The organism is Halomonas sp. AOP27-A1-41, from assembly GCF_052378605.1.
Classification (GTDB): domain Bacteria; phylum Pseudomonadota; class Gammaproteobacteria; order Pseudomonadales; family Halomonadaceae; genus Vreelandella; species Vreelandella citrativorans.
In genome coordinates this window covers 57,033-114,703 of sequence record NZ_JBQSXT010000004.1, presented here as the reverse complement: position 1 = coordinate 114,703, position 57,671 = coordinate 57,033, and the positions used below count along the sequence as shown (strand labels likewise).

General features: G+C 52.4%; 51 protein-coding genes (2 of these 51 cut by a window edge). 35 read left to right on the top strand and 16 right to left on the bottom strand.

What is annotated here, in order from left to right; translation table 11 throughout:
- The 4 genes from ACT3TC_RS04715 to ACT3TC_RS04700 form a co-directional block, all read left to right on the top strand.
- Positions 1 to 199 carry the end of a LysR substrate-binding domain-containing protein gene (locus tag ACT3TC_RS04715; protein WP_172118100.1) on the top strand. Its footprint begins 674 nt before the window's first position, so the window shows 199 of its 873 coding nt (coding positions 675-873); its start codon lies beyond the left edge, outside the window; it ends in the stop codon at positions 197 to 199.
- Positions 200 to 282: 83 nt separating this feature from the next.
- Complete coding sequence (locus ACT3TC_RS04710; protein WP_172118098.1) at positions 283 to 840, top strand: cytochrome b; 558 nt, start codon at positions 283 to 285, stop codon at positions 838 to 840.
- A gap of 66 nt (positions 841 to 906) precedes the next feature.
- The gene (locus ACT3TC_RS04705) at positions 907 to 1,629 is read left to right on the top strand and encodes a hypothetical protein (RefSeq protein WP_444639324.1); all 723 of its coding nucleotides are present in this window, start codon (positions 907 to 909) and stop codon (positions 1,627 to 1,629) included.
- 162 nt (positions 1,630 to 1,791) lie between these two features.
- Positions 1,792 to 3,447 (top strand): multidrug ABC transporter permease/ATP-binding protein, encoded by a 1,656-nt coding sequence (locus ACT3TC_RS04700; protein ID WP_444639323.1) that lies wholly within the window; start codon positions 1,792 to 1,794, stop codon positions 3,445 to 3,447.
- Between the two features lie 56 nt (positions 3,448 to 3,503).
- On the opposite strand, the gene fhuF is transcribed toward ACT3TC_RS04700, so the two are convergent.
- The 3 genes from fhuF to ACT3TC_RS04685 all read right to left on the bottom strand — a co-directional run bounded on the left by fhuF (position 3,504) and on the right by ACT3TC_RS04685 (position 5,906).
- Positions 3,504 to 4,280, bottom strand: a complete 777-nt coding sequence (gene fhuF, locus ACT3TC_RS04695) for a siderophore-iron reductase FhuF (protein ID WP_444639322.1) — start codon at positions 4,278 to 4,280, stop codon at positions 3,504 to 3,506.
- 160 nt (positions 4,281 to 4,440) lie between these two features.
- Entirely contained in the window at positions 4,441 to 5,208 is a 768-nt protein-coding gene (locus ACT3TC_RS04690; RefSeq protein ID WP_441679088.1) for an ATP-binding cassette domain-containing protein, read from the bottom strand.
- Between the two features lie 104 nt (positions 5,209 to 5,312).
- Entirely contained in the window at positions 5,313 to 5,906 is a 594-nt protein-coding gene (locus ACT3TC_RS04685) for a cytochrome b (protein ID WP_444639321.1), read from the bottom strand.
- Between the two features lie 219 nt (positions 5,907 to 6,125).
- Here ACT3TC_RS04685 and fhuB point away from each other — a divergent pair, with 219 nt between their 5' ends.
- Positions 6,126 to 8,123 carry a Fe(3+)-hydroxamate ABC transporter permease FhuB gene (gene fhuB, locus ACT3TC_RS04680; protein ID WP_444639320.1) on the top strand — a complete coding sequence of 666 codons (1,998 nt, stop codon included), beginning with the start codon at positions 6,126 to 6,128 and terminating at the stop codon, positions 8,121 to 8,123.
- A gap of 24 nt (positions 8,124 to 8,147) precedes the next feature.
- Here the strand turns inward: fhuB and ltaE are convergent, their stop codons facing one another.
- Complete coding sequence (ltaE, locus tag ACT3TC_RS04675; RefSeq protein ID WP_444639318.1) at positions 8,148 to 9,158, bottom strand: low-specificity L-threonine aldolase; 1,011 nt, start codon at positions 9,156 to 9,158, stop codon at positions 8,148 to 8,150.
- Between the two features lie 81 nt (positions 9,159 to 9,239).
- On the opposite strand from ltaE, the gene ACT3TC_RS04670 reads away from it, so the two are divergent.
- Together ACT3TC_RS04670 and speG are read left to right on the top strand one after the other, a co-directional pair.
- Positions 9,240 to 10,454 (top strand): NAD(P)/FAD-dependent oxidoreductase, encoded by a 1,215-nt coding sequence (locus tag ACT3TC_RS04670; protein ID WP_444639317.1) that lies wholly within the window; start codon positions 9,240 to 9,242, stop codon positions 10,452 to 10,454.
- Positions 10,455 to 10,518: 64 nt separating this feature from the next.
- On the top strand, positions 10,519 to 11,052 hold the full coding sequence (gene speG / locus ACT3TC_RS04665; protein WP_172118084.1) for a spermidine N1-acetyltransferase: 534 nt from the start codon (positions 10,519 to 10,521) through the stop codon (positions 11,050 to 11,052).
- Positions 11,053 to 11,147: 95 nt separating this feature from the next.
- On the opposite strand, the gene ACT3TC_RS04660 is transcribed toward speG, so the two are convergent.
- Entirely contained in the window at positions 11,148 to 11,270 is a 123-nt protein-coding gene (locus tag ACT3TC_RS04660) for a hypothetical protein (protein ID WP_264757783.1), read from the bottom strand.
- Between the two features lie 906 nt (positions 11,271 to 12,176).
- Here ACT3TC_RS04660 and ACT3TC_RS04655 point away from each other — a divergent pair.
- The 17 genes from ACT3TC_RS04655 to ACT3TC_RS04575 all read left to right on the top strand — a co-directional run bounded on the left by ACT3TC_RS04655 (position 12,177) and on the right by ACT3TC_RS04575 (position 32,279).
- Positions 12,177 to 13,232 (top strand): ABC transporter substrate-binding protein, encoded by a 1,056-nt coding sequence (locus ACT3TC_RS04655; RefSeq protein ID WP_444639316.1) that lies wholly within the window; start codon positions 12,177 to 12,179, stop codon positions 13,230 to 13,232.
- 116 nt (positions 13,233 to 13,348) lie between these two features.
- A complete protein-coding gene (locus tag ACT3TC_RS04650; RefSeq protein WP_172118080.1) occupies positions 13,349 to 13,783 on the top strand; it encodes a tripartite tricarboxylate transporter TctB family protein in 435 nt (144 codons plus the stop codon).
- Between the two features lie 17 nt (positions 13,784 to 13,800).
- Entirely contained in the window at positions 13,801 to 15,360 is a 1,560-nt protein-coding gene (locus ACT3TC_RS04645; RefSeq protein WP_444639314.1) for a tripartite tricarboxylate transporter permease, read from the top strand.
- Entirely contained in the window at positions 15,341 to 16,909 is a 1,569-nt protein-coding gene (garD, locus tag ACT3TC_RS04640) for a galactarate dehydratase (RefSeq protein WP_444639313.1), read from the top strand. The genes ACT3TC_RS04645 and garD overlap by 20 nt, the downstream gene beginning before the upstream one ends.
- 51 nt (positions 16,910 to 16,960) lie before the next feature.
- A complete protein-coding gene (locus tag ACT3TC_RS04635) occupies positions 16,961 to 18,286 on the top strand; it encodes an enolase C-terminal domain-like protein (RefSeq protein ID WP_444639312.1) in 1,326 nt (441 codons plus the stop codon).
- 458 nt (positions 18,287 to 18,744) lie between these two features.
- A complete protein-coding gene (locus tag ACT3TC_RS04630) occupies positions 18,745 to 19,719 on the top strand; it encodes a Bug family tripartite tricarboxylate transporter substrate binding protein (RefSeq protein ID WP_444631422.1) in 975 nt (324 codons plus the stop codon).
- Between the two features lie 78 nt (positions 19,720 to 19,797).
- Complete coding sequence (locus tag ACT3TC_RS04625) at positions 19,798 to 20,244, top strand: tripartite tricarboxylate transporter TctB family protein (RefSeq protein ID WP_444639311.1); 447 nt, start codon at positions 19,798 to 19,800, stop codon at positions 20,242 to 20,244.
- Positions 20,244 to 21,749 (top strand): tripartite tricarboxylate transporter permease, encoded by a 1,506-nt coding sequence (locus ACT3TC_RS04620; protein ID WP_444639310.1) that lies wholly within the window; start codon positions 20,244 to 20,246, stop codon positions 21,747 to 21,749. Before ACT3TC_RS04625 ends, ACT3TC_RS04620 begins: the two co-directional genes overlap by 1 nt.
- A 448-nt stretch (positions 21,750 to 22,197) precedes the next feature.
- Complete coding sequence (gene kdgD / locus ACT3TC_RS04615; RefSeq protein WP_444631906.1) at positions 22,198 to 23,115, top strand: 5-dehydro-4-deoxyglucarate dehydratase; 918 nt, start codon at positions 22,198 to 22,200, stop codon at positions 23,113 to 23,115.
- A 108-nt stretch (positions 23,116 to 23,223) separates the two neighbouring features.
- Positions 23,224 to 24,564 (top strand): enolase C-terminal domain-like protein, encoded by a 1,341-nt coding sequence (locus ACT3TC_RS04610; protein ID WP_444639309.1) that lies wholly within the window; start codon positions 23,224 to 23,226, stop codon positions 24,562 to 24,564.
- Between the two features lie 81 nt (positions 24,565 to 24,645).
- Positions 24,646 to 25,587, top strand: coding sequence for a tripartite tricarboxylate transporter substrate binding protein (locus ACT3TC_RS04605; protein WP_444639308.1), 942 nt, complete (start codon positions 24,646 to 24,648; stop codon positions 25,585 to 25,587).
- A gap of 98 nt (positions 25,588 to 25,685) precedes the next feature.
- A complete protein-coding gene (locus ACT3TC_RS04600) occupies positions 25,686 to 26,192 on the top strand; it encodes a tripartite tricarboxylate transporter TctB family protein (protein WP_444639306.1) in 507 nt (168 codons plus the stop codon).
- 36 nt (positions 26,193 to 26,228) lie between these two features.
- Positions 26,229 to 27,731: a tripartite tricarboxylate transporter permease gene (locus ACT3TC_RS04595; protein WP_444631901.1), complete on the top strand. Its 1,503-nt coding sequence runs from the start codon at positions 26,229 to 26,231 to the stop codon at positions 27,729 to 27,731.
- 197 nt (positions 27,732 to 27,928) lie between these two features.
- A complete protein-coding gene (locus tag ACT3TC_RS04590) occupies positions 27,929 to 29,506 on the top strand; it encodes an aldehyde dehydrogenase (NADP(+)) (protein ID WP_444631900.1) in 1,578 nt (525 codons plus the stop codon).
- Between the two features lie 148 nt (positions 29,507 to 29,654).
- Positions 29,655 to 30,662, top strand: a complete 1,008-nt coding sequence (yiaK, locus tag ACT3TC_RS04585) for a 3-dehydro-L-gulonate 2-dehydrogenase (RefSeq protein WP_444639305.1) — start codon at positions 29,655 to 29,657, stop codon at positions 30,660 to 30,662.
- 630 nt (positions 30,663 to 31,292) lie between these two features.
- On the top strand, positions 31,293 to 32,060 hold the full coding sequence (locus ACT3TC_RS04580) for a FadR/GntR family transcriptional regulator (protein WP_444639304.1): 768 nt from the start codon (positions 31,293 to 31,295) through the stop codon (positions 32,058 to 32,060).
- Between the two features lie 75 nt (positions 32,061 to 32,135).
- A complete protein-coding gene (locus ACT3TC_RS04575; protein WP_444639302.1) occupies positions 32,136 to 32,279 on the top strand; it encodes a hypothetical protein in 144 nt (47 codons plus the stop codon).
- Here ACT3TC_RS04575 and ACT3TC_RS04570 read toward each other — a convergent pair.
- Entirely contained in the window at positions 32,258 to 33,658 is a 1,401-nt protein-coding gene (locus ACT3TC_RS04570; protein WP_444639301.1) for an aminotransferase-like domain-containing protein, read from the bottom strand. The genes ACT3TC_RS04575 and ACT3TC_RS04570 overlap by 22 nt on opposite strands.
- Before the next feature lie 136 nt (positions 33,659 to 33,794).
- Here ACT3TC_RS04570 and ACT3TC_RS04565 point away from each other — a divergent pair, with 136 nt between their 5' ends.
- Positions 33,795 to 34,967, top strand: coding sequence for an MFS transporter (locus ACT3TC_RS04565; protein ID WP_444639300.1), 1,173 nt, complete (start codon positions 33,795 to 33,797; stop codon positions 34,965 to 34,967).
- A 14-nt stretch (positions 34,968 to 34,981) separates the two neighbouring features.
- On the opposite strand, the gene ACT3TC_RS04560 is transcribed toward ACT3TC_RS04565, so the two are convergent.
- The gene (locus tag ACT3TC_RS04560) at positions 34,982 to 35,917 is read right to left on the bottom strand and encodes a cation diffusion facilitator family transporter (protein ID WP_444639299.1); all 936 of its coding nucleotides are present in this window, start codon (positions 35,915 to 35,917) and stop codon (positions 34,982 to 34,984) included.
- A gap of 129 nt (positions 35,918 to 36,046) precedes the next feature.
- Between ACT3TC_RS04560 and ACT3TC_RS04555 the strand changes: the two genes are divergently transcribed.
- From ACT3TC_RS04555 to ACT3TC_RS04540, 4 genes are all read left to right on the top strand, one after another.
- A complete protein-coding gene (locus ACT3TC_RS04555; RefSeq protein WP_444639298.1) occupies positions 36,047 to 36,574 on the top strand; it encodes a GNAT family N-acetyltransferase in 528 nt (175 codons plus the stop codon).
- Positions 36,575 to 37,117: 543 nt separating this feature from the next.
- Positions 37,118 to 39,745 (top strand): aconitate hydratase AcnA, encoded by a 2,628-nt coding sequence (gene acnA, locus ACT3TC_RS04550; RefSeq protein ID WP_444639297.1) that lies wholly within the window; start codon positions 37,118 to 37,120, stop codon positions 39,743 to 39,745.
- A 37-nt stretch (positions 39,746 to 39,782) separates the two neighbouring features.
- On the top strand, positions 39,783 to 40,514 hold the full coding sequence (locus ACT3TC_RS04545) for an ABC transporter substrate-binding protein (RefSeq protein ID WP_444639295.1): 732 nt from the start codon (positions 39,783 to 39,785) through the stop codon (positions 40,512 to 40,514).
- 10 nt (positions 40,515 to 40,524) lie between these two features.
- Positions 40,525 to 41,436 carry a GntR family transcriptional regulator gene (locus ACT3TC_RS04540; protein WP_444639293.1) on the top strand — a complete coding sequence of 304 codons (912 nt, stop codon included), beginning with the start codon at positions 40,525 to 40,527 and terminating at the stop codon, positions 41,434 to 41,436.
- Between the two features lie 48 nt (positions 41,437 to 41,484).
- Here the strand turns inward: ACT3TC_RS04540 and nirD are convergent, their stop codons facing one another.
- The 4 genes from nirD to ACT3TC_RS04520 all read right to left on the bottom strand — a co-directional run bounded on the left by nirD (position 41,485) and on the right by ACT3TC_RS04520 (position 46,501).
- Positions 41,485 to 41,883 (bottom strand): nitrite reductase small subunit NirD, encoded by a 399-nt coding sequence (gene nirD, locus ACT3TC_RS04535; protein WP_444639292.1) that lies wholly within the window; start codon positions 41,881 to 41,883, stop codon positions 41,485 to 41,487.
- Positions 41,884 to 41,909: 26 nt separating this feature from the next.
- Complete coding sequence (gene nirB, locus ACT3TC_RS04530; RefSeq protein ID WP_444639291.1) at positions 41,910 to 44,420, bottom strand: nitrite reductase large subunit NirB; 2,511 nt, start codon at positions 44,418 to 44,420, stop codon at positions 41,910 to 41,912.
- 2 nt (positions 44,421 to 44,422) lie between these two features.
- On the bottom strand, positions 44,423 to 45,706 hold the full coding sequence (locus ACT3TC_RS04525) for an NAD(P)/FAD-dependent oxidoreductase (protein ID WP_444622071.1): 1,284 nt from the start codon (positions 45,704 to 45,706) through the stop codon (positions 44,423 to 44,425).
- A gap of 420 nt (positions 45,707 to 46,126) precedes the next feature.
- Entirely contained in the window at positions 46,127 to 46,501 is a 375-nt protein-coding gene (locus ACT3TC_RS04520) for a hypothetical protein (RefSeq protein ID WP_444639290.1), read from the bottom strand.
- On the opposite strand from ACT3TC_RS04520, the gene ACT3TC_RS04515 reads away from it, so the two are divergent.
- The gene (locus ACT3TC_RS04515; RefSeq protein WP_444639289.1) at positions 46,464 to 49,199 is read left to right on the top strand and encodes a nitrate reductase; all 2,736 of its coding nucleotides are present in this window, start codon (positions 46,464 to 46,466) and stop codon (positions 49,197 to 49,199) included. The genes ACT3TC_RS04520 and ACT3TC_RS04515 overlap by 38 nt on opposite strands.
- Positions 49,159 to 50,073 (top strand): uroporphyrinogen-III C-methyltransferase, encoded by a 915-nt coding sequence (cobA, locus tag ACT3TC_RS04510; RefSeq protein WP_444639288.1) that lies wholly within the window; start codon positions 49,159 to 49,161, stop codon positions 50,071 to 50,073. Before ACT3TC_RS04515 ends, cobA begins: the two co-directional genes overlap by 41 nt.
- On the opposite strand, the gene ACT3TC_RS04505 is transcribed toward cobA, so the two are convergent.
- Positions 50,038 to 51,297: an MFS transporter gene (locus ACT3TC_RS04505; RefSeq protein ID WP_444639287.1), complete on the bottom strand. Its 1,260-nt coding sequence runs from the start codon at positions 51,295 to 51,297 to the stop codon at positions 50,038 to 50,040. The genes cobA and ACT3TC_RS04505 overlap by 36 nt on opposite strands.
- A gap of 163 nt (positions 51,298 to 51,460) precedes the next feature.
- Here ACT3TC_RS04505 and dkgB point away from each other — a divergent pair, with 163 nt between their 5' ends.
- Positions 51,461 to 52,270 carry a 2,5-didehydrogluconate reductase DkgB gene (gene dkgB / locus ACT3TC_RS04500; protein WP_444639286.1) on the top strand — a complete coding sequence of 270 codons (810 nt, stop codon included), beginning with the start codon at positions 51,461 to 51,463 and terminating at the stop codon, positions 52,268 to 52,270.
- A gap of 130 nt (positions 52,271 to 52,400) precedes the next feature.
- The gene (arfA, locus tag ACT3TC_RS04495; RefSeq protein ID WP_444639284.1) at positions 52,401 to 52,550 is read left to right on the top strand and encodes an alternative ribosome rescue factor ArfA; all 150 of its coding nucleotides are present in this window, start codon (positions 52,401 to 52,403) and stop codon (positions 52,548 to 52,550) included.
- An 80-nt stretch (positions 52,551 to 52,630) separates the two neighbouring features.
- Here arfA and ACT3TC_RS04490 read toward each other — a convergent pair whose 3' ends face one another.
- The 4 genes from ACT3TC_RS04490 to ACT3TC_RS04475 all read right to left on the bottom strand — a co-directional run bounded on the left by ACT3TC_RS04490 (position 52,631) and on the right by ACT3TC_RS04475 (position 56,268).
- A complete protein-coding gene (locus tag ACT3TC_RS04490) occupies positions 52,631 to 52,876 on the bottom strand; it encodes a hypothetical protein (protein ID WP_444639283.1) in 246 nt (81 codons plus the stop codon).
- Positions 52,877 to 53,186: 310 nt separating this feature from the next.
- Complete coding sequence (locus ACT3TC_RS04485) at positions 53,187 to 55,037, bottom strand: ABC transporter ATP-binding protein (RefSeq protein ID WP_444639281.1); 1,851 nt, start codon at positions 55,035 to 55,037, stop codon at positions 53,187 to 53,189.
- A 146-nt stretch (positions 55,038 to 55,183) separates the two neighbouring features.
- Positions 55,184 to 55,714 carry a chromate transporter gene (locus tag ACT3TC_RS04480; RefSeq protein ID WP_172118046.1) on the bottom strand — a complete coding sequence of 177 codons (531 nt, stop codon included), beginning with the start codon at positions 55,712 to 55,714 and terminating at the stop codon, positions 55,184 to 55,186.
- Complete coding sequence (locus ACT3TC_RS04475; protein ID WP_172118045.1) at positions 55,711 to 56,268, bottom strand: chromate transporter; 558 nt, start codon at positions 56,266 to 56,268, stop codon at positions 55,711 to 55,713. The genes ACT3TC_RS04480 and ACT3TC_RS04475 overlap by 4 nt, the downstream gene beginning before the upstream one ends.
- 191 nt (positions 56,269 to 56,459) lie before the next feature.
- On the opposite strand from ACT3TC_RS04475, the gene ACT3TC_RS04470 reads away from it, so the two are divergent.
- Positions 56,460 to 57,128, top strand: coding sequence for a GntR family transcriptional regulator (locus ACT3TC_RS04470; protein WP_172118044.1), 669 nt, complete (start codon positions 56,460 to 56,462; stop codon positions 57,126 to 57,128).
- A 75-nt stretch (positions 57,129 to 57,203) separates the two neighbouring features.
- On the top strand, positions 57,204 to 57,671 hold the 5' portion of the coding sequence (locus ACT3TC_RS04465; RefSeq protein ID WP_441678468.1) for a DUF1415 domain-containing protein. The gene runs 108 nt beyond the window's last position; 468 of the gene's 576 nt are visible here — the first part of the coding sequence; it begins with the start codon at positions 57,204 to 57,206; its stop codon lies off the right edge, out of view.

Genomic DNA, 57,671 nt, shown 5'->3' with positions numbered 1-57,671 from the left:
TGCCGGGCTTGCCGTTGTCGTGGTGACACGCAGCATGTTGACCCCTTCACTGCGTCCGCTGGATGAAAGTAGCGGCCTGCCTGCCTTGCCCATGATCGAGCTGGCGCTGCACCGTGCGCCTCATCGGCCATCCGAGCCAGCCCGGCGCTTGGGCGAGTTGATTCGTGAGCAGCTAGCGGCTCCCAGTGAGGCGCTATAAGATCAAGTGTAAAGCGTTGAATGATTAATCGACTTAATATAGCTAGACTAAACGCCATATAACGTTGCTGCCAGGAGTGCTCAATGCACGAATTGGATCACTACATTTATCCACACCGGGTGCTGCATTGGCTGGTGGCTGTCGCCGTACTACTTGCTTTGGCCAGTGGCTTAACCATCGGAACGATAGGGTATGAACGCACGGTGGCGCTGGTAGGCAACACGCTCACTAACCTGCTTTATACCAGCCATAAAACCCTGGGTTTAACGATTTTACTGCTAATGACCCTGCGCATAATGACCCGCATGGCGTTTGTCGTACCTGACCACGACCCGCCCTTGAATGCGTTTGAGCGTATTGTCAGTACCAGCGTGCATCACCTGCTTTATTTGGCGTTGGTGGTGATGCCGCTACTGGGTTGGGTCGCGACCGCCAGCGGTGGGTATCCGGTTGAATTCTTTCAGTGGCAACTGCCTGCACTGATCAGTGAACGCCCAGCGCTTTCTGACCAGCTCTACACATGGCACGCGCGTCTTGGCTGGGCCATTGTGGTGTTAATCGTTTTGCACGTGGCGGGAGCGTTATTTCATTGGCGGGTAAAGCGCGATAATGTCACCAAACGTATGAGCCTATTCGACTAGGTTTCAAACGACTGGGTTTCAAGCGACCAGGCTTCAAGCCCAAGCCTTCGCAGGGAGCGATGATATATGGGCCTGCAGATCGCTTTCGTTATCGGTTTGGCCGCCGTGCATATCTTTGCCAGCAGGCTTCGAAAGCTAAGCGCTGTGCCTCGCAGCGCTTGGCTTTCGTTAGCAGGTGGCGTCTCGGTTGCTTATGTCTTTATTCATATATTTCCTACCCTAAGCGATGCTCACGAAACCATTAACGCACACGGCCTGCTGGCGGTGCTGGAGCATAACGCCTATATCGTGGCGCTCATTGGGCTGGCGGTATTTTATGGGCTTGAGCAAGCTGCGACAAAGCACTCACATAAAGGTCAGCAGGATGAGTCGGTTAATTTTCAAAAGCTGAAAGGCGTTTTTTGGATACATATTGGCTCTTTTTCGCTTTATAACGCGCTTATTGGCTACTTACTGGTTTATCGCAATAATGAGCTTCCCGCCATTATCTTTTTCTTTCTGGCGATGAGCGCGCACTTTCTGGTCAACGACCATGGCTTGGTGTGCCATCACCGGGATGTCTACTTAAGCAAGGGCCGTTGGGTGCTGTCCGCAGCGGTTATCTTCGGCTGGCTACTGGGGTTAACGGTAGATGTCTCTGAACCCATTGTCAGCCTGCTTTATGCGTTTGTGGCCGGTGGTATTGTGCTTAACGTGTTGAAAGAGGAGTTGCCGGAAGACCGCCATAGCCGCTTTTGGCCCTTTGCGTTAGGCGCGCTTATCAGTACCGTACTGCTAGTGTTTTCGTAGATTCTTGCGTCGATCTGTAGGTGCTCATTTACTATTTTGGCTCATTGGCCGTTTGGTCGCTGCGTATGAACGCCTCATTTGCAAATGAAAATCACTTTGCGCATTGACTTGACGAGGTAGTCCGTCACAATTTGCTGCCTATCTTTCTGTCAGGAAGCGCTAATGGAGTTGTTGCAGGTTGTCTTTCGTCATTACCGCTGGCCATTTTTAGGGGCCATTGGGTTAAGCCTTTTAAGCGCGGGCCTCGGGGTTGGCGTCATTGCCTTTATTAATCAGCGTTTGATTGAAGTTGGCAGCCCGCTTTCAGCGCTGCCCCAGTTTTTGGGTTTGCTATTTGTGTTGCTCGTTGTGACGCTGGGGACCCAGTTAGCGATTACCCTGCTGGGGCACTACTTTGTGTATGACCTGCGCACAAGGCTTGTGAAGCGCATTCTGGACACCGATATCGAGCGGCTTGAGCAGTTGGGTAATGCCACGCTGCTGGCGAGTCTTTCAAGTGATGTGCGTAATATCACCATTGGTTTTGTGCGCCTGCCTGAGCTTGTGCAGGGTGCCGTGTTGGCGCTTGCTTCGGTCGCCTATTTGGCGTGGCTTTCACCGAAAATGGTGGTCATTACCGTGATATGGATTGCGGCCACGATGGGGGGGGGCTGGGTGCTGATTTCGAAGGTATATCGGCACTTTAGCCTGGTACGCGAAAGCGAAGATCGTCTCTACAAAGATTACCAATCCGCCATTGAAGGGCGCAAAGAGTTAGCGCTCAACCGTGACCGGGCTCAGCACTTCTTTGATGCCACCTTTACCCGCAATGCGCGCGAGTATCGCTACCATATTATTCGCGCGGATACGTATCATCTAAGTGCGGGGAACTGGTCCAATATTATGATGCTGGGAGCCATTGGCGTGGTGTTTTTCATGGCCAACGGGCTTGGCTGGGCGACACCTGCCGTTGCCGCTACCTTTGCATTGACGTTACTGTTCTTACGCACGCCTTTAATTCAAGCCATCGGCGCCTGGCCCACCTTGATCAGCGCACAGGTCGCGTTTGATAAGCTGGCAAGCTTGGAGCTTGCCGAGTATCAGCCGGGCTTTGCGGTTGATGACGCCTTTGCTGCCTGGCAGCGCCTTGAGCTTGTGGATGTGACTTATCACTATCCTGGCAGTGAGCAGGGCGAAGGGTTTCACGTTGGGCCCGTCAATTTGACGCTTGAGCGCGGCGAGCAGGTATTTTTGATTGGCGGTAACGGCAGCGGAAAATCCACCCTGGCGCGTTTGTTAACTGGCTTGTATCAGCCGCAAAGCGGGCATATCAAGGTGGATGGACAGACGCTCACACCGGCGCAGTGGCAAGGGTTTCGAGCGCGATTTGCCAGTGTATTTACCGATTTTCATCAGTTTGACCTGGCAATGGGGCCGGACGGGAAAAATGCCGACCCTGTGCTGGTAGCGACCTGGCTTGAGCGGTTACAAATGCAGCAAAAGCTGAAGTGGGAGGATAATCGGGTCATTAATACCCAACTTTCCCAAGGGCAGCGCAAGCGCCTGGCACTGTTACTGGCGATTGCTGAAGAGCGGGATATTTTACTACTTGATGAGTGGGCCGCCGATCAGGACCCTCAGTTCAGGCGGTTATTCTACCGCGAACTATTGCCGCACCTGCGTGATATGGGCAAAACGGTGTTTGCGATCAGCCACGATGATAGCTACTTCGTGCATGCCGACCGTTTATTGGAAATGTCCCAGGGGCAGCTAAGAGAATTAACCGGCGCGCAGCGCGATCTGGCAAGTCAGGATGCGGTCACTCAGATTAACAGTTGATGTTAAAAATCTGAAGTTAGAGATCTGAAGTTAAAAAATATACAGTTAGACAGCCGTTAGGTGGCTCGTTTGCGGGCCACTCGGTCACACCCTTCCAGCGGGCAATTGCTGCACACGCTGAACTCATCCAGTAAATAGCGCAGGCAGCAAAGCTTGCGTACTTGCTTCACCTCATCGCTGCCCTTGGGCGTATACGTGCGTACAGGCTCAAAGAGCGGATTGCGCTGGCCATCAATATGGCGCGATTCCAGCAGCGCTCGGGCAGCACTAAGCGCCGCCTGGTTCACTTCCGGGTGTTCGGCAAGTACCTTCACATAGTAATCCAGATAGCCACCGGCGTTGCTCCAGAACACGCGGGGGGCTGCGCCTGAAATGGCGGACAAGCGTTCAATAAGTGGCGCCCAGTGCTGGGTAATCAATTTGGCAAAACGTTCGCTGGTATCCTGAGCGTCCATCAACGCGCCTTCATGGGGCAGCCAAAGCTGTGTTGTACAGCCTTCATCATTCAAAATGACGTGTACGTCATCCAGCTCTACCGGTAGATCACGGTTAAGAAGCAGGTGAGAAGCGAGGGTAGGCACGGTAAGTGCGCTGAAATGCCACTTCGACCACAGCGACGTAATGGCGCGCTTGTCGCCACCCGGGTAGCGAGCAGCGTAGCGCTCCAGATCCTGTTCCAGCAGTGCTGCATTGCGCCAGCGCGAAGCCTTTACTGCACCGGCCGGTGGCGTGCCGCCAATCAAGGGCGGGGTAAACAGCACAAGTGCGCCCTGATAGCAGTCAGCGAGCGAGGGCAAGGTACAGGCAGAGTGGGTCAGGGCTAGCGGTGGCATAACAAAACTCCCGACATGAACTTGTAAAAGTTCAAGCACACTTGCGCAAACAGTAACGATGTGGCGTTAGCGCAGGTTGAAAGTGAAGGAGTCAGCTTAATCGATAATGCTTATCAGTTGAAGTGTTAGTTGCGAATCAGTGCGTTTTACAAAAGCGCGTTTATTGAGCGACCGCGATATTATGCTCGCCGTTAGGGTGTTGCATGACCTGCATGGGCAACCCATAAATAGCTTCCAGGGTGCTATTACTCATCATGTCACCTGGCGTGCCGTGAGCGAGCAAGCGGCCGCTGTGTAGGGCCATCAGCTCGTCGCAGTAGCGCGAAGCCATATTAATATCGTGCAGAACGATAATAACCCCCAGGCCGAGCTCATCGCAGAGCTTGCGAATGAGTGCGAGGACTTCCATCTGGTGGGCAATATCCAGCGCGGCCAGCGGCTCATCAAGCAGCAAAAAGCGGCTACCCTGTGCCAATAGCATGGCAAGCCAAACGCGTTGGCGCTCACCTCCAGAAAGCGTATCGACCAAGCGGTCGGCAAACGCTTCGGTATGGGTGAGCGTGATGGCTCGGTCAATCGCGTCTTTATCTTTCTGGTTATGACGGCCCAGTAGGCCGTGCCACGGGTAGCGGCCAAAAGCGACCAATTCTCGGCCGGTTAAATTTTCGGCGCTGGGTAAGTGCTGGGGAAGATAGGCCACCTGGCGCGCAAACTCCCGGTTGCCCCAAGCACTGAGAGAGCGTTGGTCAAAATAGATCTCTCCCTGGCTTACCGGCTGCTGCTGGGCCAGTAGCTTGATCAGAGTCGATTTTCCCGAGCCGTTATGACCAATCAGGCCGTAGACCTTGCCTTGCTGAAAGGTATGCTCAATGGGCTGTAAAAGGGGCTTGCCGTTGATCGCAAAGGTAGCGCCTTTGACCTCGAACATGGAGGACTCCTGGCCGTCAGAAGGTGATTCCGAAAACCCGATTGTATCGTTAATGGTTATCATTTAGTAGCGCTGCTCCAGCGCTTCGCACAAACGGCTGTTTATCACGAAAGCGGGCCGGCCATCCGGGAAAACACACCGTCCTTGAGCACCGTACGGTGTATAAGTGCCATTATCACGTGCCCAGCCACCAGCGCTAAAAGCAGCCAGGCGAGCGGACTATGTAGTGCGTTGGCTGTCGCTATCATCCATGGGATCTCGCGCTCGGCTGCATTGAAAAGCGGTAGGCCGTAGACATCCAACGCACCGCCTCTGCCGTACTGGCGCAAGATGGCAAGCGTGGGTAGCGCGATCAGCAGTGCATACAACGTGACATGCCCGCCATGCGCTAGCGCACCCCTTACCACAGTCGCATACGAAGGACGCTGCTGGCGATTTAGCCATGCCCAGCCCGCACGCAGTAACGTTATCACTAACAGCATAACGCCCAGCGAGCCGTGGGGGCCGATGCTTGATAGCAGTAAGGTGAGGGGCGTTTCGCCAAACCCGCGCCACGCCAGCACAACGCTGAACTGAAGCAGTACGATAGCGGCCGTTATCCAGTGCAGAGTGCGGCTTATGAGGCCATAGCGCGTAGCACTGTCTCGCCAGCAGGAGTGAGGGTTTGTTAGAGCAGCAGGGGAGGTTATGTCGGCCATTATTATCGTTCTCGGTTCATTAACTGTTTTGATGACACGCTATTACAGCCCTGCGGAGGGCTCACTAACGAGGGCATCAATTGTAGTGCTAATCGTTATCATTTAAAATCACGCGCTTATATTCACCCATGACTGATTAAAAAGCCAAGGCGCTTAAATGACCGTGCTGCCTATCGCGTCCACCGCCCAAGCGTGGACGACTATCCGAGATAACCTGCCATGCTAAGTGCAGCCGTCCTTCAAAAAGCGTGCCGTATGTCGCCTGCCAAGGCCGTTTGGTTACTTAGCTTGCCGCTGTTGGTGCTGTTCGGCATTAGCCTTCATGTTCAGGGCGGTATTGTTTCCGGGTTTCAGGCACTGCTGGCGCCTTCGTTTGGAAGTACCAATGAGGTGTTACTCTATTATGCTTGGTGGCCACGAATAGGCGTGGCGCTTTTGGCTGGCGGCGGTTTGGCGCTGGCGGGTGTATTGATGCAGCAGGTGCTGCGAAACCCGCTGGCATCACCCACTACGCTTGGGGTGGCATCGGGTGCTAACCTGGCGTTGCTAGCTACCACGTTGATGGCGCCAGGGCTGCTGGTCATCGGACGTGAGTGGGTGGCGTTAATCGGTGGCGGTTTAGCCGTTGGGCTAGTGTTTGCGCTGACCTGGCGGCGTGGGCTAGCGCCTGTGGTCGTGGTATTGGCTGGGTTGGTGGTTAATCTATATTTGGGCGCACTTTCGACCGCGCTGTTGCTGTTCAACCATGAGACGCTGGCGGGGCTATTGATTTGGGGGGCGGGGTCGCTTGCCCAGTACGGCTGGAGTGGGGTAGCCACCTTATGGCCCCACTTGGCCATCAGTGCTGTGGCCGCAGGGCTGTTGTTACGCCCACTGGCTGTGTTGGAACTTGACGATGCCAGCGCCAAAAGCCTAGGTATCTCGCTTAAATATCTGCGTTTTGCTGGGCTCGGGCTTGCGGTGTTTATTACCGGCAGCGTGGTCAGCGTTGTCGGTATTATTGGCTTTATTGGCTTGGCGGCACCCAATATTGTGCGCATGGCCGGGGCACGCCGGTTAGGCAGCCGCATACTCTGGTCGACGCTGCTGGGCGCGGTACTGCTGGCGACCACGGATCTTCTACTACAGCGCTTTTCGGGCATGCTGACGACGCTGGTTCCCACCGGCGCTATTACCGGCGCGCTGGGTGCACCGCTGCTTTTATGGCTCATTCCTCGGCTGAAGCTTCAGGGGGACAGGCCTCCGCAACCCCCGGGGATGCTGGTAAGCCGTCATCCAACGCCGTACCGCTTGGCGATGGGGCTTTTAATCGCGTTATCAATGGCAGTATGCCTGGGACTGCTGTCAGGCCAGGGCGCTAACGGCTGGGAGTGGATTAGTCCGGCCCACTGGCAGGTGATGGAGTGGCGCCTGCCCCGAGTCATCGCCGCGGCAGCCAGTGGCTTGATGTTAGCCATCGCCGGAACAGTGCTTCAACGCCTTTCCGCTAACCCTATGGCGAGTCCCGAAGTGCTGGGTATCAGTGGGGGCTGCGCGATTGCGTTGATCCTGGGTATTTACGTGCTGCCTGCACCGAGCAATGCAGCGCTGATCGGCATTGGGACCCTGGGGGCATTGACCACACTGGCCGTGCTAGTGATCTTGAATCGCCGTAGTGGCTTTGTGCCTGAGCGGCTGTTGCTTAGCGGCGTTGCGATTGGCGCACTGTTTGATGCGGTGCGTAGCGTGCTGCTGGCGGGCGGCGACCCGCGAGGGCAGCAGGTTATTGCCTGGCTGGCAGGCTCTACGTATTACGTGGATGTGACCAGTGCGGTGGTGGTGGGAAGCATCGCCGCTGTGTTGGCAGTGATAACCCTTCCTTTTACCCGCTGGCTCGATATCCTGCCGTTGGGCGCGCCGATGGCTCAAGCGCTGGGTGTGTCCCTGAATCGAGCGCGGTTGGGGCTATTGTTGCTGGTGGCACTGTTAACCGCGTGTGCCACGCTGGTCGTCGGGCCGCTCTCGTTTATCGGCCTGCTGGCACCGCACATGGCGCGTTTGGTGGGTTTTGCCCGCGCTCGGCAGCAACTGGTTGGCGCCGCATTGATCGGAATGTTGCTCATGGTGCTGGCCGACTGGGTCGGCCGCCAGATTATGTTTCCGTATGAGATTCCCGCAGGCCTTGTTGCCTCGTTGATTGGTGGCGCCTACTTTATGTGGGGCCTGCGGCGTTTATGAGGCTTACGTGCTTAAGCGTTACGCCTAAGGGTGTTGATTGAAGTAAGCGGCCATCACGTCGAGTACCTTTTCGATATCGGCATCATTGATATCGCGGTGCACGACAAGACGCGTGGCGTATAAAAGCTCAATTAAAATATCGTGCTGTTTAAGCCATGTTGAAAGAGTCTGAAGGTGCTCTTCCGAAATGTGTACAAACAGCATGTTGGTGGCTTGAGACGTCACCTCAATACCGGGAAGCAGGGCCAAGCCTTCGGCCAGGCGTGCTGCGCGGCGGTGGTCGTCGGCCAGGTCCTGAATATTGTTATCTAACGCATACTGGCAGGCGGCGGCTATGATTCCTGCCTGGCGCATACCGCCTCCCGCTACCTTACGCCAGCGGCGGGCGCGCTCGATGAAGTCTCGTGGGCCTATCAACGCCGAGCCGATCGGTGCCCCCATCCCTTTTGAGAAGCACAGTGAAACGCTATCAAAGGGGCGGCACAGCTGCTCAAGCGGCACTTGGCTTGCAACGGCCGCATTAAAAAGCCGCGCGCCGTCCAGATGCGTTGCCAAACCTCGGGAGCGGGCAAACTCGGTGGCTTGATGAACGTAGGCTTCGGGCAGCACTTTACCGGCAATGGTATTTTCCAACGCCAAAAGACGCGTGCGGGCAAAGTGAGCATCATCGGCTTTAATCGCTGCGCTGATTTTCTCTAACGGCAGGCTGCCATCACTGGCATTTTCAATTGGCTGTGGCTGAATACTGCCCAGCACCGCAGCGCCGCCCCCTTCATAGCGATAGGTGTGGGCTGACTGCCCAACGATATACTCATCACCCCGCTCACAATGTGCCATCAGGCCCACTAGGTTGCTCTGGGTGCCGCTTGGAAACAGCAGAGCCGCCTGCTTGCCGGTTAAGGTGGCAAGGTGCTCCTGAAACGCATTGACCGTTGGATCATCGCCCCAGACATCATCCCCAACAGGCGCACTCATCATGGCTTCTAGCATGGCGGCATCGGGTCGGGTGACCGTGTCACTGCGTAAATCGATCATAAAGATTTCCTTTATAAATAAGTGATTTCTACGTTAACCCACTAGTGTTAAAGCTACCGATAAAAGCGTTGCAAAGGGAACATGATGGATCTTAAAAGCGGCTATCCGTTTTGGACAGTAAAGAACGGTCTGTTGGCTACTTTCCCACAGCTAACCCATGACCATCAATGCGAGGTGGCCGTCATCGGCGGTGGCATAACCGGGGCGCTGATTGCCAATGAACTAAGCCAGCACGGCCATCACGTGGTGGTGGTTGAGCGTCGCGATATAGGCTGGGGAAGCACGGCCGCCAGTACCGCACTGCTGCAGTATGAAATTGATACCCATATGACCGAGCTTGCCCAGCGTTACGGTGAAGCAAACGCGGTGCTTGCCTATCGGGCGTGTGCCGAATCAATTTTTGAGCTTGAAGCCTTGGCGCTTGAACTGGAGGATGTGGAGTTTGAGCGCCAGAAAAGCCTCTATTATGCAAGTAGTGGGGAAGATGTAGCGTCGTTGAAAGAGGAACTTTGGCTGCGTCAGAAACATGGTTTTAAGGCCAAGTGGCTTGAGCAGGCAACGCTTTTGGAACGCTACGGCTTTGATGCGCCAGGCGCTATTTTAACCGAGCTTGCCGCACGCATGGACCCTTATCGAATGGTCTATCAGCTGTTTGGCAAGATAACCACGCGGGGCAGCGAGGTATACGACCGTACCCAGGTGGAACGCATGACCCAGCACGGTGAGCATATAGCGCTTACGTTGACGAACGGCGCAACGCTCAACTGCCAGCAGGTTGTGGTGGCCGCAGGCTATGAGTCTCAAGCGTGGCTGCCTGAGCCGGTGGCTAAAAACCGGAGCAGCTATGCATTCGTTACCGACCCGCTAACGCCTGACATGCTGGGCGAGCTTAAACATACCCTCGTCTGGGAGTCTGCGCGGCCCTATCTTTACCTGCGCACGACTCAGGAGGGAAGGCTGCTGGTGGGCGGTGATGATGATGAGCAGGATATTCCCAAGCGTCGCGATGAACGAGTACTGGAAAAAGCCGAGGGGTTGGCAGACAAGGTCAAGACGCTCTGGCCGTCGTTAACGATTAATCCTACCTTTAGTTGGGCGGGCACGTTTGCCGAAACATGCGATGGGCTGCCTTATTTTGGTCCTCATGATTCCCATGGGCCAAACGTGCACTTTGCCATGGCGTACGGCGGAAACGGCATTAGTTACAGCATGATAGGAGCCAAGCTACTGCACGCTTTAATTGAAGGAAAGCCGCATCCGCTGGCAGAGTTATTTTCGTTTAAACGCCATATCTAAGCCACGTAACGGGCTATGTGATATTACCACCCCACATTGTCGTTACACGATGAGATCAGCGCCCATGAACCACTTGCTATTTTTACGTGCCCTTGAGCGTGGCGACCTGCGCTTTGTGCATGAACTTAATAATAATCAAAGTATTATGTCGTACTGGTTTGAGGAGCCCTACGAATCATTTGATGAGCTGGAGGAGCTTTATAACAAACATATCCATGATAATGCCGAGCGACGTTTTGTAGCGGAAGACAGCACCGGAACGGCGATTGGCTTGGTGGAACTGATTGAAATTGACTACATCCATCGCAGCGCAGAGTTCCAAATCATTATTACTCCGGACCATCAGGGAAAAGGATTTGCACGTTCGCTGATCCGCCAGGCCCTACACTACTCGTTTACCATCCTGAACCTTCATAAGGTGTTTCTCATCGTCGCAGTGGAGAACGTTAAGGCGATTCACCTTTATGAAGAGAGTGGGTTCATCGAAGAAGGACATCTGGTTCAGGAGTTCTTTATCAACGGCAAATACCGAGACGTAAAGCGGATGTATATCCTGCAGGAGGCTTATTTAGCAGCGCTTGAAAGCGACGCTACCTAGTGACTGGCTGATGGATGGTTTGAATCGACTGCTCATGTACAAAAAAATAACGCCTCCAAGGGGAGGCGTTGATAGGGGGTAAACAGCCGCGGGCTTTAGTAATCACAAAGATAAGCGGCAAAGGCATCAAACGCTGCGCGCTGCGCAAGCGCGTGCTGTGCCCATACTTCCATAATGTCCGCATTAGTGGCCGGGTACTGAGTCATTGAGTGTTGCATAGCATGCACTCCTGTTAGCAGGGGAGTTAACAACGGTTCTTGTTATGAGGATTTTTGGTTGTGCGTCGCAGCATTGGCTGCGGCGGAGGATAGTAGGCGTTTTTGAGGGTTGACGCTAGTCCTAACGTTGTAGGTAAAAGACGATGGGCTGTAAGTAATGGCTTACAGATTGAGTGGGTGAGTGCTTACATTGTTGAATGAAAAAGGTTTTCACAAACAATATAAAAAAAGCCTCAGGGTGCCAGGAATTGGATGTTTTTTAGCCGTTCGCTGGTGAACTGACGTGTAATCCCAAAGCTAAAGCCCATGGTCACATGTCCGGTTTTAAAGCGCCGTCACCGCCACTACGTTAGCGCTTACTCCTGGAGTAGCTCGCAGCCTCCCACTAAGTGCTGTCTAGGCTAACGCATGAGCTTGCACTGTTATTATCGGGCCTGTTGGTTAGCTGTGGGTCAACATGCACTATTTTCTGGAGCATGGCTAATAGTTTTGCTGCTTATATTTGCTGCACTGCACTCTGTGTTCAACCGTTTGTTTTAATAGTTTTTTATTTTTTCTTGAGACAAAAGTCTATGTTATGTGTAGTTAAAACTTTGGTCTCAATTTAAGCAATAAACCTTGCGACACTCGGTACTTGGCAATAATGTTTGTATGATGTATGACGATAAGCCGTAATAGAGCCATGTGTGAGAGGCGACTCTGCTCTCAAGGTTTTAACTAATCACTTATTAGCTTATGAAATGAGTTGATGCGGCTGTATTCGCAGGTTTGTGAAGAATGCTTGGTTTTCGTAAAGATAGGTGTGCTGAATCGATGGCAGAAGTCGTTGGAGCAGTTTTTTGATAGTGCCAACGAATAAGTATCTTCAAACCGATAAAATCAACAATGAACGCAAAAGGTGAATTTATGTTGCTATCAAAGAAAACAATGATGGGCGTTGGCTCTGCTGGCTTGATTGCAGCATTAGCCATGCACTCTGGCATTGCCATGGCACAAGAGGCCCAGATGCGTGGCAATATCCGCGTCGTAATTGGCTCTACTTCTACTGGTGGCGACACTTACCAGAACGCCAGCATCGTAGTTGATCGTCTAGCCGAGCACCTCGGTTTAAATATGAAGGTTGATGCCGTAGGCGCAAGTTCAGCGTTTCGCACGCTGGACAGGGATTCTCGGGGCAATACCCTGATGATCTTTCATGACCAATCCTATCTTGGTCATCTCTATGGCGTGCAAGGCTATGACGATGTCTTTGAAAAGTACACGATTGGGCCGACTATCGCGATCAACCCCGGTAACGCCTATCTCGTGGCCAAAGACTCTCCTTATGAGACACTCGACGATATCATCGAGGCGGTAGGTAACGGCGAAACCGTGCGCGTAGCTATCCAGCCCGGCGGCGTTTCCGAGATTGGCTTCAGTGCATTGAAAAATGCCATTGCTATTGAGCACCCCGGGCAGGAAGACAATCTGGTAGCCGTTAATACGGGCTCTCAGTCTGATAAAAATCAGCAACTGTTTGACGGTCAAGCCGATGTCATTAATGGCAGTGTCCAGGCCAATGAGCAATACACCCGTTTACCCGAAGATGACCAGAAAGCCATGCGCTTTGTATGGTTGACGGCACGCCAAGGCACTATCGAGCAGGCGCCGGAAGAGGGGCTTGGCCAGACGACCCGCGAGCAACTTCTTGAATACGTCGAGCCTAATGTGAATGTCACCATGGGTGAAGACGAAAACTTTACCTTCGATAAAGAGTTCTTCTTCATTTACAACAAAGAGATGGACCAAGGTATCGTAGATCAGATTGATGAGGCGCTTGCTGCAATATATGACGAAGGCAGCATTCAGGAGGCGCAGCTGAATGCCTTCTTTATTCCTGACTTCAAGCCTTCAGAAGAGGCTTCTGAATACCTTCAAGAGAAAATGTTCCGCTACGAAGACATCATCAGCAACATCAACTAAACGGGCGGGCGCTAGTAGCTTGTTACTAGCGCCCTATCCATGCGCTGAGCATGGGTAGGGGCCAAGCGTATATACCTTACTTATACGCACGCTGTGTTAATACTTCTGGAGTAAATATGGAGTCAGGTCTGTTTAGTGTTTCGATAGATTTCGGGACTTCACACTTATTCTTTCCCACCATTATCCACTGGATTCTGGGTGGGCTGTTTGCCTTGATTCTAATAACCAAAGTAGCCCCCTTTATGGCTGCGGTTAAGCGAGGAGAGCGCACTTTACCCATTATTGGTGAATCAAGAGACAATTTTCGTTTCTTCGGCACCTTTGCTTTGATAGCCGCGTACTTTTATCTGATGGCGGTTGTCGGTGATCTGTTCCCCTATACGGGCTATGGCTTTCTGTTTGTCTCAATAGCGTTTGTACTTCTCATGTCGCTACTTTATCTGCATGAGTGGACGAAAAAAGCCCTCGTTATTGTCGTCATCAATGCTGTTGTCGCTCCTACGCTGGCCTGGTTTGTGCTCGCCAAGCTATTCACCATCACACTGCCATAACCGACGCGAGTACCGCCATGGAATTTTTGTCAGTTCTCGATTTTACTTTTTTTCTACTCGTTGGATTTGGCACCCTTGTAGGTATCATTTTCGGCGCGATCCCAGGCATGACGGCTACCATGGCCGTCGCTGTCTGTCTGCCACTTACCTATGCTTTGGGGTTGAACCATGGCTTGGCACTGTTGCTGGGCCTCTATGTGGGCGGAATTTCAGGCGGTATGGTACCAGCGGTACTTCTGAATATCCCCGGTACGCCTTCTTCGATAACCACCACCTTCGACGGCTACCCCATGGCGCGTAAAGGGGAGGGTGAAAAGGCATTGCGCATTTGTGTCATTGCCTCTGTCATTGGCGGTCTTATTAGCGCAGCCGTACTGTTCCTGTTTGCGCCACTGCTGGCGGATTTTTCGATCAAATTCTCTTATGTAGAGAAGTTCCTGATTATCTTGCTGGCATTGAGCGTTATTGCCTCTCTTTCAAATAGCATGCTGATCGGTATATTTAGCGGCGTCATTGGCGTCTGGCTAAGCCTCATTGGCGATTACAGCATTTCTGACGGTGGTAATGGTCATACGCGGCTGATGTTCGACTTCATGGAACCTTACCTGTTTGAAGGCTTCTCGCTGCTTCCGGTGCTAATCGGCATTTTCGGTATTTCCACCATTTTGCTGGAGGCTGAAAAAGGCGTAAAACGTGATGTCGCTGGGCAACGTATTAAAATTGGTAAAGAAGGTGGGTTTTCGCTGTCTATCTTTAAGGGCAGCCTGACGAATCTGACACGCTCTTCTTTTATTGGCACTTTTGTGGGGATGTTGCCGGGCGTGGGTGGCAGTGCCGCTTCCGTTCTCGCCTATACCCAAGAGAAAAACCTAGCACGTAACTCGTCTCAGATGGGCAAAGGAGCGCCACAAGGGTTAATCGCCTCGGAGTCTGCTAATAACGCGCTGACCGGTGGTGCGCTCATCCCCCTGCTCTCGCTTGGCATTCCAGGTGATGCTACCACGGCAGTACTGATTGGCGCCTTTACACTACAGGGAATACAGGTCGGGCCTCTGTTCATCCCGGAAAATCATGAAACATGGTACGTCATGATGACGGCTTTGGTGCTTGCCAATGTCGTGATGTTCTTTTTGATGTTCTTTGCCATCAAGTACATTGCCAAAGTGGTAATGGTGCCCAAACATATTCTCTATCCCATTATTGTGATGATGTGCGTGGTGGGCGCTTACGCCATTAATTACGGCATCATGTTCGATGTTTGGACTCTGCTTATCTTTGGCGTTCTGGGGTATTTGATTCAGAAAATCGGCCTTGAAATAGCGCCACTAATCATCGGCTTTATTCTGGGAAGTCAGGCCGAGGTATATTTTGTAAAAAGCCTTGAGTCCTTTGGCACCTACTCAGTCTTCTTCACTAAAAGCCCGATTGCCATGGTGCTGTGGGGTTTGATCGCTGCCTCTGTGGTGTTTGCAATCATTATGGGCATCAGGTCTCGTGCTCGCCAAAAAATGGAGCTAAGCCAAGCCTCGGGCCCGCACACCGTTTCAGGAAAACACCATGGCTCAAACAATGACTAATTCGCGCGTAATTAAAGTACATCCGAACGATAATGTTGCCATTGTGATTGAGCAGGGCGGGTTGGCTGAAGGTGAGAGTATCAGCGAGGGGTGTACTACCTTGATGCCTATTCCGCAGGGCCACAAGGTGGCATTGACAGCGATTGCCCAGGATAGCCCAGTGATTCGCTATAACGAGGTCATCGGCACCGCCGTGGTGGCTATCGAGCGTGGCGGCCACGTCAATGAAACCAATGTGCGCTTGCCGACGGCCCCAGGCCTTGACGAGCTCTCGTTGGCCACGCGACAGGCGCCAGCTTCCGAACCGCTCGAAGGCTATACCTTCGAAGGGTTTCGCAATCCGGACGGCGGCGTGGGCACCAAGAACGTGCTGGGGATTACCACCAGCGTTCAGTGCGTGGCCGGCACCGTGGATTACGTAGTCAGTCGTATCAAGCGTGAATTGCTGCCACGCTTTCCCAATGTTGATGATGTGGTCGGGCTCAACCATAGCTATGGCTGCGGCGTGGCGATCAACGCACCGGCGGCGATTGTGCCTATTCGTACGCTAAAAAATATTGCGCTGAACCCCAACTTCGGTAACGAGATCATGGTGATCGGATTGGGTTGCGAAAAGCTTCAGCCCTCGACACTGCTCGAAGATCGCCCGGTCAAAATCTATGAAAACAGCGAAGCCGCCGATCCGGAAGCCAACGTACTGAGTCTTCAGGATGAGAGCTTTGAAGGGTTTGGTGACATGGTCGACGGCATTTTAGCCATGGCCGAGCGCCATTTGGAACGGCTCAACAAGCGCAGTCGTGAGACCTGCCCTGCATCTGATCTTGTGGTGGGTATGCAGTGTGGAGGAAGTGATGCTTTCTCTGGCGTCACTGCGAACCCAGCCGTCGGCTTTGCTACTGATCTGATCGTAAGAGCCGGCGGTAGCGTGATGTTCTCTGAAGTCACGGAAGTACGCGATGCCATCCACCTGCTAACGCCGCGAGCTATTAACAAGGAAGTGGGAAAAGCGCTGATTGAACAGATGGCTTGGTACGATGATTACCTCTCTCAAGGACAGGCTGATCGTAGTGCCAACCCCTCGCCTGGCAACAAGAAAGGCGGGTTAAGTAATGTCGTTGAAAAGGCGCTTGGCTCGGTGATTAAGTCGGGTAACTCGCCCATTGTGGATGTGATTGGTCCTGGTGAGCGCTTACGGCGTAAAGGGCTCACCTTTGCAGCTACACCGGCGAGCGACTTTATTTGCGGGACTCTGCAATTGGCGGCAGGCATGAACCTGCAGGTGTTCACCACAGGCCGTGGAACGCCCTATGGTTTGGCAATGGTGCCGGTGCTAAAGGTCTCCACTAATTCACAGTTAGGAAGACGTTGGCACGACATTATCGATTTGGACGCCGGTCGCATCGCCACGGGTGATGCCAGCATTGAAGACGTTGGATGGGAGCTTTTTCATCTGATTCTCGATGTGGCGAGTGGGCGCAAGCAAGCCGCTGCTGATCGATTGGGTATCCATAACGATCTAGTGTTATTTAATCCTGCACCTGTGACATGAGTGTGGAAAAGACATCCTGGCTGGACTAATAGTACAAGAGGTTAGTGATTTATGTTCCCGAGAATTAAATCCATGAGCGTCGTTCCTGTTGCTGGCTACGATGGGTTCTTGCTCAACTTGAGCGGCGGCCATGCACCATGGTTTATCCGTTGCGTTGTCATTCTTGAAGATGACGCCGGTAATAAGGGGGTAGGTGAAATTCCTTCTAGTGCCGGTATTCTTAAGGGGTTGGAACAGTGCCGGGATATCGTTGAAGGGTCACGCATCAACAATATCAAACAAACTCTCAATAATGCGCGCTTGGCATTGGCCAAAAATGGCCGTGAAGAGCGCGGCCGCCAGACGTTTGATCTACGAGTCGCTGTTCACGTTATTACGGGTATCGAGTCCGCATTGTTAGACCTTTATGGCCAAACGTTGCAGCTGCCTGTCGCCGATTTGTTAGGGCAATATGGTCGTCAGCGCGATGAGGTAGAGGCTTTAGGTTATTTGTTTTTACTTGGAGATCCTGGCAAAACCGATCTCCCATATCCTCAAGCATCAGACCCTAAAGATGCGTGGGATGAAGTTCGCTATCAGGAAGCGCTAACGCCTGACGCCGTGGCGGGCTTGGCTAAGGCTGCCTATGAGCGTTACGGATTCAAGGATTTCAAACTTAAAGGCGGTGTGCTGCGCGGTGAAGAAGAAGCTGACTGCATTCGCGCCCTTTATGAAGCCTTCCCGGAGGCGCGCTTGACGCTGGATCCCAACGGCGCATGGAAGCTTGATGAGGCGGTGCGTGTTCTGGACCCGATCAAGCACCTGCTTAGCTATGCAGAAGATCCTTGCGGCCAGGAAGAAAGCTACTCAGGCCGTGAAACCATGGCTGAGTTCAAGAAGCGTACAGGCCTGCCCACAGCAACAAACATGATTGCGACCGACTTTAAGCAATTGCAGTACGCCGTACAGCTTAATGCTGTGGATATTCCGCTTGCTGATTGCCATTTCTGGACCATGCAAGGAGCGGTCATGGTTGGCGAATTATGCAACGAGTGGGGTATGACTTGGGGCTCGCACAGCAATAACCATTTTGATATTTCACTTGCGATGATGACGCATGTTGCGGCCGCCTGCCCTGGAGAGATTACGGCGATTGATACCCACTGGATCTGGCAGGATGGGCAGCGTATTACGAAAAATCCGTTTTTAATTCGAGATGGAAAAATTAAGGTTCCTACCACACCTGGCTTAGGAATTGAATTGGATGACGATAAGCTTATGGAAGCACATCGCCTTTATAAAACCCTGGATGTAACGCAACGAAATGACGCCATGGCTATGCAGTTCCTTGTTCCTGATTGGAAGTTTGATCCTAAACGCCCAGCATTGGTTCGTTAAATGAACGGTAAGTCTAGTATGTTAGACGATTAGAAGTTTCTCTTACGCTTTGGTTAACTATAATTTTCTTGCTTGTATAAAAGATAGTTGATGTTTCCAAGTTTGCTGCTTATTAATCAGCGTGGTTTTGCTTTTAATTTGCAGCTTACTTGGTGTATTTCATTAAGTTATAATTAGTGACTTTGCACAATTTGTGTAGAGTAGCAAAACTTTCTGTTCCTGTTCCTGTTCCTGTTCCTGTTCCTGTTCCTGTTGCCATTATCGTGTATCACTTTGACCGGTACGAATGTTGGCAGAGCAAACTATTTGGCTAAGTCTGGACTATAGTCGTATGTTCAACGTATTAAACCCACGCTAGGTTATGGTTGTATGATTAAATACATATGACGTTTGAGGCGGCATACTATTAATACCGAAATTTAACATAACTACAAAATTAACAACCTGGAGCAGATGTCATGATAAATATCAAAAGCTTATTTGTAGGTGCTGCGTCTGTATCGCTGATCGTAGCCGGTAATGTCGCTTTAGCTAATGAATTCCAAGGGCCTGTTAGGATCGTTGTTCCGTTTGCGCCTGGAGGCACCTCAGATATTCTTGCACGTTACATTGCGCCAGAACTCTCCGAAGCCATTGGTCAACCCGTCATTGTCGAAAATAAGGCGGGGGCAGGGGGGAATATTGGCGCGGACTATGTGGCTAAAGCAAACCCTAACGGGCATACGCTTTTACTTTCGGATCTGACTGCACTACTCGCTGCGCCCAGCGTACTTGATAATGTTGCTTATGATATTGAAAGCGACTTGTCGCCTGTAACGATGGTTTCTTATTCGCCTTATGTGTTAGGCATGTCACAGCAGCATAATTTTGAAAGCTTTGATGATCTGGTCGAGTATTCTCGCAATAATCCTGGTGATATCGCCGTCGCAACATCCGGTGTAGGAGCCAACAATCATATTACTACCGAGCGATTAATCCAGGATTTAGGGCTTGATTGGACGGTCATTGCTTATCGAGGTGGGTCTGATGCTACGCGTGCCGTAGTGTCTGGTGAAAGTGATATGTTATTAAACGGTACAACAGCTTCCCTTCCTTTTGTTTTAAATGATCAAATGAGTGCGCTAGCAGTAACTGGAGAAGAGCGGTTAGAGGAGCTCCCTGATACGCCAACGTTTCGTGAGCTAGGACTTCCGGGTGAGCTTGATGGAACCTATCAAGGTATTTTGGTAACGGCAGGCAGTCCACCAGAAGTAGTTGAACGCCTTCAGAAAGAGCTTGCGGATATACTGGCGACTGAAGAGTTACAAGCAAAAATTGCCCAACAAGGCGGCCAGGCTCGACCTTCTGAAACATCTGCTCAGTTACAGGAATGGATGACCGAACAAATGGCAGAGTTAACTGCATTTATTGCTGGGTCTGATATTAAACAATAATTGTTAGCTATTAATATAAAAATAGAATCCTGCTCTTTGGAGCAGGACTCTCGTTGCCCAAGAAAAGAGAAAAGAAGGATGAGAGTACTCACCAATAGAGATTTTCTGGCAGGGTTAATGTGCCTTGTACTGTCGATATGTGTACTTTGGCAGGCACAAGACTATAGTTTAGGAACTTTGAGAAACATGGGGCCTGGATATTTGCCAAGAGTCTTGGGATGTTTTCTTGGTGCGCTTGGTGTTCTGATAATGGCTTTTTCAGCCAAGACAGCGACTGATTTTCCGAAAATTAACGTTAGAGCGTTAGTTTGTATTACTACAGGCATCGTTGTGTTTGCTTCCTTAATGAACCCCGCTGGGCTATTCATTTCAACAGTTACGCTTGTTTTTTTGTGCGGTTTAAGTGAGAAAAAGTTCAAGCCAGTAAGGTTGGCTTTGATATCACTTGCATTATGCCTAATGTCGTATCTAATCTTTATACTGGGACTTAATATGCCAATTCGCCTTTTTCCTTGGAGTTTCTAATGGAAATTATAAATAATTTGGCACTTGGTATATCCGTTGCTTTTACCCTTGAAAACCTTATGTATTGCGCTTTGGGCGTAACGATTGGAATGTTTATTGGGGTTATCCCAGGTGTTGGCCACCTCGCTGCTATTTCGATGCTCTTGCCCTTAACATATTATGTACCCGCTACAACGGCGCTCGTAATGTTAGCTGGCATTTATTATGGGGCACAGTATGGTGGGTCCACGGCGGCAATTCTCCTGAATTTGCCTGGTACACCGTCTTCGTCTGTCATCTGTTTGGACGGCTATCCCATGTCGAAAAATGGGCGGGCTGGTGTTGCGCTTTTTATGACGACGATTGCATCGTTTGTAGGTAGCTTTATTACAGTAATTGTACTGGCTGCTTTTGCACCTCCTTTGGCAAATTTTGCCGTTGCTTTTAATTCGGCAGATTATTTTGCCATGATGTTGCTTGGACTCGTGGCCGCTGCAATTCTAGTGCAGGGATCGCCTGCCAAGGGGTTGGCAGCAGTCGTGTTCGGTCTTATGTTAGGGATGGTAGGTACTGACGTAAGTACTGGTATTCAACGATACACGTTTGGGCTTACTTTTCTCTATGATGGTATCAATATTGTAGCCATTGCTATGGGCATTTTTGGTGTTACAGAAGTCATTGCAAATGTTGGTAAAGTGGCTCAGATAAAAAATGGTCAAAAAATTACGTTTCGTTCACTTTTACCAACGAAGCGTGATGTTAAAGATAGTGTGTTTCCTATATTAAGAGGTACTGGAATAGGTACCGGGATTGGCATATTGCCAGGAACGGGCACGTCAATAGGATCTTTTATAGCCTATGCCTTGGAGAAAAGAGTTTCTAAGGACCCTTCCAAATTCGGCAAAGGGGCGATAGAAGGTATTACTGCGCCTGAAAGTGCAAATAATGCAGCAGCTCAATCTGCTTTTATACCTACTTTAACCTTGGGTATTCCCGGTGATGCAGTTATGGCTCTTATGCTCGGCGCGCTTTTAATCCACGGCATCACGCCAGGGCCTAATGTTATTTCAGATAACCCTGATTTGTTTTGGGGGTTAGTTGTTAGTTTTTTAATTGGTAATTTACTTCTTTTGATACTTAATATACCGATGGTGGGGTTATGGGTTCGCTTGTTGAAAATACCTTATCCTATACTTTACCCCGCAATTATTCTGTTTATTGTGATCGGTGTTTATAGCATTAATTATGCCAATATGGATATTATGCTAGTGGCTGTGTTTGGCGTTATTGGATGCGTGTTATTAATCTTGGGTTTTGAACCAGCGCCATTGCTCCTTGGGTATATTTTGGGGCCGATGATGGAAGAAAACTTTCGGCGTGCCATGTTGATAAGCCGGGGAGATTTGATGGTGTTTTTAGAAAGACCTGTTAGCGCAACCTTTTTTGCGTTAATAGCACTTTTTTTATGTTGGTCAATCTATTCAGCAATTAAGCAAAGGCGTAGCCCCGTTGAGGGCGAGCTTTAGCGCATTAATTTTAAATTGAGCCTTAAAAGTTGTTTTTAATGCTTGGGAAGTTTTTAGGTTCTGTCTGAAAAGTTGGCGAGTGAAAGCAAGGTAAAATCGGTAAAGAAGCGGAGTTTACTAAAGAGCTAGCTGAGCTGATTTTTACGCTGTATTGCTGAGCCTGGCAATTTTCAGACAGGGCCCGTGGTTCATCTGCACATTGCTGCCTAGTGTTTTTTGATATTAATATTAATTTTCAGTTACTTAGCCAGTTATCAGCTCCACGTTCTGATCGATAACCTTGTCTCATTCAGTACCGTCTTAGGCTAAAGTCTAGAGGAAACTTTGTATGATGTATGACAATGTTGGCTATATGATATTGAAATATTCAACCCGGTACTAAATGACTGAGCCACACGAGTCACCGCTCGTCTAGGTTCGCTTACTGTATAAAAATGAGGAGATTACCATGAACTTTTCCAAAGCGACGCTTAAAGCTTCTATTTCTGACGGCCTGCTTTCCTTCCCTGTAACTGATTTCGATGCTGACGGTAAATTTGATGCTGAAAGTTACCGTAAGCGCCTGCTATGGTTGAAAGATTATGAAGTGACCGCACTCTTTGTCGCTGGCGGTACGGGTGAGTTTTTTAATATTACGATCGACGAGTATCGTGAAATTGTTAAGGTGGCTGTTGAAACCATCGGTGGAGATGTGCCGGTCATTGCGAGTGCGGGCCAAAATGTCGAGCTGGCGAAAGAACAGGTTAAAGCCGCCCAGGAAGCAGGTGCCGACGGCATTTTGTTAATGCCTCCTTATCTTACCGAGTGCTCGCAGTCCGGGATTGTTGATTACGCTGCTAGTGTTTGTGAAGCAACTGAGCTAGGTGTTATCTATTATAACCGTGCTAACGGTTATCTGGGGGTAGATGGTGTCAAGGCGTTAGCCGATCGTTGCGATAACCTGGTCGGATTAAAAGATGGTAAAGGCGATATGCAAACGCTGAACATCACCATCAAAACGCTAGGTGACCGTTTGGCCTATGTGGGCGGCGTGCCAACGGCAGAAATCATTGCTGAAGCTTACTTGGCCATTGGTGTAAGCACCTACTCCTCGGCGGTCTTTAACTTCGTGCCGGAGATGGCCGTGAAGTTTTACAAGGCAATGCGTCAAGGCGACAGTGAGTTCGTTAAGAACGTAACCCGCGAGTTTTTCATTCCTTTCGTTACTTTGCGCGACACCACGCCGGGGTATGCAGTGAGCTTGGTTAAAGCAGGAGCTGGCATCGTGGGCTACCCAGGCGGCAGTGTACGCGCGCCCCTGACTATGCCTAATGATCAAGAGATGGGTCAGCTTAAGCAACTGGTTGAGAAAGCAAAGTCTTTTTAAGTATTTCTGTTAGTTCATGAGGGCTGGCGTTTTGCCGCCCTCGTGATTTTAAAAGCTGACACCTAAAATGGTTACGCGCTGAAGAAGTAGAATGATGGAGAAGTGTTTATGCCAAGTCACAGTACTCCCACAATAACCGAAATGCGGGTCATACCTGTTGCTGGCCGCGATAGCATGCTGCTCAATATCGGGGGGGCGCATTCGCCTTACTTCACTCGTAACCTGGTTATTTTGAAGGATAGCGCTGGCAACGTTGGCGTCGGCGAGGCCCCTGGCGGTGCAACGATTGAACAATCACTTGAGCAGGCAAGAGAGCTTGTGGTGGGGCAGTCGATTAGCCGTTTACGCTCTATGGTCTCCTCGCTCAATAATGCGGGCCGTAGCGCTGACTTCGAGGATTTCGGTAAGGGGTCTTGGACCTTTGAGTTGCGCATCAATGCGGTTGCGGCACTAGAAGCCGCTTTGCTTGATCTAATGGGTAAGTTCTTAGGCGTACCGGTTGCTGAGCTATTGGGTAACGGTAAGCAGCGCGATAGCGTCGAAGTGTTGGGATACTTGTTCTTCATTGGCGATGGTCACGCCACGCCGCTCGACTTCCGCCGCGGTACAGGTGGGGTAAGTCATGAGTGGTATCGCCAGCGCGATGAAGCGTCGATGACACCCCAGCGTATTGTAGAGTTGGCTCAAGCCGCTCATGATCGTTACGGCTTTAAAGACTTCAAGCTCAAAGGTGGTGCACTGCCGGGTGAGCAGGAGATAGAAGCGGTCAAGGCGCTGCATAAAGCTTTCCCTGACGCGCGCACCACGATCGACCCGAACGGCGCTTGGTCGCTAAATGAAGCCATTCATCTCTGTAAGGATCTGCATGGCGTCATTGCATATGCAGAAGATCCGTGCGGTGCTGAGCAAGGCTTTTCAGGTCGAGAGATTCTTGCTGAATTTCGTCATGCTACCGGGTTACCTGTGGCAACTAACATGGTAGCGACTAACTGGCGTGAAATGGCACATGCTTTAATGCTGCGCTCGGTGGATATACCGCTGGCCGACCCGCATTTCTGGACACTGTCAGGCGCTGTGCGAGTTTCACAGCTTTGCCAGGACCATGGTATGACCTGGGGTTCTCACTCCAATAACCATTTCGATATTTCGTTAGCCATGTTTGCTCACGTGGGCGCAGCGGCGGTAGGGCGTACGACGGCCCTGGATACCCACTGGATCTGGCAAGAGGGAGATGCTCGTTTGACGCATAACCCACCCGAGATCGTTGATGGGAAAGTGGCGGTTACTGATGCGCCTGGTTTGGGTATTGAAATTGATATGGATCAGATCGAAAAAGCCCATGAACTTTATCGCAGTTTACCGGCAGGCGGACGTAACGACGCCATGGCGATGCAGCATTTAATTGATGGCTGGACCTTTGATCCCAAAAGGCCAGCATTAGTGCGCTAAGTCGGTACGAATGACCCAGTCGCCGGAAATAACTTCAAAAAGTGATTGGGCTTATAAACGCTAGATAGAGGTAACTTAACAATGAAAAAATTATTAGGCACGCTAACACTGGCCGTAGGGCTTGTCGCTGGTAGTCAGGCTATTGCAAATGATTACCCTAATAAAAGTATCAATATGATTGTGCCATTCTCGGCCGGTGGTGGTAACGATACCTTTGTCCGGGCGCTTCAGCCGTTGCTTGAAGAACAGCTAGGAGAAACCCTGGTCATTCGCAATATTGCGGGCGGCGGTGGTGCGGTGGGCATGTCGCGTGCGGTCGCGTCTAAACCCGACGGCTATACATTGCTTGCCGCTAGTAATGCAATGTTGACGCTCGAAGCGATGGGTAACGTCCCGTTTACGCATGATGATTTTGATTTTATTGCGAAAATTATCGAAGAGCCGTACCTCATCGCGGTAAGTGAAGATAGCCCTTACCAGGATCTGGATAGCCTGGTGGAAGCCGCTTCAGATAGCGCTATCCGGATCGGGGCGTCGGGTGTCGGTTCTTCTGCGTACATTACCGCTAATGCTATCGCCAACCGCACCGATTCCAACTTCAACCTTATTCCTTACCCGGGTGGCTCTGAAGCTATCTCCGCCGCTATGGGCGGGCACGTTGAAGCGGTAGTGCTGGGCGGGGCAGAGCTACGTTCAGCGCTGGAATCCGGTCGATTGAATGCGCTTGCGACTACTTACGCCGAACGTAGCGACAATTTACCTGATGTGCCCACCTTTCAGGAGTCTGGCTACGATCTTACGCTTACCGTGTGGCGCGGCATTGTAGCTCCTAAAGGTATTTCTGATGAAGTGAAGGAGCGCTGGGTGACGGCGATTCAGCAGATCATAAGCGATGGCTCGTATGAAGAAACAGCCAGCAACTTGGGTACTGATCTATCGCCTCTTTACGGTGAAGAGCTTGATGTTTTCATCAATGAATCCGCAGGCGTCATGCGCGAAGCCGCTGGCGATCTAGCCAATTAAAAGCTCTCTTGTGCAGCCAAGGCCTCCATGGCTTGGCTGCTTTGTCATTAATCAAAACATGATGGGGCTGCCATTAAGAAGGGGCTGGGGTCTGAATAATGGAACGTGATATTGGAAAGCCGCTATTTAATCTTTTTCTACTGGTCGCTTCGGCAAGTGCTTTTGTGGCAGCTACAGCGCTACCCAACATTGAAATCGTAGGGGATTTATCACCTGCCTTTTTCCCTCAGCTGTTATCTGGATTGATATTTCTATTTGCTATTCCGTGTCTGATTAAAGATGCGCGACAATGGTGGATAGCCAAGCAAATACATTCGGATACCCCACATGCTTTACAGGTACGAAGTATCGCGCAATGGCTGTTTGTTGTGGCCTTGCTGACGGGCTATATCTTTGCATTTGAACGAATTGGATATATCGCCAGCACAGGGCTTTTTACCTTTTTCTGCATAATGGGATTCGTAGTGATAAGCGGCGTATGGTCGACGCTTTCGATGTCTCAGAGATGGAAGTCGTTTCTCTCTACCCTGGTGTTTTCCACGATATTAGCCGTAGCTATTTTTTATGTTTTTACCGTTCTTTTCAAAATTCCGCTCCCGACTTAAGCGGGTAGCTCTTTTCCTGAGATTTGGGAGACTTATATGATTTCAGGTTATCTCGATGGCCTAGGTATGGTGCTGCAAATCAGCACGTTACTGGCCATTGCTGGCGGTACTCTGCTCGGCATCATTATGGGGTCGCTCCCCGGCTTGACCTCGGCAATGGCGATAGCGCTACTGTTGCCGGTGACCTTTGGTATGCCGCCCGTGGCGGGAATAGGTATGCTGCTAGGAGCGCTTTGCGGCGCCGGTGCTAGCGGATCAATTCCAGCGATATTGCTTAATATTCCCGGGACCCCCTCATCCGTAGCGACCACCTTCGATGGCTTTCCCATGGCCCAGAAGGGCGAAGCGGGCCGTGCACTTGGCTTGTCGATCGTAGCCTCCTTCTTTGGCGGTGTCGCGAGCATGGTTATTCTCAGCCTATTGGCGCCGCCCATCGCTGAGTTCGCCCTACGATTCGGCCCTGCTGAATACTTTTCTTTGAGTATCTTTGGCTTGGTTATCATTGCTTCTGTCGCTGGTAAATCGTTACTCAAAGGTTTAATTGCCGGCCTGATCGGCTTTTTTGTATCGACTATCGGAACCGATCCTATTACCGGCGTGGGCCGATTTACCTTTAACGAGCTTTCGCTGCTGACAGGGGTTAATTTATTGCCAGCTCTCATTGGCCTGTTTGCCGTTTCTCAGGTGCTTAAAGATACATTTGAGTACGACCCTCACGAGCGAATGAAAGAGAGTGCGCATCGCATTGATATTGCACGCCCGCGTTTTATTGAAACGTTGAAACACTGGAAAGCTGTCGTAATCGGTGTGATTTCTGGATCGGTGGTCGGTCCTATTCCAGGCGCTGGGGGGAGTATTGCCTCACTGGTAGCCTATGATCAAGCACGACGCTTTTCCAAAACCCCCGAAAAATTCGGTTCGGGTCATGCGTCGGGTATTGTGTCTGTAGAGAGCGCCAATAATGCATTGCTTGGTGGGGCACTGATACCTACGCTCGCACTGGGGATTCCAGGCGAAGCAGCGACGGCGGTACTGCTCGGTGGGCTGATGATTCAAGGGATCACTCCAGGCCCCCTTCTGTTTGCGGATCAAAGTGGCACGGTATACGGCATTTTTCTAGCTTATCTGATTGCCAACATCTTCATGCTATTGATTATGTGCCTCGGAATTAAGCTATTTATTCGGGTGCTTACTGTGCCTAGAAAACAGCTCCTTGCTGCCATTTTGGTGTTCTGCTTTATCGGCGTGTACGGCGTGGATGGAGATGTGTTCAATCTTTACTTAATGCTTGGCTTTGGCATTTTAGGCTATTTCTTGAACCGCTATGGTTTCGGGACTGCGCCCGTCATTTTAGGGCTGATTTTAGGGCCGATTGCTGAGTCAAATTTACGTCGAGGGTTACAGTCCTTCCAGGGAGACTGGACACCGTTCTTCACACGTCCCATCAGCATCACCTTCTTGATCATTGCTTTGGCCTTGTTGGTGCTAACGTTGTGGCAGAACTATCGTACCAACCAGAAAAACACTGCTTCGGGCTAGCTATACTCGAAAGTTGTCGCGGTAAAAAAGTGCGAGTCGCGAAAGCGAAGTAGCCTAATTTCTCAGCGCGGTTGAAGACAATCAAAGCAACAGATTTTGGGCTGTGCTCGCGGTACTGCTAGGTGCGCGAGAAAAATGTAAGTAACGCTTGGTCTAAACCGAGAAACTACGAAAACCACTCTCATTTAGGAGGCAAGATGAATCTGACAGGTGAAATGCTCATAGGGCAACAGGCTGTTAAAGGTAGCCGTAGTCCCGTTCAGGCAATAAACCCAGCAACCAACGAGCTCCTTGAACCGGCCTATGCGGGTGGTACTCAAGCCGAAGTCGAGCGGGCTTGCGAGTTGGCTTGGAACGCCTTTGATATTTATCGTGACACTTCACTTGAGGACCGAGCCAGGTTCTTGGAAACTATCGCTGATGAGATTGAAGTGATTGGCGAAGACCTGATTGAGCGCGCAGTGGCTGAGTCTGGTTTGCCGAAGGCTCGAATTCAGGGGGAGCGTGGGCGTACCTGTGGGCAGCTACGTCTGTTTGCAAAAACTGTACGCGCTGGCGAGTGGTTGGATGTACGCATTGATCCGGCTATGCCAGATCGTCAGCCTATGCCACGTTCTGATCTTCGTCAGCGTCATATTGCACTAGGCCCGGTTGTTGTATTTGGTGCGAGTAATTTTCCGCTAGCATTTTCTGTCGCTGGCGGTGATACCGCTTCAGCACTAGCGGCTGGCTGTCCTGTCATCGTTAAGGCCCACGCTGCCCATCCAGGAACCGGCGAGCTGGTTGGCCGTGCTATACAGTCTGCCGTTAAAAAGTGCGCTTTACCAGAAGGTGTTTTCTCGCTGATGTTTGGTTCTGGCCGAGAAGTGGGCACTGCCTTGGTTTCTGATGCACGTGTCAAGGCTGCTGGCTTCACTGGCTCAAGAAGTGGAGGTTTAGCGCTTTGGAAAGCTGCTCAATCACGGCCCGAGCCGATTCCTTTCTACGCTGAAATGAGCTCTATTAATCCGGTTTTCCCGCTACCTGCGGCCCTCAAGTCGCGTGGCGCAGAGATGGGCAAGGCATTTGTTGGCTCACTCAACATGGGCGCAGGCCAGTTCTGTACTAACCCGGGGCTGGTCATTGCGGTTAAGGGAACCGAGCTCAACACCTTTATCGAAGCCGCAGGTGAGGCCGTTAAAGCGAGTGGCGCGCAAACAATGCTGACGCCAGGTATTTTCGAAGCCTACGAAAGCGGTGTGAAGAGTTTTGTCGACAGTGGTAAGGCGCAAGAAATCGCGCGAGGGCAGAAGGGTGATGGCCCCAACCAGTGTCAAACCGGCTTGTTCGTAGCCAGCGCCCAGGATTTTCTTGGCAATGAAGCATTGCAGGGAGAGGTGTTTGGTTCGACCTCGTTAATCGTTGAGTGTGCTAATACCGCAGAACTCAAGCAAGTTGCAGAGCATTTGGAAGGCCAACTGACTGTAACGCTACAAATGGATGATGCCGATCTGGAAGCTGCGCGAGAGTTATTGCCGACACTAGAGCGCAAGGCAGGTCGTATTTTGGTTAACGGCTGGCCAACCGGGGTTGAAGTGTGTGATGCAATGGTCCACGGCGGGCCGTTCCCGGCAACATCCGACTCACGTACTACCTCTGTAGGGACGGCAGCAATCTTCCGCTTTCTGCGCCCGGTTTGCTATCAAGACCTTCCTGATGCGCTATTGCCCGCTGCTATTAAACAGGAAAACCCATTAAAACTACGTCGTTTAGTCGATGGTGCACGAGAGAGTTAAGACGTTCGCGTGTATAAATGTTAATGACAACATAGGCCACTCTCACGAGTGGCCTTTTTAAGCTACGAATTAAAAAATATGCACGGTTATATTAAGTCCTTTTATTTCGTTTGAGTATAAAAGCACCTTCATTATATTTGGAGAAAATATGGCTGACGTTGATTTTGCGACATTGCAAAATACCCTTGAAAAGGCACTATTAAAGGCGGGTCTCGCACCAGATGATGCGGCAGTCTGTGCCCAAATTCATGCTGAAAGTACTCGCGATGGTGTCCATTCTCATGGGATTGGTCGGATCCCCCGGTTTATTGAATATGTTGGACGTGGATGGATAAATATTAATGCTACGCCAAGCGTTGTGCAGCGGTTAGGAGCGATTGAGGTGCTTGACGGAGGCCAAGGCATTGGTGTGCTTAACGCTCTTAGTGCAACAGATCGAGCAATCGCATTAGCGCGTGAACACGGTATGGGGCTGGTAGCGTTACGTGATACTACCCATTGGATGCGTGGAGGAAGTTATGGATGGCGTGCAGTTGAGCAAGGGTTCGCTGCGATTATGTGGACCAATACCGAGTCTTGCATGCCTGCTTGGGGAGGGGTATCGCAGTCTATCGGTAATAATCCATTAGTGATGGCTGTACCGCATAGTTCAGGCCCACTAGTACTCGATATGGCGATGTCTCAATTTTCCTATGGAAAGTTGCAAACAACACAGTTAAAAGGTGAGCAGTTACCTATTGATGGTGGCTTCAATGAGCGTGGAGAGCTGAGTCGCGATCCCGCTGCTATCGCCGCGACACGGCGCTTGCTTCCAACCGGTTATTGGAAGGGGTCAGGGCTTGCGATTCTACTTGATGCAATGGCCGCTTTACTCGCGCAAGGGAGGCCAAGCCATGAAATTGATTCAGTTCAGCGTGGAAGCGGTGGTGGTAGTTGCCAGGTGTTTATGGTTTTTGATCCAGAGCAGTTGGGTGGCCGTGCGGCCTGTGATGCCCTTGTTGAGGGAATTCAGACACATTTAGCCGCTACTAGGCCCGCTAAGCCAGGATGCAAAGTACGTTGGCCGGGAGAGTCTACTTTTCGACAGCGATATGGTCGTGAGTTAATCTCAATTGATGATACTTTATGGCAAGCTGTTTGTGAGTTAGCTATCTAGCTGTATGTTAATAAAGGTTAAATATTGTTTAAGATAGCGTGTGGTGTGCTAATTATATTTTGAGTTTGCTCGTAGTTAGATAGTTTAAATGTAGTGATTAAATAAAATTCAACGTCAATGTGTGTGGTAAAGCCATTATCCTAACTAGGCGTCTATGACAGAGGACGTTGCGATGTTTTATCTGAGTTTAAGTTAGTTTTTCCTTATTTCTGCTAGTAATCAAGCGCTTTTATGAAGCTGGTAGCTTGATATAAAACATGACTGTGAGAAAGAAACCTGAATCTCAAAATAGCGTTGAATTTAAGTGCTGAGTAGTCGCAGTATAAGATGGAAAAGGTATACTACAAAAGCGATTTCTCTTTTGATATTAGATAGTATAAGTCGTATGTTCTAATAGACCCCTTGAGTAGGTAAACGCCTGTTGAAAGGATAGCAGGTCTCCTATGACTGCTGGAAAAAAGTCTAGAGCTAATGCCTTATATCAGCCGACCATAGCAAATGTTTTACGTTGAACACGATAAGGAAACAGTACGGTAGCATGGAGAAAAAATTCTTCACTGGACATCCTTATAAAGCCTAATAGTACTTATAGAACTTTGTTTGTACGATATAGTACAAACAGGTAAATAAATGGAAGGGATCGTTGATATGATCAAACAGACACCTAGTACGGCGTCATTTAAGGTCAATAAAGTCGCTCAGCAGGGCAGTTTGTCTGTTCATGTGGCGGATCAGTTAGAGGCGCTTATCACACAAGGCAAGGTGGCGGTAGGCGATAAACTGCCAACAGAAAATAGCCTTTGTGAATCCTTTGGTGTAAGCCGTACCGTTATCCGAGAAGCCATTACTCATCTAAAATCATTAGGGTTGGTAGAAACCCGACGTGGTGTAGGTACGTCCGTTCTGCGTTCTTCTAAATTGAAGGCGCTTCCAGCAGAGCGTATCAATCCCACTACGGTGGAAGATATTTTGCATCTTTTGGAGCTGCGCTTAACATTGGAGCCTGCGGCTGCCGAGTTGGCAGCCCTGCGCTACGATGAGGAAGACCGGCAGCGCTTGGAACTCCAACATCAAGCGTTTGCCAATGCTTATGAAACCAAGTCCCAGGCTCGGGAAGAAGACTATTTATTTCATTTTGCAATTGCTACGGCGACTAAAAACCCTTTTTTTCAATCGTTCTATGAACAGTGGAGTCAAAGCGTGATTCCACGAGCCAAGCTTCTGAGTAATGATATTAATCCGCTTTCTTCTCAGCGCTATCTGGAGCGGGTGCAAGAGGAGCATGTCCAAATTCTCAATGCTATTTTATGCCGTGATGGCAATGCCGCACGAGAAATGATGCGTCAGCATCTTGGCCGGGCTCGAGATACCTATGCCCAGTATCGTGATTTAAAATAGCGCAGAGCATATCTATCGGCTCTTTCTATCTCACTCTATGGGCTGCAACTACGTGGCGTAACTGCCAGCGCGCCCATGGCAAGTGTCTATCCTTTACTGGGGCAGCGTTATGGTATGGGGAACGTGGCTGCCGGTGCATTGATGGCGAGCACGCTCATGTCCTTTGTCACCATCAGCGCCATCGTTGGGTTGATGACCTATTTTGATGTGTTGCCTTGATTGCCATTGGCGGCAATAAACGCTTTGGCTCTTGGATCCTGCAGATAGGCGATATTCAGGCGCAGCCATGACGTTGTTTGATTGTCAGGGAAAAACAAGTGGCTGGGCGATAGCATAATGTCAAAACGGCGTGCGCTCTCCATTAGTGCTTCCTTCCCCACCGGCGATTTGGCCCATATAAACATGCCGCCTGCCGGTTCAGTGAATACCTCCCAACCGACTTGCTTGAGCTGCGTAAACGCCAGTGCCATCTGGTTGGAGAGCCGGGTTCTTAAGCGTTCAGTGAGTTTTCGATAGCTGCCGTTTTGAAGCAGCGTGATCAGCACCTGCTCAGCAAAGCGCGAGGAGGAAATGCTGGTTAACATCTTGATATCCACAAGCCGTTGCACTAGTGAAGGCGGGGCGGCTATAAAGCCGACCCGCAGCGATGAGGTGAGCGTTTTGGAAAAGCTGGACAGGTAAATAACCCGTTTAAGACCATCCAGTGCGGCGAGCCGTGTGGTCGGGGTGTGCTGAAAATCAGCGTAGATATCGTCTTCTACAATCGTGAAATCGTACTGCTCGGCGAGCTGTAAAACGCGATGTGCAGTCGCCGGTGTGAGCGTACTGCCGGTAGGGTTATGAAACACGCTGTTCACGTAAAAAAGCTTGGGATGGTACTCTGCTAAGAGGGCTTCCAAACGGTTAATATCCGGCCCATCAGCAAGGCGCGGTACCCCAATCACGCGAACGCGCTGTAAATGCAGCAAGCCGAATAGGTTGTAATAGCCCGGCGATTCCACAAACACCACGTCGCCGGGTTCAAGCAGCATCCTCACCAATAAATCCAGTGAATGGCTGCCGCCGCTGGTCATGACAATTTGCTCAGCACTTGCCGATATTGCGAGGGGGCGCAAGCGCTCCTGGATCAAGCAGCGAAGCTCCTGCAGTCCTTGGGGCGTACTGTATTCAAAAATTCCTGATTGGCTTTTACGCGCCACTTGGCGAATGGCGTAGGTCAGGTATTCGCTCTCGCGCCAAGCATTAGGCAACCACCCGCAGCCCAGTTTTAGCGAGTGCTCATTAGCGCTAAACAGCCCCCACAGCCCATTGGTAACTTCTTGAAGAGGGGTAGAGGCTAACGATGGTTGGGGAGTAACGGCAACGCCATCAGCGATAAAGAACCCGGAGCCGGGTCTTGAGCGAACCAGGCCAGTAGCCACCAACCGTTCGTAGGCGTCAATAACCGCATTACGGCTAATATCGAGCTCTGCCGCTAGGCGGCGTATGGAAGGTAAGCGACGCCCGCCCGCTCCATTCTCTTGAATCCAATGGCGAATACTCTCTTCAAGCTGCTGCGCAATTGGGGAAGCGGCATGTCGGTCGACCTGAAGTTTCATAAACATCTCTGCTGCCGGCCACTGTTCTCAAAAACGCAGGAACAGTGCTTGGGTAATGATGGACAAGTGTACCTTACCTCTAGGCGGGATGGGTGCGAGCGTAATGGCTTAACCCATGACCCGTTTAGGAAAAAAGATGGACCGATATAACGCGCCCCGGTTGGCTTTTGCACTATGTATGATTACCACTGCGGTTAATTTACAGGCACCGCTTTACGATATCCTGGCGGCGAAAGCAGGCGTCGGCGTGGGCGCAGCCACACTCGCGTTTGCCTGTTACGTCGCGGGTGTCATGCCGGTATTGCTGGGGCTTAATGGGCTGGCGGATCGGGTAGGGCCTAAACCGCTAATCATTGTCGCACTTCTGCTCTGTTTAAGTGCCACTGCGCTAACCCTATTGATGCCTGGCTTGATAACGCTGGGGGGTGCGCGCTTTTTATTAGGCATTGGCACCGGGCTGACCTCAGCCGTCGCGCCTGGATATATGCATCGGTTACTTAATAGTGACGACGGTCGCATGGCAACGACGTACGTAACGTCCAGTACCGCGCTTGGGTTTGGTTTGGGTGCGGCGGTTACCAGTTTGTTTATTCTCCATACGCCCAGTGTGACGCCGCCAAGCCTATGGCTGTATCTGGGTGGAGGCACCATTGCGTTAGTTGCAGTGATTCCGCTAAAAAATATCGCACCTGCTGCTACCCAAAGAGCGATGTGGCGACTGCCAGGTTATCCGCCGGGAACACTGAGCTTTGGGCTGGCCATTTTACTTGCATGGGCAACCGTAGGGTTGGTGATTGCTATATTGCCCTCCACGTTAAGCCAGAACGGTTTAACACCCTGGAGTGGTTTTGCCACGTTTGGCATTTGCAGCTGTGGAGTACTGTTTCAGCCTTGGGCACGCGCCTTGACGCCCGTGAAGGCCACAGTACTGGGGTTGATGATCTTACCTCTCGCCTACGGATTAATTGCCTGGGGCGGCCTTCAGGGAAGCCTGGTAGCTGTGTTACTGGGAGCAGTTGCGGCCAGCAGCGCCTGCTATGGGTTTATCTATTTGGGTGGCTTAAGCGGAGTGCTAGCCATTGCTGGCCCGTCTTCTACCCAGGCAAGCGCCGGCTATTTTTTGATGGCGTATGTGGGATTTAGCCTCCCGGTAATGATAACGGGCGCCCTTGTTGATTCAGTAGGCCATGTAGCCGCATTGACGCTATTTGGCGTGGCGTTACTGGTGGGCGTCATTGCCACGGTTAGTCTGCTGCTCATCGGCCCGAACAGATCTTCCAGGCGGCTGACGGCCATTCGCCAGCCATAAATCGTGCGCTTTGCTTACGTGTGTCGCTCAATCAGCAACCCACAAGAGGGCGCTGCCCACAGCGTGTCTGCGGTAAACACCACATCGCACACGACCGGTGCATAGCAGCGCCGCACCTGCTCATCAATCCGTGCGCGTAGGTCATCCTGAGCGGTTAACGACGTGGTGATGCCTTCATCAGGCAGCACCACGTGCACCATAACGTAAAGCAGGCGCCCTGGGCGTACCATACGCACACGGACTTCTTGGGTATGCGTTTCTGCCAGTGCCCGGGAAATAGCGTCGCGCACAGGGGCAGCAATGGCTTCTTCGGGCGTTTTGTTGAGTAACTCCTTCAGCGCTTGGGAGGCCATGCGTACAGGCACGCCCAAGCACAGCACGACGACCGCAATAACCAGTACCGAATCGATATACGGCACTAGCGTGTTCAAATTTAACTGCTCAAGGAGTACTACCAGGCAAAATGCCGCGAGAACTGCTGCGGAAATCACGCTATTGACGATCCAGTTGAGTTTGTCGGCCGCGATCAGAGGGCTTGCGGTATAGCGTTGACTGCGGTGCATTACCCAAGCGGTCAGCGAGCAGGCAAGCGTGGCAAACAGGGCATAGATGACCGCAAGGCCCGCTGCAATCTCTCGCCCGCCAGAGAGGAGCGCGACAATGGCATCGACCAAAGCAAAGATGGAAACACCTAGAATTAATAACCCTTTACACAGGTTAACCAGCGACTCGAAGTAACTGTATCCAAACGGATAAGATTCACTATCAGGACGGCTGGCTAATTTACTCACCTTGATCGTCACTAAAGCTACACTAAAGTAGATTAGGTTAAATAACCCATCGAGCAAAATAGCCTGGGAATTGGAGGCGAGTGTAGCGGTAATCCCGGCACAGCCAATCAAGAGCGCCATAAAGGCGGAAAATGCCAGTGTACGCGTTTCTGTTTTCATGGATATTTGGCCCCACCGCCAGTGATATAACCCGCAAGCATAGCAACATTTTTCATCTTTGAACCAACGAAAGCTATGCATTAAGGCCACACAGGCGAGTGACAAAGTACTCACAAAGAGAAGGACGTTATGCGTCATGCCAAGGACTTAACCTTTTCGCTATTAACCCCTGAGGACGCTGTCGACCTGTTGGCGTTTGAAACCGCCGAACGTGCCTGGTTTGAGCAGCATATTGAAGCGCGTTATAGGCATTTTTATACGCCTCAAGGCGTCTCACAGCATATTGTTGATTGCCTTTCCTTGAATGCCCAGCGTCGAATGAGCCCGCTGTTGATACGCAAGAGAGGAATGCTTATCGGCCGCGCCAATTTGCGCGATATTGACGAAAACCAAGCGAAGGTAGGTTATCGCATTGCAAAAAGTGCCTGTGGTCAAGGAGTTGCTTATAGGGCGCTTAAGCATCTAATGGAGGAAGCGCGCGGTGTCTATGGTCTCACTACGCTAACGGCGATTGTTTCTGTCGAGAACGATGCCTCTCAGCATGTGTTGCAGAAAGCCAGCTTCGATGCCATGGATATCTTGCCAGCGCACTCCCAAGTGGCCGACAAGCGCGTTGATTGCCTGGTATATCAGTGTGTCTTGAAGGCAGTCTGCTGAAAGCGGCGTTATAAGGCCCAGCAACGCTCTGTGCTGCGTACCTTGGTAACGTTAAAAAGCGTGTACTACCTTGAAGGCATGCTGTTGATCAATACGCAGCCAATCAGGAGGGGCTAACGATGCCAGTGTTAAGCGCGGGTACAGAACAGGGAACGCCGGTAGAGATTTATTATGAGGTATACGGCGCAGGCAAACCTGTGGTGCTTATCCATGGATGGCCATTAAGCGGCCGTTCCTGGGAAAAGCAGGTACCAGCGCTAGTGAAGGCGGCCCGCATGCGATTAACACCACCCACGCTGACGAGTTTAATAAAGCGTTGATCGATTTTCTTAATGCTTAACGGCTAATGGTTGTAACGCGCTTCTGCTTCTAACGCCGCCTATCAGGCGGCGTTTTCATTGGAAAAATCAAACAGTAGACCTCTTCAGGACAGGAAATCGGCTAAAGCATATATTGTATTTTTGATTAATAAAGTGCAATTATGGTGCCTGAGATCGACTCATCAGTCAATAACGACAATCGTCAGATACGGCGGCATGAACTATGCACAAGCTTGAGAAGCTAACCCACTACACGCATGACTATTTGACGTTCAAGGGCCATGATTACGCGATTATCGAACTACCCAAATTACTCGGCGAGACGCTTCACAAGCTGCCCTATGTGCTGCGCCTTCTGCTTGAAAATATTATGCGTAATACGACGGGGGAGGAGCGCAAGCGCAGTACTCAAGCGCTGTTGAGGTGGCTGGAAAACGGCACGAGCAGTGATGAAATCGCCTTTCAGCCGGGACGGATATTGATGCACGATACAACGAGCACACCTGCGTTAGTGGAAATTGCCGCTATGCGTGATGCAATACGTGAGGCGGGTGGTGACCCTGAAGTGCTTAAACCGCATTTACCGGTAGATGTTTCTGTAGATCATTCGCTTGCTGTGGAAGTGTTCGCCAGCAGCAGCGCCTCAGAAGACAACCTTCAGCATGAAATGCGCCGTAACCACGAGCGGTATCGTTTTTTACGCTGGGCCTCCAGTGCACTTGAAGGCGTGACCATTCACCCGCCGGGCACCGGTATTATGCACACGCTAAACCTTGAGCAACTGGCCACCGTCGTAACCACTCAAGAGCGGGATGATGAGTGCTGGATGGTGCCCGATACGATGATAGGTACTGATAGCCATACGCCAATGATTAACGGCATTGGTGTATTGGGCTGGGGGGTAGGTGGGCTTGAGGCGGAAACGGTAATGTTTGGTGTCCCCACCATGCTGCGCATTCCCGACGTGGTGGGGGTTAAGTTGACAGGCACACTGGCGCCGCAAGCACAGGCCACCGACTTGGCGCTGATAGTTACTCAGCGCTTGAGGGCGCTGAACGTAACGGGCAAGTTCGTTGAGTTTTTTGGACCGGGCGTGGGCACCTTAACGGCCGGTGATCGTGCTGTCGTGGCTAATATGGCGCCTGAGTACGGTGCCACTACGGGTTTTTTTGCGGTGGATGAGCAAACCCTGCGCTATCTTGACCAAACAGGGCGTTCGAGAGAAGCCGTTGAACGGGTAAAAGACTACTGCAAAGCGACGGGGCTTTGGTTTGAAGCCGATGAGCAGCCTACCTATACACAGTGTATAGAGATTGATTTAAGCGTTATTGGTATGCAGGTCGCCGGGCCTACGCGGCCCCAGGATGTACATGATTACACTGACGTGGGAGCGGTGTTGACAAAGCTTGAATTTAAGCCAAGTGCAACATTTAATCGCTCAGTTTCAAACCTGCCCCGCCACCCCGTAGCGATTGCTGCCATTACTAGCTGCACCAACACGAGCGATCCACGCCTTATTATCACCGCAGGGCTATTGGCCAGAAAGGCTCGCCGATATGGGGTAAAACCGCCTGCTTGGGTAAAAACCTCGCTTGCCCCAGGCTCGCCAGCAGCGGCTACCTACCTCAAGCGAGCAGGGCTAATGGAAGATCTGGCCGCTATCGGCTTTGATATCGTCGGGTATGGTTGTACCACCTGTATCGGTAACTCGGGGCCATTGACCCCAGAAATCAGACAGGCACAGGAAGCAGGTAACTGCCGTGCAGTAGCGATGCTGTCGGGTAATCGAAACTTCCCAGGACGCGTGCACCCAGATCTTGACCTGGGTTTTATCATGTCGCCTGCGCTGGTCGTGGGTTTTGCCTTGGCCGGTAATGCCGAGCATGATTTCAAGCAGCCACTGGCGGAGTATGACGGTAGGAATATCTACCTGCGTGACCTATGGCCTGTCAGGGAAGACGTCGATGCCGCGTTAGCCGAGGCGCTGAACGCTGCCGATTTTGCAAAAGATTTCAAACAGGCAAGCCGTAACACCTGTTGGGAGGCTCTGGATGCGCCTAAAACAGCGACCTTCCCATGGGAGGAAGCTTCTAACACGCTGCGCCGCCCACCGTTTGCTGCGGTATCCGAGGGCAGTCAGCTAGGCCATTATACTGCTTACCCTCTGCTGATAGTCGGTGATGATGTCACGACCGACCATATCTCACCTGCCAGTGCCATTCCGGCTGATAGTCGTGTCGCTGACTATCTGGTTGAGCGCGGTGAACGTCGTGATGATCTAAACGTTTTTGCCTCACGCCGGGGCAATTGGGAGGTCATGGTAAGGGCCGCCTTCCACAATAAAACGTTAAAAAACTATCTTGCTCTCGATGCATCGGTTGCACACACGCGTCATCTACCCAGCGGCGATGTTATGCCTCTTTTTGAGGCAGCCAAGCGCTACCGTGAAGCCAATGAATCCGTTGTGATCGTCGCGGGTGAGCGCTACGGTATGGGGTCATCGCGAGACTGGGCTGCAAAAGGGCAGCGGTTGCTAGGCGTTCGTGCGGTACTTGCCGCAAGTTTTGAGCGTATTCACCGCTCAAACCTGATCGGCATGGGAATTTTGCCGCTGAACTTACCCGCGGGCGTTAGCTCAACCACGCTGAATATTGAGCCGGGTGATCAAATCGAGATTCAGGCGCAGGCCGATACGCTAACCCCTCGCGCTTGGATTCAAGTTAATATTTTAAGAGTGCAAGGCGAGGTAGAGACGCTAATGGCTATCGCCCAGGTCGATACGCAGGCAGAAATTGCACTGCTTAAAGAAGGCGGCGTTATTCCCTCGCTACTGAAAAAAACATTGGCCTGAGTAATACTGGCCAAGCCCTTCATAAGGAAAGTGATAAGTGAGCGATATTAACAAGCTAAGAGAGCTAATGGCGCCTACCGGCGTGTTGCGCACCACTATTAACGTGGGTAACCCGATATTGGCGGGACTCGATGCCGATCAGCAGCCCTATGGCGTTTCGGTTGATTTGGCAAAGATGATCGCGCACCGGCTGGACGTTGAACTTGAGCTTCAAGTATATGCCTCTGCCGGTGAGGCCGTTGCCGTTGTCAGCAATGAAAAGGCCGATATGGGCTTTTTTGCGCTAGACCCCAAGCGTGCTGAAAGTATTCAATTTACCGCGCCCTATGTGCTGATTGAAGGCTGCTATCTGGTACGCGAGGATTCGCCAATTACTGATCAGCAAGAGGCTGACCGCCATGGTCAGAAGATCGTGGTTGGTAAGGGCAGTGCTTATGATCTTTACCTTAGCCGCGCTATTCAACACGCCGAGCTGGTTAGAGCACCTACTTCTCCGAAAGTGGTGGAGTTTTTTATTGAACACAAGCTGGATATCGCCGCAGGCGTGAAGCAGCAGCTGGAAGCGGGTATTGAGGAGTTTGGTGGTTTGCGGCTGTTGCCTGGGCACTTTATGACGATCCAGCAGGCGATGGGCGTTCCGAAAAAACGGCCTCAGGAAGCCGCCGCTTTTCTGTCCGCGTTTATTGAAGAGGCAAAAGCGGAAGGGGAGGTCGCTCGCTTGTTAGCCAAGCATAATATTCAGGGTGCCTCGGTCGCGCCAAGCGCTTAAAGGATGGGTCGTGGTTAATAGTGCATCACCTCTTACCGCTGAGCGTTTGGCAAAGCGTATTCACACGTTGATTCATGAAGAGGCTATACCCGTAGGGAGCCACCTGACGGAGGCGAGCTATGTAACGAAATTGAAGGTCTCGCGGACGCCCATTCGTGCCGCCTTCCAGTTTTTGGAAGAGCAGGGGGTGGTGAAGCGCCAGCCTAATCGCGGCTTCTTTTTAGTGGATACCAAGCGTGGGCTTTTTGCCGATACTAACGAGCCGCTAGAGCAAGGCTCTTCAATCTCGCCACTGTGTTTTACGATTGGCGTCGATTATTTAAATAATCAGATCGCCGGGAAAATTACCGAGGCGGAACTTGCCAAGAAATATACGCTTGGTCGCAACACGATTCTTCAAGCGATGCATGCCATGGAGGCTGAAGGCTGGGTGTCCAGGCTTTTGGGCTATGGCTGGGAATTTAATGAGTTCTTAACCTCTCAGGCAACGTATGATCAGTGTTTTCGTTTTCGTTTGTTAATTGAGCCCGCCGCGTTAAGAGAGCCTGGCTACCAGATTAATAAGAAAGTCTTCAAGCAGTTAAGGGAATCGTTAACGGAGGCCGTGTCTGAAGAAGGAAGCACGATCTCTGAGCGTCAAATGTATATAAGCGGCACCTACTTCCATGAAAGCATCGTTAATGGCTCAAATAACCAGTTTCTGATTGAAAGCCTTAAACGCGCTAACCGGTTGCGTCGCCTGATTGAATACCACGTTTATGCCCGGCGCGAATCGCCCGTGCCCGAGTATAAAGAGCACTTGGCGATTCTTGACCTGCTGGAGGCGGGAGATAATCAACAAGCGGCTGTTTATCTAACGGAACACCTGGAGCGCACGCGTCAGGAAAAAATGCGCATTGCCCAAGGTATTTTTGCCCGTTAACGGCACGGCAGGGAAAGATGAAGCTGCTTCTTACATGTGCATCTTCACCTATGTGGCTGATTCCTCAACCCACACATCCACCCCTTTAAAGCTCACCTTCCAGGTACCTAGCGTGACGCTGTCGTCTTCCAGACACTGGCCATCTTCCAAACGAAAGTGCTGCTTGTAAATGGGTGAAGCCACCACGGCGGCACCCTGGATATCCCCCACAATACCGTGGGCAATCACATTGGCGTTGGAAAACGGGTCGTGGTGGTCAATGGCGTAAAGCTCACGCTCAAAGCCCGGCAAGTAAAATAGTGCGACTTGCTTTGGCCCCTGTGGTGTTTCAAGCCATGCAGCAACCCCGGAAAACGCGACCAGATCGGCTTTACTGCACAGTTTCTGGCCGGTCGGTGCCTTTCTGCTTTGTGTAACTGTTGCTTGCTTCATTGCGGTAGCGGTCATGGAGTAGCCCTTTGAAATGATGACGATTAGGCAGGCCGTAGCTGGCCGCGCTCACTGGTCATGATGATCGATGGATCTGGGCGGCTATCATTGACGTAACTTCTAAAGCGCTTGAGCTTATCCGGGTCACTGATGGCGCCTGCCCATTCGCACTGATAGTTATCCACCACGGTTTGCATCTGGCGCTCCAGTTCATCACCCATGCCCAGGCGGTCGTCGAGAATTACCTCTTTAAGATAATCCAGCCCGCCTTCCAGGTTTTCCCGCCATACCGAGGTGCGCTGTAAGCGATCCGCCGTGCGCACGTAGAACATCAGGAAGCGGTCGATGGTGCGGTAGAGGGCTTCATCGTCAAGATCGGTGGCAAACAGCTCCGCATGGCGTGGGCGCATGCCGCCGTTACCGCACACGTAGAGGTTCCAGCCGTTTTCAGTGGCGATAATCCCAATATCCTTGCTTTGGGCTTCGGCGCACTCGCGAGTGCAGCCGGAAACACCGAACTTGATCTTGTGAGGAGCACGAAGGCCCTTGTAGCGGTTCTCAAGTTTGATCGCCATGCCCACGCTGTCCTGCACGCCGTAGCGACACCAGGTGCTGCCCACGCAGGATTTCACCGTACGCAGCGACTTGCCGTAGGCGTGTCCGGTTTCAAAGCCGGCCTCGATCAGCTCGCCCCAGATATCAGGCAGGTCTTCCAAGCGGGCGCCGAACAGATCAATCCGCTGGCCGCCGGTGATCTTGGAGTAAAGGCCGTATTTTTGCGCCACCTGACCCAGTACCACCAGTTTGTCCGGGGTAATTTCGCCTCCGGCGATACGTGGCACCACCGAATAAGTGCCGTTTTTCTGCATATTGGCCATGAAGGTATCGTTGGTATCCTGAAGCGGGATATGCGCGGCATCGGTGATCGGCTCGTTAAAGCAGGAGGCGAGAATGGAACCGACGGCGGGCTTGCAGATATCGCAGCCCAAGCTGTGAGCGCCAGTCACGCCGTGCTTTTCGATCAGCTCACTGAAGGTCTTGATGCCCTCAACGCGCACAATGTCGTAAAGCTCCTGACGGGTGTGCTGAAAGTGCTCGCAAATCGACTTGTCCACCTCAACGCCGCGTGCAGCCAACTCATGATCCACCAGGCTTTTCAAAAGCGACGCGCAGCCACCGCAGCCGGTGCTGGCGCGGGTGTCACCTTTCACGGATGCCACGTCGCTGGCGCCTGCGTCAATGGCCGCGCAAATGCTGGCCTTGGTGACGTTATGGCACGAACAGATCATCGCGGTTTCCGGCAGGGCATCCGGGCCAAGTGCCGGGGCGGCGCCGCTTTGCGGCAGAATCAGTGAGGCGGGCTCTTTGGGCAGCTCGATACCGTTGGCGTAGTACTGAAGCAAGGTATCGTAGACGCTGTTATCGCCCACCAGCATGGCGCCCAAGAGCTTCTTGCCGTCGCTTGAGACCACCATCTTGCGGTAAATCTGGGTAAGTGGGTCAAGGTAGCGAAACATCCGCGCGCCGGGGTTTTGGTTGCCATGGGCATCACCAATCGAGCCGACGTCTACCCCCAGAAGCTTGAGCTTGGTGCTCATATCAGCACCGGTAAAAGAAGCGTCGCCGTCGGTGAGCGTCGAAAGCGCTGTCTTTGCCATCTGATAGCCAGGCGCCACCAGGCCAAAAATGCTCTGATTCCACAGCGCCACTTCGCCAATGGCTAAAATCGCCGGGTCGCTGGTTTGGCACTGATTGTTGATCACTACGCCGCCGCGCTCGCCGATCTCCAGGCCGCACTCCCGGGCCAGTTGATCTCGGGGGCGAATACCCGCCGAGAACACGATCAGGTCGGTTTCCAGTATTTTGTCATCCTGAAAGACCATGCGATGGCGGCTGGTTACGCCATCTTCAATGCGCTGAGTGGCACGCTCGGTGAGTACCTGAACACCCAGGGCTTCGATCTTTTCGCGCAGCAGCTCACCGCCCTCGCTATCCACCTGCATGGGCATCAGGCGTGGAGCAAACTCGATTACCGCGGTTTCCAGATTTAACCCGCGCAGCGCGTTAGCCGCTTCCAGGCCCAGAAGGCCGCCGCCCACCACGACGCCGGTGGCCGCACTTTGCGCCGCCTCGCGGATGGCATCGAGATCATCCAGCGTGCGATAGACCAGGCAACCTTCGCGATCGTTACCGGGAATGGGCGGCACAAACGGGTAGGAGCCGGTGGCCAGCACCAGCTGATCATAAGCGTAATGGCCGTGCTCGGTGGTCAGTGTTTTGGCCTCGCGGTCAATGGCTATGACCGCTTCGCTGCTGTTGAATGTCACGCCATGGCCTGCGTAGTAGTCGCCATCACACAGGGCCAGCGCTTCGGCGTCGCGGCCTTTAAAATATTCAGAAAGGTGCACACGATCATAAGCACGGTGGCGCTCTTCGCCAAACACGGTGACGTTCATCTGTGACAGGGCGCCGTTTTCAACCAGCTGCTCGACCAGGTGGTGGCCGACCATACCGTTACCAATAATAATCACGTTGCGTTTAGAGGTGGTGGACATGGCTAAGCTGCCTCCAGCGTCGATGAGGGAGTGGGTGGGGTATCAAGAAGCAGGGCGTTGGCATCGGCTTCACCGAACAGTAACGCCTGGCGGCAGGCGCCCAGATCGGTTTTGGCCAGCGCCTGGGCGAAATACCAGGGGCCGGAATGGGTATCGCCATACAGCACGGCACCTTCAAGCCTTCCGTTGTGCAGTAGCAGGCGGCGGTAGTCGCCGCTTTCCGGGTCGCTGTAATGCAGTACTTCGTGTTCTGGCGCGGCCTCCGTGGGGCCAAACGCGTAGAGGGCCAAGCCGCTGATCTTAAGCTTGGTGGCGGTTGGCACCTCACGATAGCGGGCGCTGCCATCGCCACACAGCGTGTTGGCTAACACATCTACTTGGCGCCAGATTGGCTCGACCAGGCCGTAGGTGTGCTGCTCGAACTGGCAGCACTCACCCAATGCGTGAATACGCGGGTCTGAGGTGGTGAGCGTGTCATCAACCATGATGGCGCGCTGCGTTGCCAGGCCTGCCAGATGGCCCAGTTCTGCGTTAGGTGTAATACCGGTTGCCACGATGACGCTCTGAGCAGGCAGACGCTGGCCATCCCCGAGTACAACAGCGGCTAAGTTGCCTGCGCCATCGTCTTCAAAATGGCGGATGCGCGCATTGGTTAAGATGGTCAAGCCACGCAGGGTAAGCGTCGTTTCAAGCAGCCCAGCGGCCATGCTATCCAGCTGACGATTCATCAATCGCTCGCTGCGCTGTAGAACGCTGACGCTGGCACCCCGCTTGCGAAGCCCTTCGGCGGCCTCCAGGCCCAACAAACCGCCGCCGACCACGACACACTCGCCGCCCTGTAGGGCAAGCGTTGCGAGCGTGTCGGCATCTTGCAGGGTACGAAACCCATACACGCCGTTAAGGCCAATGCCGGGAACCTCGGGCAGCTTTGGGCGTGAGCCGGTGGCAATCACCAAGCGGTCATAGGCCAGCGTGCGGCAGGTAGTGACAACACGCTGCTCTTCGCGGTTGATCTCCAGCACGCATTCATTCAGGTGCAGGGTGATACCCTGTTTGGCGTACCACTGCACATCCCGCAAGGCGAGGGCGCTAGGCGGCATTTCATCGGCGAGCAGTGGCGATAGCAGTATCCGGTTATAGGCGGGAGATGCCTCTGCACCAATCACCGTTATCTGCTGGGGTCGATGAGACAATTTAACGACGGCCTCTAGCAGTCGATGGCTCGCCATACCGTTGCCGATAACGACTAAGTGATCATCAGACGAGCACCGAGAGATAGCGATCATAGGTTGCTCCTTACAGTTTAGCGCTTGGCTACAAATGCCTATCCACAAATACTCGGCAGCGCTGAAGAAAAGCCAATAAAAAAAGCCCCTGAGTCAGCGTCCTGGGCAAATGGATTGCCAGGAAGGCCGTATCAGGGGCTTCGTTGCCCGGTAGCTGAGGCCAAACCCGTTAGCTGGGTTTCGCACAGAGCAGCCACCGTTGGCTGCCCGCTAAGCTTAAATTTATCTAACCAGTACAGGGCAATTTATCAGCCAAGCCTCGGCTATTATTTATTTTTATATTGATTATCAATGCTTTGGTTTAAAGAGGTAGATTGAAGGCAGCGCCTTTTCAGCCGCTTACGCTCAGCCTGCGCACGCTATTGGTGCGCTAAGCGGTAAGAATGCACCGTGAGTAGTCAGCGTTAGCAAAAAACCTGCCTACAAGATAAGTCGAAAGATATTTTCTTGGTTACTAACCTTCTGTTTAATTTGGTGTTTTTGTTTTAATAGGTTGGTTGGCGTAGGCCTTGCTATTACCTTGGCAACAAGCAACAAAGCACAGACGGGTTTATCGACACAATAAAATGCAGCCATTGAGTTTGACGGGCAAATAACAACGCTAACGCCATCAGACGACAGGCCATTAATAAGTATGTCCAATCCCAGCAGTGCGACATTTGGCACCGGTGCAGGTGTCCCTGAGACAACGGCGTCCAGGCAGGCTTCTTTGAGGCTCGCTTGGGCGCTTTTTGCTTTTAAGCGGGAGGAAATCAGTATGTCCCAGGCCACACGCTCGGCTTGTAAAGCAAACACAACGTGCCCTTATTGCGGTGTCGGCTGCGGCGTAATCGCCACTGTGGCTAGCGGCACAATCAGCGCCGTTGAAGGCGACCGCGACCACCCCGCCAACTTTGGTCGGCTATGTGTGAAAGGCTCGGCACTTCACGAAACCCTCGGCCACCATGACCGGCTCACCACGCCCTGGGTCGATGGCCAAGCGGTTGACTGGAATGTGGCGTTAACCACCTTGGCAGAGCGGTTGCAAACGACTCGCGCAACTTACGGCGCTGAGTCAGTCGGTGCCTACCTTTCAGGCCAGCTATTGACCGAAGATTACTATGTGGCCAATAAGCTATTTAAAGGCTTTTTAGGCACGCCGCACCTGGATACCAACTCGCGACTCTGCATGGCCTCTGCCGTGGCGGCGTATAAACGCTCGTTGGGTGCGGATGCCGTTCCCTGCAACTATGAAGATATTGAAGAGGCCGAGCTGGTGGTGCTGGTGGGCTCGAATCTGGCCTGGAACCACCCGGTGCTTTACCAGCGCTTGAAGGTCGCCAAAACGCGCAATCCACTGATGCGGATGGTGGTCATCGACCCGCGCGTGACCGACAGCTGCGAAATTGCCGACCTGTACATGGGCATCGCACCCGGCAGCGATGCGGTGCTGTTCAATGGCCTGCTGGCCTGGATGGCTGAGAATAACAAGCTGGATCAGCTCTATCTGGACCGCCATACACAAGGTTTCGACGAAGCGCTGCTGGCCGCGAGCCAGCATGATATTAATGACGTGGCGGCGATATGTGATATCGACCCAGAGCGGCTGGAGACCTTTTACTACTGGTTTGCCAGCCAACTCCATGTCGTGACGCTCTACTCCCAGGGCGTCAATCAATCCACAAGCGGTACTGATAAGTGTAACGCGATCATCAACTGCCATCTGGCGGGCGGCAAAATCGGCTTGCCGGGGGCGGGGCCTTTCTCGATTACCGGCCAACCCAATGCCATGGGCGGGCGTGAAGTGGGTGGGCTTGCCAACCAGCTGGCCGCGCATATGGATTACCACACGCCCGGCGCCCTCAGCCGAGTCACCCGCTTCTGGGCGACGGAAACGTTAACGCCCAAATTGCCTCAGGCGCCCGGCTATAAGGCGGTCGAACTTTTTGACGCGGTTGAGCGGGGCGAAATAAAGGCGCTTTGGATAATGGCCACCAACCCAGCGGTCAGCTTGCCGGATGCCGCCCGCGTGCGGCGTGCGCTTGAAAAGTGCTCACTGGTAATTGTGTCTGAGTGCGCAAGCCATACCGACCTGCTGGCCTACGCCGATATCATTCTGCCCGCGACGGGGTGGTCTGAAAAAGACGGCACGGTGACCAATTCCGAGCGGCGTATTTCACGCCAGCGTGGCTTGCTACCCGCGCCTGGCCAAGCGCGTCACGACTGGTGGATTATGTGCGAAGCCGCCAAGCGGTTAGGCTTTCAGGAGGCGTTTGACTATAGCCATCCCCATGAAATTTTTGATGAGCACGCGCGCCTTTCCGGCTTTGAGAATGAGGGAGAGAGCAAACGGCTATTCGATATTTCCGGCCTGGTGGGACTTGGGCGCGAGGGCTACGACGCGCTGGCGCCTATTCAGTGGCCGGTGACGTCTTCAGCGCCTCACGGAACGGCGCGGTTATTTGAAGATGGCAAGTTTGCCACGCCTGATGGGCGCGCCAACTTCATCGCCATAACGCCGCGCTTGCCGGAGCAACGCCTGAGTGACGCCTACCCGCTGCGCCTGAACACCGGGCGTATTCGCGACCAGTGGCACACCATGACGCGCACGGCACGCGCGCCCCGGCTGATGAATCATCGCCACGAGCCGTTTATCGAACTCCACCCAGGCGATGCTGCGAACTATGGCATTGGCGACCAGCAACTGGCAGTATTGTCCGCCGCCAGCGGCGAGTACCGGGGGCGCGTGCGTATCTCGAATGCCCAGCGGCGTGGCGAGGTGTTTATTCCCATGCACTGGAGCGATGCGTTCAGTAAATCGGCGCGTAGCGGTGCCATGCTAAAAGCTTTGACCGACTCTGTGTCAGGCCAGCCAGAAGCCAAGCACGGCGCTGTGGCGCTGGCACCGCTTGAAGTAGCCTGGGAGGCAACGCTGTTGATTGCCCATCCATTAGGGGATAATAGTCAGGAAGTGCCCCCGTGGTGCAGAAGCGATTATTGGGCACGCGTACCCATGCAGGGCTGTCAGCGCTGGCAGCTGGCAGATGCAAAGCCGGTAAATGACTGGCTGGCGCTACTGACTACGTGGCTTCCCGATGGGGCTGCTTTGTGGTGTGAAGACAGCGGCAATGGCCGCTTGCGCGCTGCGGCTATTGTGCGGGGCAAACTGCGCTGGTGGCTGATGGTCGGCCCGCCGCGCGAATTGCCCGGGCTTGCCTGGCTTGAAGCGCGTTTTAACGAAACAGCCATCAGTGATAAGCACCGGCGCCGGCTGCTGGCGGGGTGCGAAGATGGCGCTGCGGATACCGGCCCCGTGGTATGCAGCTGCCACCAGGTGGGCCAAGCGGCGATTGTTAATGCTATTCGTGCCGGTGATACCAGCGTTGAAGCGTTGGGCGCACGGCTTGCTTGCGGAACCCAATGCGGTAGTTGTTTGCCTGAATTGAAGTCCCTGATTGAAGAGGAGCGTTCACATGCGCGTGCTAAGCAAGCGTCTACTACAGAAGTGGCCTGAGGCCACGTTGTGCTTTACGCAGCGCGTGCTGTCGCCGTTCCAGCGCTCCACGCGCAGTGCCTCAAGTGCGCCTTCGCTTAAGCTACGCGGCGAATGCACGGCTGGGCATGTGTATTTGGTTGGTGCGGGCAGTGGTGATATGGAGCTGTTAACGCTGAAAGCCGCGCGGCTGTTAATGCAGGCCGATGCTATCGTGTATGACCGTTTGGTAGGCGACGATGTGCTAGGGCTGGTTCCGCTTTCCGCTGAGCGTTACTACGTTGGCAAGGCCAGCGGCCATCACAGCATGCCGCAAGCGGAAATTGGCGCCTTGATGGTCAAATTGGCAACCGCCGGCAAATCGGTGGTGCGCTTGAAAGGCGGTGACCCCGGCATATTTGCGCGTATGGGGGAAGAGCTTGCCGCGCTGGCGGATGCCAATGTGCCCGCACACATTGTGCCCGGGATTACCGCGGCGTCTGCCGCCGCCGCAAGCCTGGGGATTCCGCTGACCGACCGGGGCCACTCTCAGCAACTGCGCTTTATTACTGCACAGCTATGCCGTGAGGGCGGCGCGCCCGACTGGCAAACCCTGGCCCGTCGCGATGAAACCCTGGTATTTTATATGGGGCTTTCCAAGGTAGAGGCCATTTGCACAGGGCTACGCCAGGCGGGACTGCCCGATGAGTGGCCGATCATGCTGGTCGCCAATGCCAGCCTGCCCGAACAGCAGGCATTGGTGGGTACGCTTAATGATATGCCCCAGCGCCTAGCGGATCATCCGCTGCCGTCACCCTGTGTGATTCTGGTGGGCAGCGTGGTCAGTATGGTCGCGAGCAGCCCCGCTAATATGCTTGCTTCAGCGGGCATCATCGAAGCGGTCGACCCGACATAGCGTCGGGAACAGACGCATCCACAGGCCGACCACCGCCAGCGTGCCTACGCCGCCAATCACTGCGGCGGGCACTGCGCCAAATCCGGCGGCCATGCTGCCCGCGCGAAACTCGCCCAGCTCGTTACTTGAGCCAATAAACAGCATATTGACGGCATTCACCCGGCCGCGCATTTCATCCGGCGTGGCCAACTGAATCACAGTGGTGCGTACATAAACGCTGATCATATCAGCCGCACCCGCCACCAGCATGGCGATCATCGATACCCAGAACAGGGTAGAGAACGCGAACACTAGATTCGCCAACCCGAACACGGCCACGGCGGCAAACATCACATGCCCCGCGCGACGCTTGATGCCACGAACGCCAAGATAAAGCCCCATCAATAGTGCGCCCACCGCAATTGCGCTGCGCAGAGCACCCAATCCTTCAGGGCCCACATGCAAGACTTCCTGAGCGTAAATGGGCAGCAGTGCCACGACGCCGCCCAGCAGCACGGCAAATAGATCCAACGAAATGGCGCCCAGAATAATCGGCTGATAGCGGATATAACGAATACCTGCGGAAAAACGCTTCCAGGCGGTACTTTCCAATACCTTGGCTTTCTCGACATAGCGCACCGGTACCAGCACCAGTAAGGCCAGCGCGACGATAAAGCAGCCCAGGCACACGGCGTAGGCCAGACTACCGCCGCCCATGGCGTAAAGCACGCCGCCCAGCAATGGCCCGCTGATCACGGCGACTTTCATGATCGAGCTATTCAGCGCAATGGCCTGAGCCAACTGAGTGCGGGGCACAATGTTGGGCAACATACTTTGCAGCGTGGGGCCGGTAAAGGCTCGGGCGCAGCCAAACAGAGCCAGCACAGCATAAAATTCAATAACGCTGCCATGATTGGCCTGCGCCAATAAAAGCAGCAGGGCGCTACAGATACCCTGTACCGCCCAACTGAGTTGTAGGATGCGCTTGCGCGGAAAACGGTCGACCACATCGCCTGCGGGCAGCAGTAAAATCACCATAGGCAGAAACTGCGCAAGCCCCACGTAGGCAAGCGACATGGCATCGCGGGTAATGTCATATACCTGCCATGCCACCACAATGGCTTGAATTTGCATGGCAAAAACGGCAGCAAGGCGAGAGAGAAGAAAGCTTAAAAAGCCCGGCTGGCGGTGAATGGGAAGCAGCGGGGCATCGGTCGCTGCAAGCGTGTCGTTATCGGGGGACATGGGCGGTATCTTGGTTAGCAAGAGAATGTTAGCAAGCGAATTTTCATAATTCTATCGCTTATGGCGCCAAACGTGGTATGGGCTTTTTTGAATAGGTGGTTGAAGTCACGCGGTGGCCGCCCCATGTTAATTAACACGCTATCAATAGAAAAGGATGTTAATGATGCAAAAGGTTATGCCTAACCCCGGTTTTGGTACTTTTCGCCTGGAAGGCGATACGCTTAAAGAGAGCATCCATTCGGCGCTTGAAGCAGGCTATCGCCATATCGACACCGCTCAGTTTTACGGTAATGAGAAGGGCGTTGGTGAAGCGATTCGTGACAGCAGCGTACCGCGTGGTGACATCTTTCTGACCACCAAAGTGTGGTTCGACAACCTGGCGCCGCAGCGCTTGAAAGAGAGTGTTGATGAAAGCCTGGAAAAGCTCGGTACCGACTACGTTGACCTACTGCTGATCCACTGGCCATCGCCGGATAACGAAGTGCCGATGGAAGAGTACCTGGCCGCTCTCAAAGAGGTGAAGGCACTGGGTAAGGCGCGCCACATCGGCGTATCCAACTTCACTATTGAACAGCTTGATAAAGCGGTGGAGATTTTGGGTAAAGGCGAAATCCTCACCAATCAGATTGAAGTGCATCCTTTCCTGCAAAACCGCAAGCTGGTTGAGCGCTGCGAGCATCACGGTATTCAGGTAACGGCCTTTATGCCGCTGGCGGTGGGTAAGGTAATGGACGATGCCACGCTCCAGCAGATCGCGGATGCGCACAGCGTAACGCCTGCGCAAATCGCCTTGGCCTGGGTCAATCAGCGCGACATGATCACCATTCCTTCTTCCACCAAGGCGCGTAATATCCAAAGCAATATTGCCGCGTTTGATCTTGTATTAAACGACAGTGAAATGGACGACATTGCCAAGCTGGACCGCAAGGAGCGCATCGCCAACCCTGACTTTGCACCTAAATGGGATGAGTGATATTAAATGAGCGCATGGGAACGTTAGGCATCTCATAATGTCATAGCGGTGCCTGCACAAGCAGGCACCGCTATTTATATAGCTTTATTTTATACAGCTTTTAAATAAATCCGCTTTACAGGAAGACTCCATGAAGCAACACAAGATTCGCGACAACGCGCTCAAAGCACAGCTACGAACCCCCATGTTCAAGATGCAGCAGCAAACGCCCAAAAAAGGTAAAGGCAGCTACTCCCGTAAAGGGCACAAGGCCCTGCGGGGGTATCGCCAAGCCGCTTGATCAAGCGTTTTGGCAATACCACTGCTTGGCTTTATCAAAACAGAACGCCCCCGGCCACTTCCTGTGGCCGGGGGCGTTGGCTATGTCAACGGGCTCCCGCAGTGGGGACACGTTTCATAAGCATTTCGAGTGTCAGCCTGATGGCGCTGTGTGCGGGCGGCTGCTTCTTCTACGCCATGAATTGAGACCAGTTGGCCGTGCTCCCAACGCAAGCCGATATCGTTAAGCAGGTGAGCATCGTGTAGACGCAGGTCTGTAGGCAGGCGGCGCTGTATGCGGTGCTTTCTTATAATTTTGAACAGGTTACGGGTAAGAGTGATTGCCATGAGTTCGGTCTCCATACGTTCACTGGGAGGCCGGACGGGATTGCGGTCAGTCGTTAAGCGAAGGGCTGGTTTTAACTGAGGCTGGCCGCGAGATCGTCGCGGCCAGTGATAACTCTCTTACTCCGGCGCACGATGACAATAAGCACTCGCCACGTTATGCATAACGCGGGGTAGCTTATTGGATCGTGTGACGCGGATTTGCCAGCGCATGATAGTTTCTCGGTTAATACAGCGAGTTAAAACAAAGAGGTTGCCTTCAGCCAGCAACCTCTTTGTTTTAACGTATTGATAAAAATGCTGCAACATTTACTTAGCGATAACCTTTCGCCTGCAGATGAAATAAGTGAGCATAACGACCATTGATAGCCAATAATGCCTCATGCGTGCCGCGTTCAATAATCTCTCCCTGGTCAATAACGAGGATGAGATCCGCATTGCGGACGGTTGAGAAGCGGTGCGATATGAGAATCGTCATTTTATTGTGGCTATGCTGCCGAAACCTTGTAAATACGTCGGCTTCAGCGGCGGCGTCCATCGCAGCGGTGGGTTCATCCAGCACTAAAATATCGGCCTCTTCGCGCATGTAAGCGCGCGAGAGCGCTATCTTTTGCCACTGCCCGCCAGAGAGTTCCTGTCCATCCTTAAACCAGCGCCCCAACTGAGTGTTATAGCCTTGAGGCATGCGTTTGATAAAACTGTCGGCCATGCCATTGCGAGCGGCCTGCTGCCAGCGCGCTTGATTATTAAACGCCTGGGTGTCGCCCACGCCCAGATTTTCGCCAACCGGCAATTGATAGCGGACAAAGTCCTGAAAAATAACCCCGACGCGTTTGCGTAGCGCACTGTTTTCCCAGTCACGAAGATCACTGCCATCCAGCAGAATTCGCCCCTTTGTAGGGTGATAAAGCCGCGTTAAAAGCTTAATGAGGGTGGTTTTTCCGGAGCCGTTTTCGCCGACCAGGGCAAGGCTTTGACCGGGAGACAGGTGCAGTGAGATGTGTTGCAATACCTGCTTGCCGCCTGGGTAAGCAAAGCTTACGCCTTCAAAGCGCAGACCGTCGCCGGGAAGTGCGCCTTGCAAGCGCGTGCCACCTTCCTGCTGGGTAGGTTGTTCCAGGTACTCGTACAGGTTGGAAAGATAGAGATTGTCTTCGTACATGCCGCTAATGGCGGTAAGGCTTGCAGAAAGCGCAGACTGGCCCTGTTTAAACACCATCAAGTACATGGTCATCTGACCCAGCGTGATAGCACCTGCAATCGTCTCAACCACTACCCAGCCATACGCGGCGTAGAACGTTAGCGTGCCCAACAAACCAAGCAAGAAGCCCCAGCCCTCACGGCGGAGTGTCAATCGCCGGTCTTCGCGAAATAGCCGGTTGAAAATTTCGCGATAACGTTGCAAAAAAAGCGGCTCAAGGCCAAACAGTTTGACCTCTTTAATGCTGTCTTCGCGGGCCAGTACGGTTTCCAAATAGCCCTGCATACGCGTTTCAGGTGAGCGCCTGCGAAACAAGCGAAACGCATCACCTGAAAACTTGGCTTCTGAAACAAACACCGGCAGGGCGCCTGCCGCTAGAATCAGCAGCGCCCAAGGGGAAAACTGCACAAGCAGTACACTAAAACTGACCAGTGAGATGGCGTTTTGAAGTAGCCCAAAGGTTTTATTAACCAGCGCTAAAGGCCGCGTGGAGGCTTCACGGCGAGCACGTGTTAATTGGTCATACAGCTCTGAATCCTCGAACTGGCTTAATGATAGCGTGCCTGCTTTTTCTAAAATCATGACATTAACTTTCTGGCCCAGCAGGGCGCGAAGCAGCGACTGCTGAGCAGAAAGCCCGCGTTGGGCCAGTGCGATCAAGGCGATGATGAGAGCCTCTAACGCCACAAGCTCAAGCACCGGCATAATAATAACCGTCAGGCTAGCGGAAGGGTTGTCGCGATAGGTGTCCATCGCGTTGACGACGCCATCAACGATCAGTTGGCCCACCCAGGCACCCGCCGCAGGCAACACGCCAGCCACCAGCGTGCAAAGCGCCAGCCCGAACATCATCCAACGGGAGGTTTCCCAAACAAGGCCCAGGGCTCGCTTGCTGTAGCGAAACACGTTGAAAAAACCGTTAACCGACGGGGCGTTACCAGAGGTGGAAAACAGTGGGGGCATAGGGAGTTAACATGAACCGAGAGCGAAAGAAGCTATTATGATGCGTGGGTTGCGTCGCAATAGCCACTTCAACCGCCGGCGCTTTAATAGCGCGCGGCGGTTGAAGCTGGAGAAGAAGATGAACACAGGCTCTTTTTGTACAAACCTTAGGGAAGGATAAAGGCGCCGTACACAAGCGCACCCATCACCACAAACGCGGGATGAACGCTGAACCGTACCAGCGCAATCGCGGCAATGGCGCCGATAATCAGTGTATGTGCCCACCCTGCGCCATTAACGCCTTCAAGGAAAAAGCCCAACGTTAACCAAGCCATCATAATGGCGATCACTGGGCGTACCCATTGGCTCATACGCTTGACTTGGGGCGACTCGCGATGGCGGTACAAAAGCCCTAGTGCGGCAATCATCAGCAGTAGCGAAGGCACAACGGTTGCCGCTATCGCGACGGCGGCACCGCCGATGCCGGCCACTTCATAACCCACGTAGCCGGCCATTTTAGTAGCAATCGGGCTAGGCAGCGCGTTTCCAAGCGCAAGCGTTTCCGCAAACCCTTGAGACGTCATCCAGCCATAGCGGCCGACTACTTCGGCTTCAAGCAGGGGGATAATGGCTGGGCCACCGCCGTAGCCAACAATGTTCGGGACAAAAAATGCCAGGAAGAGCTGCCAATAAATCATGCTGAGCGCTCCGCTTTTTTAGCCGTGGAAGGGCGTAACAGCGCCGCCAGCAAAATCGCGCCAATAATAAAACCGGGGTGAATGCCTAGCCAATAAATCAATAGGCCAGCGGTAATCGCCATTAGGCTACTGACAAGCCAGCCTAGCGCCTTTTGCGATTTATCAAAGAAGTCCCAAGCCAGTTGCCCCATCATCACCATGACGACGGGCACCACGGCTTGCCCCATCCCACGAATCCAGGCCACATCCCGATACCGACTAAAAACGCCCAGCATGACCACCATGGCAACTATCATAGGGAAGCAAACAGCAAGTACCGACGCTATACAGCCACTAATGCCGCCTACACGATAGCCGATATAACCAGGCATTTTAGTTGCGATAGGGCCAGGCAAGGTGTTGCCAATGGCTAATATGTCGGCAAACTCTTCGTCCGTCAGCCATTGGTGGCGTGTAACGACTTCTGCATGTACCAGCGGTATCATTGAGGGGCCGCCACCGAAACCAAAAATACCGACGCGAAAGAAGGCCCAGAACAGGGCTGTCTGTTTCATCAGCGTGTCACGCTATGGTAGGCAGGCCGAAAACGGTAGTAGATGCGTTGAAAAACCATATTTTCTCTTTATATCGTTTATATGTAATAAAATCGATTATTTTTCAGGGTAGAATAATATAATCAAGAGCGTTAGCAGGCGTCAAACGGAATAAGTGATATGCGCTCACCGGTGGATGAAAGGACCCTACCATGAACCAGTACGTTCAGCCCTCCACAACAACAGCATCTAGCCGTATTTACGATATTTTACGCAAAGACTTGGTTAATGGGCGTTTTGCTGCTGGCGAAAAGTTGGCAATCAATGCGCTTAAAGAGCTGTATCAAGTGGGCTTAAGCCCCTTGCGTGAAGCGTTAAACAAGTTGGCCGCCTATGGTCTGCTGATACAGGAAAATCAGCGCGGTTTTCGGGTGCCGACTCTTTCACGCAGTGAACTGGATGATATTGTAAAAACGCGCTTGGCCTTGGAAGGTATGGCATTTGAACAGGCAATTTCGCTGGGGGATGCGGCGTGGGAGGCAAACCTTCTCGCGGCAGAGCATCGCCTGAAATGTGCCGACATGACGCTGGATAATGACGATGAGTGGGAGCGATTGCATACCCAGTTTCATCGCACGCTGGTCGCATCGTGCGGCTCTATATGGTCGCTGCGGTTTATTGAACAGCTGCACGATCAATTTGATCGGTACCGGCGCTTGGGCCCCAAAATGCCGGTCATTCGCCAGGAGTTGGATCAGCAGCACCATGAGCTAGTGGCGCTTGCTTTAAAGCGCGATGTGAAAGCAGCGCGAAAGCTTCTTGATGAGCATATCCTTAAATCCTATGAGGCTGCGCTAACGTGCTTTGCGCAGCACGGCTAAAAGCATCAGCTAAGCCATCAGCGATCAGTGTACACTGGCGCGTACTAAACACGATAAAGCGGATGTAAAAGAGCGATGCAATATTCAGATAGTGATGTCATTGAGCAAACGTTGAGCTGGGTGCGCAACTTTATTGTGGCTGAAAACGTATGTCCCTTTGCTCAGCGAGAAGTAGAGCGTGACACTATTCGTGTGGGCGTCGTACGCTCAAAAAAGCTTGAGGTGGCATTGGAAGAGCTGATGGTCGAAGTGCAGTGGTTGGATGAGCATCCGGAAACAGAAACCACGCTGCTAGTCTTTCCCACGCTTTTTAAGCACTTTGACCACTATCTGGACTATGTAGAACTGGCAGAAAGCATGCTGGCCGAACAGGGCTATGAAGGTGTTTATCAGCTGGCGACTTTTCATCCAGACTACTGCTTTGAGGACGCCACGCCAGAGGACGCCTCGAACTATACCAACCGCTCACCCTACGCAATGGTGCACCTATTGCGCGAAGCGAGCGTTGAAAAAGCCATTGAGTTTTATGGTGATACCTCGGTC

Bases quoted from the DNA above. Each gene is read 5' to 3' on its own strand.
- ACT3TC_RS04710 (WP_172118098.1), top strand. From the start codon at position 283: ATGCACGAATTGGATCACTACATTTATCCACACCGGGTGCTGCATTGG.
- ACT3TC_RS04705 (WP_444639324.1), top strand. From the start codon at position 907: ATGGGCCTGCAGATCGCTTTCGTTATCGGTTTGGCCGCCGTGCATATC.
- ACT3TC_RS04700 (WP_444639323.1), top strand. From the start codon at position 1,792: ATGGAGTTGTTGCAGGTTGTCTTTCGTCATTACCGCTGGCCATTTTTA.
- fhuF (WP_444639322.1), bottom strand. From the start codon at position 4,280: ATGCCACCGCTAGCCCTGACCCACTCTGCCTGTACCTTGCCCTCGCTC.
- ACT3TC_RS04690 (WP_441679088.1), bottom strand. From the start codon at position 5,208: ATGTTCGAGGTCAAAGGCGCTACCTTTGCGATCAACGGCAAGCCCCTT.
- ACT3TC_RS04685 (WP_444639321.1), bottom strand. From the start codon at position 5,906: ATGGCCGACATAACCTCCCCTGCTGCTCTAACAAACCCTCACTCCTGC.
- fhuB (WP_444639320.1), top strand. From the start codon at position 6,126: ATGCTAAGTGCAGCCGTCCTTCAAAAAGCGTGCCGTATGTCGCCTGCC.
- ltaE (WP_444639318.1), bottom strand. From the start codon at position 9,158: ATGATCGATTTACGCAGTGACACGGTCACCCGACCCGATGCCGCCATG.
- ACT3TC_RS04670 (WP_444639317.1), top strand. From the start codon at position 9,240: ATGATGGATCTTAAAAGCGGCTATCCGTTTTGGACAGTAAAGAACGGT.
- speG (WP_172118084.1), top strand. From the start codon at position 10,519: ATGAACCACTTGCTATTTTTACGTGCCCTTGAGCGTGGCGACCTGCGC.
- ACT3TC_RS04660 (WP_264757783.1), bottom strand. From the start codon at position 11,270: ATGCAACACTCAATGACTCAGTACCCGGCCACTAATGCGGACATTATG.
- ACT3TC_RS04655 (WP_444639316.1), top strand. From the start codon at position 12,177: ATGTTGCTATCAAAGAAAACAATGATGGGCGTTGGCTCTGCTGGCTTG.
- ACT3TC_RS04650 (WP_172118080.1), top strand. From the start codon at position 13,349: ATGGAGTCAGGTCTGTTTAGTGTTTCGATAGATTTCGGGACTTCACAC.
- ACT3TC_RS04645 (WP_444639314.1), top strand. From the start codon at position 13,801: ATGGAATTTTTGTCAGTTCTCGATTTTACTTTTTTTCTACTCGTTGGA.
- garD (WP_444639313.1), top strand. From the start codon at position 15,341: ATGGCTCAAACAATGACTAATTCGCGCGTAATTAAAGTACATCCGAAC.
- ACT3TC_RS04635 (WP_444639312.1), top strand. From the start codon at position 16,961: ATGTTCCCGAGAATTAAATCCATGAGCGTCGTTCCTGTTGCTGGCTAC.
- ACT3TC_RS04630 (WP_444631422.1), top strand. From the start codon at position 18,745: ATGATAAATATCAAAAGCTTATTTGTAGGTGCTGCGTCTGTATCGCTG.
- ACT3TC_RS04625 (WP_444639311.1), top strand. From the start codon at position 19,798: ATGAGAGTACTCACCAATAGAGATTTTCTGGCAGGGTTAATGTGCCTT.
- ACT3TC_RS04620 (WP_444639310.1), top strand. From the start codon at position 20,244: ATGGAAATTATAAATAATTTGGCACTTGGTATATCCGTTGCTTTTACC.
- kdgD (WP_444631906.1), top strand. From the start codon at position 22,198: ATGAACTTTTCCAAAGCGACGCTTAAAGCTTCTATTTCTGACGGCCTG.
- ACT3TC_RS04610 (WP_444639309.1), top strand. From the start codon at position 23,224: ATGCCAAGTCACAGTACTCCCACAATAACCGAAATGCGGGTCATACCT.
- ACT3TC_RS04605 (WP_444639308.1), top strand. From the start codon at position 24,646: ATGAAAAAATTATTAGGCACGCTAACACTGGCCGTAGGGCTTGTCGCT.
- ACT3TC_RS04600 (WP_444639306.1), top strand. From the start codon at position 25,686: ATGGAACGTGATATTGGAAAGCCGCTATTTAATCTTTTTCTACTGGTC.
- ACT3TC_RS04595 (WP_444631901.1), top strand. From the start codon at position 26,229: ATGATTTCAGGTTATCTCGATGGCCTAGGTATGGTGCTGCAAATCAGC.
- ACT3TC_RS04590 (WP_444631900.1), top strand. From the start codon at position 27,929: ATGAATCTGACAGGTGAAATGCTCATAGGGCAACAGGCTGTTAAAGGT.
- yiaK (WP_444639305.1), top strand. From the start codon at position 29,655: ATGGCTGACGTTGATTTTGCGACATTGCAAAATACCCTTGAAAAGGCA.
- ACT3TC_RS04580 (WP_444639304.1), top strand. From the start codon at position 31,293: ATGGAAGGGATCGTTGATATGATCAAACAGACACCTAGTACGGCGTCA.
- ACT3TC_RS04575 (WP_444639302.1), top strand. From the start codon at position 32,136: ATGGCAAGTGTCTATCCTTTACTGGGGCAGCGTTATGGTATGGGGAAC.
- ACT3TC_RS04570 (WP_444639301.1), bottom strand. From the start codon at position 33,658: ATGAAACTTCAGGTCGACCGACATGCCGCTTCCCCAATTGCGCAGCAG.
- ACT3TC_RS04565 (WP_444639300.1), top strand. From the start codon at position 33,795: ATGGACCGATATAACGCGCCCCGGTTGGCTTTTGCACTATGTATGATT.
- ACT3TC_RS04560 (WP_444639299.1), bottom strand. From the start codon at position 35,917: ATGAAAACAGAAACGCGTACACTGGCATTTTCCGCCTTTATGGCGCTC.
- ACT3TC_RS04555 (WP_444639298.1), top strand. From the start codon at position 36,047: ATGCGTCATGCCAAGGACTTAACCTTTTCGCTATTAACCCCTGAGGAC.
- acnA (WP_444639297.1), top strand. From the start codon at position 37,118: ATGCACAAGCTTGAGAAGCTAACCCACTACACGCATGACTATTTGACG.
- nirD (WP_444639292.1), bottom strand. From the start codon at position 41,883: ATGACCGCTACCGCAATGAAGCAAGCAACAGTTACACAAAGCAGAAAG.
- nirB (WP_444639291.1), bottom strand. From the start codon at position 44,420: ATGTCCACCACCTCTAAACGCAACGTGATTATTATTGGTAACGGTATG.
- ACT3TC_RS04525 (WP_444622071.1), bottom strand. From the start codon at position 45,706: ATGATCGCTATCTCTCGGTGCTCGTCTGATGATCACTTAGTCGTTATC.
- ACT3TC_RS04515 (WP_444639289.1), top strand. From the start codon at position 46,464: ATGTCCCAGGCCACACGCTCGGCTTGTAAAGCAAACACAACGTGCCCT.
- cobA (WP_444639288.1), top strand. From the start codon at position 49,159: ATGCGCGTGCTAAGCAAGCGTCTACTACAGAAGTGGCCTGAGGCCACG.
- ACT3TC_RS04505 (WP_444639287.1), bottom strand. From the start codon at position 51,297: ATGTCCCCCGATAACGACACGCTTGCAGCGACCGATGCCCCGCTGCTT.
- dkgB (WP_444639286.1), top strand. From the start codon at position 51,461: ATGCAAAAGGTTATGCCTAACCCCGGTTTTGGTACTTTTCGCCTGGAA.
- arfA (WP_444639284.1), top strand. From the start codon at position 52,401: ATGAAGCAACACAAGATTCGCGACAACGCGCTCAAAGCACAGCTACGA.
- ACT3TC_RS04490 (WP_444639283.1), bottom strand. From the start codon at position 52,876: ATGGCAATCACTCTTACCCGTAACCTGTTCAAAATTATAAGAAAGCAC.
- ACT3TC_RS04485 (WP_444639281.1), bottom strand. From the start codon at position 55,037: ATGCCCCCACTGTTTTCCACCTCTGGTAACGCCCCGTCGGTTAACGGT.
- ACT3TC_RS04480 (WP_172118046.1), bottom strand. From the start codon at position 55,714: ATGATTTATTGGCAGCTCTTCCTGGCATTTTTTGTCCCGAACATTGTT.
- ACT3TC_RS04475 (WP_172118045.1), bottom strand. From the start codon at position 56,268: ATGAAACAGACAGCCCTGTTCTGGGCCTTCTTTCGCGTCGGTATTTTT.
- ACT3TC_RS04470 (WP_172118044.1), top strand. From the start codon at position 56,460: ATGAACCAGTACGTTCAGCCCTCCACAACAACAGCATCTAGCCGTATT.